The organism is Rhizobium pantanalense (genome assembly GCF_030182525.1).
Classification (GTDB): Bacteria; Pseudomonadota; Alphaproteobacteria; order Rhizobiales; family Rhizobiaceae; genus Rhizobium.
Genome location: NZ_JAQJCH010000021.1, coordinates 1 through 45483, shown reverse-complemented (window position 1 = coordinate 45483; position 45483 = coordinate 1). Strand labels below are relative to the sequence as shown.

Below are 45483 nucleotides of genomic sequence, written 5' to 3'. Positions count from 1 at the left end.
CTCGACAGGCGTTCGGCAAGACTTGCTCGGTCTCGCCGCACATCCACGAGCTCCAGATGGAGGCGAACCGGAGCCTGCCGGAGCCTGGGAAAAATTTATTCTATAGATTAAATAAACAAAGCAAGGCGCGTCCTTTTAATTGATCGCCAGTGGCTTACGAGTACCGCTGACAATCATCGAACCCCACGCCCATGACCTTGCTGGATGCCCAAAATCTTTCGCTTGCTTTCGGCTCGACACAGGCTTTGTCGGCAGCGTCTCTAACCGTTAATCGCGGCGAGGTCGTGGCACTGATGGGAGCGAACGGTGCCGGCAAGTCGACGCTGGTCAAAATCCTGTCGGGCATCCACCGCGCCGATTCAGGGATCATCCTATGGAATGGCGCAGATTATCGCCCCGAAAGCCCAGCCGATGCGACGGCGCGGGGCATCGTCACCGTGCATCAATCGACCGATGTCGTCGGCGTCGCCGGACTCTCCGTCGCGGATGCGCTGCTGCTTAACCAATATGTTGACGGACGCCAGCCCTTCTTTCTGTCGAAGCGTTCAGTGCGGCGGAAGGCAGAAGCGATCCTGTCGGAAGCCGGCTTCGACCTGCCGCTCGACCGGGATTTTGGCGATCTCGGCACTGCCGACCGGCAGATGGTAGCCATCGCCCGCGCCCTTTCCAACAAGGCACAGCTGCTGATCTTCGACGAGCCGACGGCAAGCCTCTCCGCGCGCGAGACGGCCCGGCTCTATGACATCGTCCGCCGCCTGAAAGCGCGCGGCCTTGGCATTCTCTATATCTCGCATCGCACCGCCGATCTCGATGCGCTCGCCGATCGCGTGGTTGTTCTGCGCGGCGGCCGCAACGTCGGTGCCTTCTCGCGCCCGATTGACTTCGACGCCGCCATCGAAACCATGATCGGCCGTTCCATGAAGGCGGCCCGCCCGCATCGCCGTGAACAATTCGACCGAACCATACTGGAGCTTCAAGGCATACAGCTGTTTGCCGATAGCCCCCCGATCGATCTGAGGCTCCATGCCGGCGAGGTCGTCGCCATCACCGGCGTTCTCGGCGCCGGCAAGAGCCGGCTTCTGTCTACGCTTTTCGGCCTTGAGCGCTTTGCCTCCGGCACGGCACTTCTGGATGGCATTGCATTTCAGCCTGGCTCGCCAGCGGATGCAATCGCGCGCGGCGTCGTCATGGCTGCCGCCGACCGGCATCGCTCTTCTCTCATGCCGTCAGACTGGCCAGGAGAGAGTATTGCGGCAACGATCAGCCTGCCGCATCTGAAACGCTGGTATCCGTCGGGCTTCCTGTTTTCGGGGCGGGAGAGCCGCGAAGGAGAAAGGGCCATTCGGCGTCTCGGCATAAAGGCCTCCAGTCCCGAAGCATCCGTCTGGTCGCTTTCCGGCGGCAATCAGCAGAAGGTCGTGCTCGCGCGCTGGGAGGCCGAGCCAAGCCGCCTCCTGCTTCTCGACGAGCCCTTTCAGGGGGTCGATGTCGGCGCCCGCCAGGACATTATCGCGGCCATACGCGCCCATACCGACCGCGCCACCCTGATCGCGACATCCGATCCGGAAGAGGCACTCGAGGTCGCCGACCGCGTGCTGGTGATGGAACATCATGGTCTCAAAGACGTCGCTGACGCGGCCGCAGGCGACCGACAGAACAAGGAATATGCCTGATGAGTGAAGGTACCGCAGAAATCCCCGAACAGATCAGGCCAGCAAGCAATACGATTTCGCCGCAGGAATTCGTGCGGCGGGGAGCGGTATTTCTTCTCCTCATTGCCCTTGTCATCATCTTCAGCTTCGCCCAGCCGGCCTTTATCAACATCAACAATCTGATGAGCATCCTGCAGGCGGTTTCGGTGGTCGCCATCATCGGTGCCGGCGTCACGGTGACGCTTGCCATCGGCGGTTTCGATCTATCCGTTGGCGCAGTTGCCGCCTCCAGCGTCATGGCCGCCAGCTATGCGATGATCGTATGGAACCTCGACGCCTATGAGACCGTACCGCTGGTACTCGCCTTCGGAGCGATCGTCGGGCTCGTCAATGCTCTGCTGATCGTTCGGCTGAAGGTGCCGGATCTGCTCGCGACCCTCTCCACCATGTTCCTGCTCACGGGATTGCAGCTGATCCCGACAGCCGGGCGCTCGATCTCGGTGGGCTTGATTCTTCCCGATGGGACGAAGGCGATCGGCAAGGTCGATCCCGCCTTTTTGACGATAGGACGTTCAAGCCTGTTCGGCACAGTCCCCTTCCCCGTCATTCTCATGCTCGTCGTGGCGCTCGTGCTCTTCGTGCTGACCGAGCGTACGCGTCTCGGTCGCCTTCTTTACGCAACCGGCGGCAATGAAGCCGCGACGCGGCTTGCCGGCGCCAATATCGCCCGTCTGAAGACCTTTGCCTATGTGCTCTCGGGCGTTCTCGCCTCGCTGGGCGGCATCATCGTTGCCGCCCGCGTCGGTCGAGGAGACGTTTCCTCCGGCGCCTCGCTGCTGATGGATTCCGTCGCAGCCTCGCTCATTGGTTTTGCCGTGCTGGGACTGCGCCGTCCCAACGTTCTCGGCACGACGATCGGTGCCGTCTTCGTCGGCGTGCTCCTGAACGGGCTGACGATGCTGAACGCGCCCTATTACACGCAGGATTTCATCAAGGGCGCCGTTCTCGTCGGTGCGCTCGCACTTACCTATGGGATCAGCCGCGGCAGAGCATGATCCCGCCATCCGTCCCCACTCAACACTCAATGGATTTTCAATGATCAGATTATTCAAAATCATCGCTTCGGCCGTTGTCGCCGGCTCGCTTTTCATGACCACGGCTTCCGCGGCGGGACTCAGCGGCGCGCCCGCTCCTTTCGATAAAAGAACCGTCAATATTGCCGTCATCAGCTTCCTTGGCAGCGGCGACTGGCTGCAGGCCTTCGAGGCTGGCGTCAAACGGCAGGCTGATGCGCTTGGCGTCAACCTCACCGTCTCGCAAGCCCGCAATGACAATGACACGCAGCGCAATCTCGTCGAGCAGGCGATCAATCTCGGTGTCGATGGCATCATCATCAACAATGGCCGTCCCGAAGTCCTGAAGGATGTCGCGCAGAAGGCGCTCGACAAGGGCATCAAGGTCGTCGCTTATGACGTCAACCTCGACAATCCGCAAATTCCGCAGATCGAACAGAGCGACAAGGATATGGCCAAGCTCGTGCTCGACCAGGCCGTGAAGGATAAGGGTGATGGCTTCACCGGCGGTGCTGTCTACGTTGCCGGTTTCGCGCCGCTCGATCGCCGCTATGCGGTGTGGAAGGATTTCATTGCCAAGCACAATATCAAGGAAAAGGCCGTATGGGGTGTCGTCAACGACACCGTTCCCGCCTCTGTCGCCGACCAGACGAAGGCGGTGCTGCGCGCCAATCCGGATATTTCAGTGATCTTCACGCCATGGGATGAATTCGCCAAAGGCGTGAAGCTCGCCATCGATGAGCTCGGCCTTTCCGGTCAGGTGAAGATCTATGGCGTCGACACCTCGACCGCCGATATCCAGCTGATGATCGAGCCGGATAGCACCTGGGTCGCGACGGCTGCCACGAACGCTGCGGTCGTCGGGGAGGTTTCCGTCCGCGCCGTTTCGCTCGCCATTGCCGGCCAGTCCCCGGGCCACTCCGTTCTTCTGCAGCCGACGCTCATTACCCGCGACGATCTCATCAACAACAAGATCGGCACGATCGAAGAACTGCAGCAGAAATTCCCGGCCTTCTTGAAAAGCGATGCTGCAACAGCCAGCTGGATTCCGGCAGCTAAAAACTGAGCCCTATCAATTGCTTTCATAGGCGCCGCCCCTACGGGCGGCCCTTTTCGTTCCCCTGACCGTGAGACGTCCCATGGCATCGACCGACCTGCCCAAACCCGACTTTGCCCGCAACATGACGCTGATCGGCCATAGCGATATCGGTGGCCGTGGCGATGGGCTGCAATTGATGGTTCATCGAGGCTACGCCTATGTCGCCCATCCCTGGTCGCAGGGCTTCTCGATCATTGACGTGCGCGATCCGAAAAAGCCGCGGACAGTCAATTACGTGCGGGCGCCAGCCAACACCTGGAACATCCATCTGCAAACGCATGAGGACCTGCTGCTGGTCATCAACGCGCTCGACCTCTTTGCCGATGTGGAAACCTTCACGGACGAGAAGGCGTATTACACGCAGTCCGTTGGCGAGACGGTCGCCGCCAGAAAGCGTGAGCGCGCGTGGACCGCGGGCATGAGCGTGTTCGATGTTTCCGTTCCCGACCGGCCGCGCAAGATCGGCCAACTGGATGTCGAAGGTGTCGGCCTTCATCGGCTGTGGTATGTCGGCGGCCGCTATGCCTATGCCTCGGCGCTGCTCGACGGTTTTACCGACTATATCTTCGTGACCATCGACATGGCCGATCCAACCCGGCCCGAACTTGTCGGCCAATGGTGGCTTCCCGGCATGAATAGGGCGGCGGGCGAGACACCGAATTGGGGCGACGGCAAGCGCTATGCCCTGCACCATGCGCTTGTCCATGGCGACACCGCCTATGCCTGCTGGCGGGATGGCGGATTGACGCTCCTCGATATCAAGGATCATTCCGCCCCCCGGCTCATCAAACACCATAACTGGTGCCCGCCCTATGGCGGTGGCACGCATTCGCCGCTGCCGCTTCCCGGCCGCGATCTTCTTGTCGTGGCGGATGAAGCCGTGTTGGACAATGAGGAAGACGGTCGGAAACATACCTGGGTCTTCGACATCCGCGTGCCCGAAAATCCGATCAGCATCTCGACTTTCCCGATCCCGGCCGAAATCGACTATACGAAGAAGGGCGGTCATTTCGGACCGCACAATCTGCACGAAAACCGGCCCGGCTCTTTTGTCTCCGAGACGCTGATCTTTGCGACTTGGCAGAATGCCGGCATTCGCGCCTTCGATATTTCCGACCCCTATCGTCCGGTCGAAACGGGCGCTCTCGTGCCCACGGGACCAACTGTCATGACGGACCGCCGTCCCGGCCGTCCGAAGGTCATCCAGTCCGCCGACGTCTTTGTCGACGCCAATGGTCTGATCTATGCCACGGATTACAACGCCGGACTTGAGATCATCGAATATGGCGGCTGATGCGCGAGCTTAGCTCCCAATCGATATTCTCTATCGACGAAAGAAGAGAAGTTTTTTCCAGCACGGCATGAGTCGACATGTGAGTGCCGAGGCCGACCTTGCCGTCAGGCGGCCGGGCCAAAACGCGCCCGATAAAAGCCGGGTGTTATGACAAGATGCTTGAGAAAGGCCCTATGCAGAGTGTCGAGGCTTGAAAAACCCGAACGCTCGGCGATACGGGCCAGCGGCCAGTCAGAGCTTTCGAGAAGCGCCTTTGCCCGCTCCAGCCGAGCGGCTTCCACGAATTGCGCCGGCGTTGTTCCGGTTTCCTTTCGGAAACTGCGCGAAAAGGTGCGCTCCGTCATGCCGACCCGGCTGGCAAGAGCAGGTCCCGATAGATCTCCTGTCGGATCATCGACGATCTCGCTCAAGAGCTGCCGCAAGCGCGGCGTGGCGTTCGCCTGAAGGGCGAGGCCCGTGCTGAACTGGGACTGACCGCCCGGCCGGCGCATGAACAATACCATCTGTCGCGCAACGGCAAGAGCGGTCTTCGGACCACAATCGGCCTCGACCAGCGCCAGACATAGATCGATGCCAGCCGTAATGCCGGCCGAGGTGAAGACAGGCGGCTCCGCCACAAAGATGGCATCGGGCTCGACCTCGATCTGAGGCCGCAACTCCTTCAAAAGGGAACAGGAATTCCAATGCGTGGTCGCTCGTCTGCCATCGAGGAAACCGCCGGCCGCGAGAATGAAGGCTCCGGTGCAGACACTGGCCATGCGACGGGTAGGCCCCGCTCGCAAATGCAGCCAGGCAAGCAGATCCGTTTGAAATATGACCTGCCGAAGCCCATCCTCGCTGCCGCCCGCGAGGATGATCGTATCGAGATCGGCAGGCAGTTGCTCCAGGCTCGCGGTCTCGCCGAAGACCAGCCCACCGGCAGAGCTGCTCTTTATGGCCCCGCCCGCTGGGGACGCGGGCAGAACCTTATAAGGCCGCGCGCGCTCAGGCAGATGGAGATTGGCCATCGCGAAGACCTCCATCGGTCCGACGATATCGAGCGCCTGAACGCCGTCATAGCCGATAACGGCGATGCGCCGCGGGGAATGTCCAGAATCCTGCATTGGCGGAAAATGCGATATCTTTGTCATTTTCGCCAGCCTGCGAACCAAATATTTCCGAAGGTATGACATCAAAAATCCGGACACGTGCCATGGATCGCCATTCCCTCAGAACCTTGCTTCTCGCTCTGTTCGCATTTTTCATTGCGATTTTCCCTTTCGAGAAACCTGCAACAGCGGCAGAAAATGCCATCCGGCTCCCGACGTTCAAAGCCGGGCGGACACGGCCCCTCATCGCGATCGCCGCCGACAACCAGGGCACGGAGACGACCGATCTCGTTGTCCCCTATGGCGTCCTGCGCAGTGCCGGCGTCGCCGACGTCGTGATCGTCTCGACCCAGGCCGGCATCGTGAACCTCATGCCGGCGCTGAAAATCAAGCCGGACTCGACAATGCCGGACTTTGACCGTGTACATCCGGAAGGCGCCGACATCGTCATCGTCCCCGCCATGCATGATGACAGCAGCCGCAACGTCATTGCCTGGATTCGCGAGCAATCATCGAAGGGAGCGATGGTCGTTTCGATCTGTGAGGGCGCCTGGCTTGCGGCAAGGGCCGGCGTGTTCGACGGCAAGCGCGCCACCACCCATTGGTACGCCTTCGACAAGATCCGCCGTGGCTTTCCGCGGACAGAGTGGGTTCATAACCGGCGTTACATCGTCGACGGCAATGTCATGAGCACCACGGGCGTCACGGCATCGATCCCCGCTTCCCTCACTCTGGTAGAGGCCATTGCTGGCGCGCAGAAGGCGCGCTCGGCCGCCGCCCGGCTGAGTGTCATCGATTGGAGCAGCGCGCATGATTCCACACCGTTTCACATGACAACGAGCCGCCTCTGGCGCTTTGCCGGCAACACCCTTGCCTTCTGGAACCACGAGATCATCCGCCTGCCGGTTCAGGAGGGTTTTGATGAAATCGCTTTGGCGCTGACAGCGGATGCGTGGTCGAGAACCTATCGTTCGAAGGCTGTCATTGCGGAGCCGGCCCAATCCATCCGTTCGCGCAACGGCCTCGTGCTCGTGCCGGACCTTTCGACCCATACCGATGCCTCGGTCGTGACGGTTCCCGCGCGCCCGTCCGCGCAGGCGCTGGATCAGGCGCTGTTCGAGATTACCGCGCGGTATGGCACGCGAACATCCGATATCGTCGCGCTGCAGCTCGAATATCCCATACAGCATTGATGCATCATTATTCGCCGCCGATCTCGCAAAGTCCGCCGATCGTCGGCGGCTGCATTCTCCCGACGAACACAGCAGCTAAGGCATGACTTGCGCCATCTTAACCGTTGCCTTTTCGGCAATCGATAGTACGCATAATTGTTCTTTATTAGAACGCTGAATTCCCCCATCATCCCTGGCATTGGTGGATAACGAGACGAAAAGTCCGATCGCCCAATCAACAGGGGAACTATCAGCATGTCTCAATTCATGATGAATCGTCGCCGTTTCCTGTCCAATGCCGCCTTGGTCGGAGGTCTCGCTGCGACCCAGACCTTCGTTGGCATCCGTGCGGGCAAGGCCGCCGATGTTGCCGAAGTGCGCATGCAGCTCGGCTGGCTTGCTTCCAACGGACTCATCGGCGAAGTCGCAGCACAGAAGAAGGGCTTCTTCACCGAGCAGGGCATCAATCTCACCATCGTCCCCGGCGGCCCGAATGTCGATGGAGTCGCCGGCGTTGCAGCAGGCCAATCCACCATCGGGCAGATTTCCTCCAGCCCGTCCGTCATGCTCGCCCGCTCGGCCGGCATGCCGGTCAAGGCATTTCTGGCGGGATACCGCAAGCATCCCTTTACATATTTCTCGCCGAAAAAGGCGCCGATTCGCGAGCCGAAGGACATGATCGGCAAGACGATCGCTACCCAGCCGACCGCCTTCATCCTGCTGCGCGCGCTGCTGGCCAAAAACGGTATTCCGGAAGACAAGGTGAAGATGGTCAACATGGGTTCCGACATGAACCAGCTGATGACCGGCCAGGCCGACGCCGTCACCGGCTGGGTCACGAACACCAATGCGCTGAAGGTGCTCGGCGACGAGCGTGTCGACATGATGCTCTGGGATGCCGGCCTGCAGCTCTATGCCAACGTCTATTATACGACCGACGAACAGCTCGACAAACATTCCGACGTGCTGGTGCGCTTCACCAAGGCTGCCGCCAAAGGTTGGGGCTACGTCCGCGACCATCCGGAAGAAGCCGTCGACATGCTGGTCGAGGCATACCCCAATCTCGACAAGGCCAGCGAGCTTGAAGCCGTCCACCCGGTCATCGATTTCTCCTTCGGCGATAGCACCAAGCAGACCGGCTGGGGCGCGATGAACAAGGACAATTGGGCAGCGCAGATCAAGGCTTACGCCGATCTCAAGCAGTTTACGGGAGCAATACCGACCGTCGACGACGTCGCCACCATGGCGATTCTCGACGCGACGACCGATATCCGCAAGCAGATCGGATGAATGCCATGATGAGCGCCGCCACCATCAAGCAGCAGCCGCTGCCGGTCGTCGAAACGGCAAGGCTTGCCGTTTCCATTCGCGATCTCGACATTCGCTTCGGCGACAAGGGCAACGAGTTCACCGCTCTCTCCAATGTCTCCTTCGATATTCCGGAGGGGTCGTTCGTCACCATGCTCGGGCCGTCCGGATGCGGCAAGTCGACCTTGCTGCGCTGTATTGCCGATCTCGTTCACATCAGCGATGGTTCGGTTTCGGTTTTTGGCCGACCGCCACGAGAGGCGCGCCAGGGTCGCGATTTTGCCTTCGTCTTCCAGGAGGCAACGCTTTTGCCGTGGCGGAGCGTCATCGACAATGTCCGCCTGCCGCTGGAAGTCGGCAGGCACGACAAAAGCTCCTACGCCGATCCCATGGAACTGCTCGCTCTCGTCGGCCTCAAGGGTCGCGAAAATGCCCTGCCGCACGAATTGTCCGGCGGCATGCGCCAACGCGTCGCCATCGCCCGTGCCCTGATAACAAAGCCACGCATCCTGCTGATGGACGAACCCTTCGGCGCTCTGGATGAAATCACCCGCGACAAGCTCAATGAAGAACTGCTTCGCATCTGGCGCGAAACCGGCACGACCATCGTCTTCGTCACCCATTCCATTCCTGAGGCGGTCTTCCTCGGTCAGCACGTGCTGATGCTGCAGGCCCATCCCGGCCGCGTGAAAGAGTTCATGGAGGTCGATCTTCCCTATCCCCGCGCCCTTGCGATGCGCGACACGGTCGACTTCATCAAGGTAACGGCGCATCTGCGCGCGCTGCTGGAGGAATGCATATGAGCAACGCCGTGCACTCCGACTTCGGCCGTATTGCCAAGACGCCGCGCAAGGTCGCCATTCTCGACGCCACCGTCGGCGTTCTCTCCTCGCACATGCCGGCGATCCTTGCAGCACTCGGCTGCATCGTGCTCTGGCAGGCGGTCATCTGGATCTTCAAGATCCCGACCTTCATGGCGCCAAGCCCGCTGGATGTGCTCTACGCCTTTCGCGACAATGCCGCGACACTGATGCGAAACTTCCTGCCGACCGTGCTCGAGGCCGTTCTCGGTTTCGTCTTCGGCAATCTCGTCGCCATACTGCTGGCGATCTGGTTCGTCCATAGCGCGACGGCCGAGAAGGCCTTCTATCCGATTGCCGTCTTCGTCAAGGCGATCCCGATCATCGCGCTTGCGCCGATCCTGGTCCTGATCTTCGGCAATGGCGTCGCCCCGAAAATCATCATTGCCGGCCTCATCTGCTTTTTCCCGACGCTGGTCAACATGGTGCAGGGACTTCGCTCCGCCAGCCCCGCAATGCTCGACCTGATGCGGGTGCTTTCGGCCAGCAATTCGGAGATCCTCTGGAAGGTCCGTCTGCCAAGCTCGCTGCCATTCCTGTTCGCCGCGCTGAAGATCGCCGCAACAAGCAGTGTCATGGGCGCGATCGTCGCGGAATGGATCGGCTCCAGCTTCGGGCTCGGCGCGCTCATCATCGAGGCGACCTACAATTTCCGCTCGCCGCTGCTTTACGCAACGGTCGTCATTGCCGCGCTGCTGGCCGTGATCCTCTTCTTCATCGTCTCGATCGCCGAGGCGAAGATGATCCGCTGGAAGCCGGCCGGCCAGCACTAAAGCTTAGAAAACATCGAGGGAACACCAATGGAACAGGTCATTCACCAGCCTGCACGGGATATCCGTGTCGTCGATCGCTCCGATGTGGTTGTCGTCGGCGGTGGCCCGGCAGGCATTGCCGCAGCCGTCTCGGCCGCACGCAACGGCGCCAGCGTCACGCTTCTCGAACGCTATCCCTATGTCGGCGGACTTGCCGCCGGTGGGATGGTGCTCGTGCTCGACGACATGATCAACGAGCTCGAAATCACCGTGCGCGGTATCTGCATGGAGATGATCGAGCGTATGAAGCGCTGGGGACTCTGCGTGACCCCGACCGATCGCGATCGCCTTATCGAATTCCGCGATACGCCGGAGGCCTGGCAGCGCTGGGCGCGCTGGGGCCTCTTCGATTTCCACACCCAGTCGATGCCGCATCCGATCTGTTTTTCGGCCGCCTTCGATCCCGACGCTTTCAAGCGCGCCGCCTATGACATGATCGCCGAAGCGAAGATCAAGCTCAGGACACATAGCTGGTTCTCCTCGGCGATCGTCGAGGGTGGCGCTATCAAGGGCGTCATCTGCCAGACCAAGGAAGGCATGCAGGCGATCCTCGGCGATGTCGTCATCGACACGACGGGCGATCTCGATGTCGCTGCAAGCGCGGGTGCTTCCCATGTCGAATCCAACTTCATCCTGACGACGGTCTCGCGCTGGGGTGGCGTCGATACCGAAGCGGCGGAGCGTTTCGAACAGCAGGAGCCGGAAGTCTTCAAGGCGCTCGATCACGAAGCCAAGCGGCTAATCGGCGGCTGCTGGTCCTTCTGGTGGCTGAAGACGCCGCTGCCAGGCGTCGTCTGGCTGAACTGCCCGCATATGCCGACACTGAGCGGTCTGAAGGTCGACGACCTGACCAAGGCGGAGATGGAAGGCCGCTCGCGGATCGCAAAGCTGCTCGATTTCGCGCGGGAAAAAATGCCCGGCTTCGAGAATGCCTACATCGTCGATTTCGCGCCGCAGACCGGCGTGCGCCAGACGCGGCTGTTGCAGGGAGATTATGTCGTGACGAAGGACGACGTCATGACCCGCCGCCATTTTGCCGACACGGTCTGCCGCGGCCGCGATTACTACACGCCGTACCGCGCCATGCTGCCCAGGGAGGTCGATCAGCTGATCGTTGCCGGCCGGCACTATTCGGCAACGCCGCAGGCACAGAAATCCAGCCGCGAGATCCCGCCCTGCATGGCGATGGGCGAAGCGGCGGGTGTCGCAGCAACGGTTGCCCTCAATGCCGGAACGACCGTTCGCAAGGCCGATATCCGGGCAATTCAGAAGCAGATGCGGGCTCAGGGAGCCGATCCAGGCGACATCCCTTCAGAGAACGCAACATATTTGGAGGCTGCAGAATGACGACTTTGCCACTCGACGGAATCCGCGTGATCGATTTCACGCAGGTCATGCTCGGCCCTTCCTGCACGCAGGTTTTGGCCGACTACGGCGCCGAAGTCATCAAGATCGAGAAGGTGAAGATCGGCGATCTCTCGCGTTGGTCGCTGGGCTCCGATCCGGACGGGCTCAACAACCCGGTCTTCTGCTCTTTGAACCGCAACAAGAAGAGCCTGGCGCTCGATCTGAAGGATGCCGGCGCCCGCAAGACCGTCCAGGCGCTGCTTGAGACTGCCGACGTGGTCGTCAACAACTTCCGGCCCGGCGTCATGGAACGCATGGGTTTTGGCTATGAGGATCTCAAGAAGATCAATCCGCGCCTGATCTATGCCGTCGGCACGGGTTTCGGGCTGACCGGCCCCTATCAGCACAAGGGCGGCCAGGACGTGCTGGCGCAGGCCGTCTCCGGCGTCATGCGCCGCAAGTCGGACAACAGCCACCCGACCTCGATCTATGCCACACCGCTTGCCGATTATTCTGCCGGCATGCACCTCGTCCAAGGTATCCTGCTTGCTCTTCTGCAACGCGACAAGACCGGCGAAGGCCAACAGGTCGCCGTCAGCCTCTACAACTCCATGATCGCCATGCAGATGCAGGAGGGTACGACGCATCTGATGCGCCAGAAGGATCTGAACTGGGGCGCCTTTCCGCTGACGGGTGTTTTCGAGACAACCGACAGTGCGATCGTCATGGTCGGCGCCTTCAAGCCGAACCCCTTGCGCGACATCTGCGAGGCGTTGGAGATCGAGGACCTCTCGCAATATCCGCACTACAAGGATTTCGATGCCCAGATGGCGCGGCGGCCGGAATTGCAGGCGATCTTCCGCGACAACTTCGCCAAGAACAGCACTGCGCACTGGATTGCACGGCTGGAAGGCGTCGACATCCTCTGCGCGCCGGTGCGTTCACTCCCCGAGGCGCTGAAGGACGAGCAGACGATCATCAACAAGATGATCCTCGAGGCAGGCGAGACCGCAGCCGGTCCGATCCGTTTGATCGGCTCGCCGATCGACATGTCGGCCGCACAGGTGACCGTGCGGATTTCTCCGCCGCAGCTCGGCCAGCACAATGACGAAATTCTGGCTTCGCTTTCCGAGGTGCAGGGAGACGCAGCATGAGCGTCTCCTTCACCGTAGGAGACCGCGTCGCCCGCGTCACGCTGGACCGGCCCGACCGGATGAACGCCGTCGATGCCGAGACAGAAGCCGAACTTGAGTCGATCTGGGCGGAGATCGAGAAGCGCGACGATATTAGTTGCGTCGTCCTGACAGGCTCAGGCGAAAAGGCTTTTTGTGCAGGCGCCGACCTCAAGGGTGGCAGCGGCAGTTCCGGCGTGGATTATTGGACTGTCGGCCGGGAAAACGGCTTTGGCGGCCTCGCGTTCCGCCGCTCGCTCGACGTACCCGTCATCGCCCGCGTCAACGGCTACGCGCTGGGCGGCGGTTTCGAGATGGTGCTCGGCTGCGATATCGTCATTGCGGTGGAAACGGCCCGCTTTGGTCTACCTGAAGCCCGCGTCGGCCGCATGCCGCTCGATGGCGGCATGGTGCTCCTACAGCGCAAGATCCCGTTCAACCGCGCCATGGCCGTTATGCTGACGGGGCGGCAGTTCAGTGCGAATGAGATGGCAAGCTATGGCGTCGTCAACGAAGTCGTATCGGCCGCAGGGCTGGATGCGGCTGTCGATCGCTGGGTCTCGGACATCGTCGCCTGTGCGCCGCTATCGCTCCGGGCCATCAAGCAGACGGTCAATCGCACCGCCCATTTGAGCCCGGCCGAGGCTCAGGCATTGCGCACGCCGGCGCTCATCAAGGCGCTGAAAAGCGAGGATGCCCTGGAGGGTGTGGCGGCTTTCCGCGAGAAGCGGGCGCCCGTTTGGCGCGGCAGATAGGCATGCTATAGCTGCGAGATCGCCGAGGACTTTTCATGCATGCCAGCATCCTGAAGTATTTCGCCGAGGTCGCACGCTCCGGATCGATCCGCAAGGCATCCGACGAGCTGCATGTGGCGACCTCCGCCGTCAGCCGCCAGATCAAAAAGCTCGAAGACGAGCTTGGAACACCGCTCTTCGAACGCTTTTCCGACGGGCTGCGGCTGACGTCCGCCGGCGAAATCGTGCTGCGCCACGCCAAGGAAACGCTGCACGAATATGAGATCATGAAATCTAATCTCGGCGATCTCCACGGCAAGAGCACAGGCCGCGTCCATATCGCCGCCCTGGACAGCCTCGCGATCCAGTTTCTGCCGGAGTTCGTCTCCAGTTTCCACAAGAAGCATCCGGCAGTGGATTTTCGCATCCGCACCGATAACTACAACAACATCTTCCGCTTTCTCGCCGAGGGCGACGTCGATATTGGCATCACCTTCGATCTCGCCCGGCCGCATGACATGAAGCTGATCCACGGCGTGCGCATGCCGCTGATGGCGATCGTCGCCAAGACCCACCCGCTTGCGCGGCAGAAGTCCGTGACACTGCAGGAATGCGCCCAGTTCAACATGCTGCTGCAGCTCGACAACGAAGTCATGAGTTCGATGATCGCAGTGGAACTTGGCGCGCTCAATCGCGTCGGGCGAACGCTTGTCGCGACGAACAATCAGATGATGCTCAAGCCGATGATCCTCGCCGGCGAAGGCGTTGCCTTCTTCACACCTCTTGGGCTGCTGCGCGAACTGGAGGCAGGCGACGCCGTCGCCCTGCCGATCGCCGGATCGAAGCTGCAAAATCTTGAGGTCGGCATCGTCGTCTCTCGTCGCCGCCAGCTCACGCATGCGACAGAAGTCGTCGCTCAATCGATGGGTGAGGAACTGGCGAAGTTCGGCGAGAAGATCAACGCGCTGGTTTCACGATAGGAAAGGCGATCATGGCCGTGCGATTGCTGCTCACTCCCGGCCATGCGCCGGCTCAACGGGTCGCTGAACAGGCTGAACTGCCGTCGGCAGCCCAATCCCTGCGCCTGCAGCCCGGCGACCTCATCCTGCCCTCGCCCGTCAACGCCCATGACCATGGCTATGGCATTCGCACGCTCGATTTTGGCGCCGTCGATGAGGCGCTCGAGGTGTGGATACCCGGCTTGAGGCTGCGACCGCGCACCGATCCCTATCTCGAGGCGCTTGTCGCCTTCGGCCGACTGGCCAAAACCGGCGTCGGCGCGACGATGCACTGCCACAACTCGCTCAATGTCGATCGTCTGGTCGACGAGGCATCCGCCGTCATGCGGGCCGCCAGCGATATCGGTATTCGACTTGCGCTCTCCTGTCCGCTGCTCGACCATGATGCCTGGGCCTATGATGGCGGGCCGCAACGCCTGAAGCCGTTTCTGTCCGCAAGTGATTGGCAGGCGTTGGAATCAACGATTCCGGCCTACGCTCCGATTTCGACCCAACTTGCCGCCGTCGAGGCGGTTGCTGCGACCAACATCAGCCCGCTGGTCGATGTGCAGTATGGGCCGATCGGGCCGCAATGGTGCTCGAACGCGCTTCTGGAGGCGATTGCGGAGGCTTCCGCGCATCATAATCGACGCATCCACATGCATCTGCTCGAAAGTCCGCGCCAGCGCCTATGGCTGGACCGTCGTTTTCCCGAGGGCGTCGTCAGCTATCTCGACAAAATGGGCTTCCTGTCGCCGCGACTCGCCATCGCCCATGGCATCCAATTGCGCCCCGACGAACTTGAACTGCTTGCCGAGCGCGGCGTGCAGCTCGTCAGCAATCCCTCAGCCAATCTGCGCCTTCGCTCGGGCATCGCTCCGATCGCATCCATGACCGAACTCGGCGGTCCCGCCTTCGCCATCGGCCTCGACGGCACAGGGCTGGATGACGATCAGGATTTGTGGCGGGAAATGCGTCTCCTTTATCTGCTGCATGGAGGACGCAACCTGACGCGGCGGCTGACGGCCGAGAATATATTCGACGCAGCAATCCGGATTGGGAGGCAGGTTATCAATGCCAAGGGTGCGGAAGACTTTGCGATCATCGACTATAAAGCCCTAATCGCCGATGCGCTGTTCGATGATGTCGACGAGGCGGAGGTCCTATTGACGCGCATGAGCGCGCAATATGCCAGCGGACTTGTCGTGGCTGGCCGCGAGGTGATGCACGGGAGTAAACTGACAGGCGTCGACTTCGACGCCGCCCTTGCCGAACTCCTGGCTCAGGCAAGAGCCGATCTGCCGAGACTTGAGCGGCAACGGCCTCTCGTCAACGCATTGTCGGAAGCGACGCGCGCCTATTATGCGAGCTGGCCCGGCATTTCCTGATATCGCGAGAGGCACAACCACTGCACAAAGGGCAGCGGAGACACCCAATCAAGGCATGCTTTGCATCACAAGCGATTTTCGGGCGCACCATCATAAGCCGCCACGAAGGGATGATCGAGGCTGGTCGTGCGGCTTTTGTCCCAGCCGCCAGGGGCGCCCCAGCCGGTCACGCCGTCGGCGAAGAAATCGCGGTTGATGTCGCGCAGGAATAGCCGCTCCGCCGGCATTTCCTCGTCCCACAGGATGGCATCGACGGGACAGACCGAGAGGCAGAGGCCGCAATTGATGCACTCGTCCGGGTGAATGTAGAACATCCGCCCGCCCTCATAGATGCAATCGACCGGACAGGCGACAGTGCAGGCGCCATCCTTCGTGTCAATGCAGGGCTCGGTGATTACGTAAGCCACGACGCTCGCCTCGCAGCGCTCTCAAGGGCGCTTTCAATGAACTATGGCAAAAGGGAGCGTTCTGAAGAAGCGCCGATTTTCGGCCTTTTGATTGCCGAAACGGCAACGCTCCGGTGAGAGGAAATCTGTTGAAAGACACCCCCGCACCGGAGTTGAGATAGGCTTGAGGCATTTGAGCCGCATGCATTTACACAATGCGGCTCAATCCGAACTGCCGTTAGAGCAACTTTTCCAGCGTGATCGGCAGATCGCGAACACGCTTGCCGGTGGCATGGAACACGGCGTTGGCGATGGCAGGCGCCACGCCGACGATACCGACTTCCCCGACGCCCTTGCCGCCGAGCGCCGAAGCGTTGAAATCCGGCACACCGACGGAGATCACCTGGATATCCGGGATGTCGGAATTCGTCGGCACGAGGTAATCGCCGACATTGTTGTTGACGGTGCGTCCGTTACGCTGATCGACTAGCCCCTCTTCGAGAAGTGCCTGGCCGATGCCCATGATGATGCCGCCCCGCCACTGGCTTTCGACCAGCCTCGGATTATAGAGCCGGCCGCAATCGAAGGCGGAAACCATGCGCGAGACGCGCACCGTGCCGAAGTCCTCATCGACCCGCACTTCGGCGAAGTGGGCGCACCAGCTGTGCATAGAATAATCGCCCATGGTCGGCCCTTGAACTCTAGCCATGGTGGTCCAGGCCTGAAGCTGCTCCTGCGCGTTCGCACCGTCAGGCAGGGTATTGCGCCGGACTTCGATCTCCTCACGTTTCAGCGCGGACATCAGTTCCGCCAGCGTCAGCGATGGCGTCTCGCCGCGTGGCGCCACGATGCGCCCCTCGGCAAAATTCAGCGTATTCGCACCCGTATCACGGAAGGGCGAATTGGCATCGCTGAGGGCAAGGCCGATGAGCTCGTCACGGGCTGCGACCGCCGCCTTATGGACGGCTCCCATGATCGAGCCTGCCAGCATCGAGCCGCCGGCGATCGCCGAACCCGGCAGGCGTGAATCGCCGAGATAGACCTCCACCTGATCAACCGGAATACCAAAGACCTCAGCGGCGCTCTGGGCAAGGATCGTATAGGTGCCTTGCCCCATGTCGATGGAACCGCTGACGACCTCGACGCGGCCATTGGCAAGGATACGGATCATCGCTTCACTCGGTGCGCGGATGACCGGGAAAGTGCCGCAGCCGATGCCCCAGCCGATCAGCGTCTTGCCGTCGCGCATCGAGCGCGGCGCGTGGCTGCGCCGCGACCAGCCGAAGGCTTCCGCACCTTCAGTCAGCGCTTCACGCAGCCGGCGAGTCGACCACGGCTTGCCGGACTGATAGTCGTGATCGGCATAGTTCTTCAGCCTTATCTCGAGCGGATCCATGCCGAGCTTGTAGGCAAGCTCCTCGATCGCGCATTCGATGCCGTAGGCACTTGGATTCTTGCCCGGACCACGCAAGGCGCCCGGCGTCACGCTATTGACCGGGACGACGCGATGCTGCGAGGAGAAATTCTCGACCTTATAGAGGATCGACGTTGCCGCCCCCGTCTGCTCTGGCCAGTCGGCATCGACCGAGGTTTCGCTGGCGCCACGATGGACGATGGCCTGCAGGATACCGTCCTCCGTCGCGCCAAGCGCGATCTTCTGTCTGGTCGCGGCGCGCCCGCCATAGCTGGTGAAATTCTGCGGGCGGGTGACCGCGAGTTTCACCGGCCGGCTTAACTTTCGTGCCGCCGCAACGGCGACCGCGCCATAGGCAAGCGGCACCCCCTTCGATCCGAAACCGCCACCGATGAAGGGCGAGATGATCCGGACATTGTCATAGGGCATGTCGAACCATTCCGAATACATGCGTGCCATGCCATGGGACCATTGGCTCGGCTCCCAGATCGTCAGCTGGTCGCCATCCCATTTCGCCGTCAGACCATGCGGCTCCATCGCGACGTGATATTCGCGCGGCGTCGAATATTCAGCCTCGATTTGCACCGGGGAAGAGGCAAGTGCGGCCTCGGCATCGCCCCAGCTCGAGGAGAGCGGCTCCATGAGTTTGCCCTCGCCGGCATTCGGGTCATTTAGGTCGGCGACGTGCTCGCTCTCTTCATAGGTGACGCGCACCAGCCTGGCGGCCTCCGTCGCCAGTTCGCGGCTTTCCGCAACGACAGCGGCAATCGACTGTCCGTTGAAACCCACTTCACGCGGCAGCGGATAGTACGGTCCGTCGGCGGGCTTGTTGCCGCCCCAATCAGCCGAAAGCTTGAGACCGAGATCATCTTCCGGCGTCAGCACCAGCAGCACGCCCGGCATCGCAAGTGCTGCCGAAGCATCGATCTCGACAACGCGGCCAGCCGGAATCGTACTTTGGATGAGCACGGCATAAGCTAGATTTTCGACCGGATATTCCAGCGCATAGGTCGCCGCACCCGTTACCTTCATACTGCCTTCGAAGCGCGACTGACGACCGCCGACGGTGCCGTCGGACGCATCGCCGTGCTTGCGGGGTTCCATCATGGTCATGCGAGACCTCCCATCTTCTGAATGGCGCGGACGATGACGCGCGGCGCGAGTTCGATCTTGTAATGGTTGCCGCCATGATCGACGGCACCCTCCATGGCGAGCCTGCTAGCCTTTTCCACAGCCTCCGGAACGAGAGCCTTGCCGATCAGTGCTTGCTCCACATTGCGCGCCCGCCAGGGCTTGGTGGCAACCCCGCCAATTGCCACGCGAATATCGCGGACGGTCCTTCCATCGGCCTCAAGCTCCAGGCCGACCGCGGCACTCGCGGCAGCAAATTCATAGGACTGCCGATCACGGACCTTGAGGTAGGTGGAGTTCCGGGAGGCGGCGGACGCAGGAATGGTGATGGCGGTGATGATCTCGCCGCGCTGCAGGACGGTTTCGATGTTTGGCGTGTCGCCGGGAACGAGGAAGAAATCGTCGATGCCAATCTTGCGGCTATCCGTCTCGACTACGGCGTCGAATGCGAGGAGAGCAATCGCCAAATCACCGGGATAGGAGGCGATGCAGGCCTCGCTGGTTCCGAGCACGGCGTGATTGCGCGTGACGCCGCCGATCGCTGAACAGCCGGAGCCGGGATTGCGCTTATTGCAGGCGGGAAAAGCACCGGGATCGCGGAAATAGGAGCAGCGCGTCCGTTGCAGGAGGTTGCCGCCGATCGTCGCCATATTGCGCAGCTGCGCCGAGGCGGCCAGAGACAAGGATTCTGAAACGGCCGGGAAAGCCACGCGGATATCCTTGTGATCGGCGACGTCGCTCATCCTGGCAAGCGCGCCGATCGTTGCACCATCGCCGGTAACGGTGATGCCGCTCATGCCGGAGAGATGAGTAATGTCTATAACGGTATCGGGCTCGCCGACACCGCATTTGGCGAGATCGAGCAGCGTCGTTCCGCCGGCAAGTAGCATGGCGCCGGCCTGTTGCGCCGCCTGGGCTGCCTCCGCGGTCGATGTGGCGCGCAGATAGGAGAAGTTTCGCATCATGCCACCTCCGCTGCCTGGCGCACCGCCGCAACGATGCTGTTATAGGCCCCGCACCGACAGAGATTGCCGGACATGTATTCGCGGATCTCCGCATCCGATCCGGCATGCCCTTCGCGAATGCAGGCAACCGCCGACATGATCTGGCCCGGCGTGCAATAACCGCACTGGAAGGCATCATGCTCGATGAACGCTGCCTGCACCGGATGCAGATCACCGGTCTCGCCGGTCAGCCCCTCGATCGTCGTGATCTCGCGGCCTTCGGCCTGCGCGGCGAGCGTCAGACAGGATAGCACGCGCTTACCGTCGACATGGCAGGTGCAGGCGCCGCACTGTCCCTGATCGCAGCCCTTCTTGGTGCCGGTAAGGGAAAGATGCTCACGCAGCGCATCGAGCAGCGTCACACGCGGCTCGATATCGAGCTCGTGGCGCTGCCCATTGATGTCGAGCGCGATATGGATGGTTCGTGTCATGATAAGCTCCTGCCATCGTCACGAAGATGAGACCTGCGGAATCTAGTGGAATCTATCCGCCGGTCTACCGGTTGCTATGGTTTCTGTTGAAAAGATGGGCCGGTGGAATTCTGACGTCATGATCGGCTCTCATCTGAATTGGGAAGTGAAGGACACCATAAATAAACGGAGGCGCCTCCGTTTAAATTAATGCCTGGCTTATTTTCGTCAAGCCCCGACAGACGGGCGAATCTAGCTTTGAACCGGTCGAGATAGAGGATGGCAAGGGGTGGGACCGAAAGAGCCCGTGCTATTTGTCCTCGATCGCACACCACTGCGGCCGGCGGGATCAGGGGATCGATCAACGCCCGCTCGCGGTCCGTAAAATCACTTGAAACATGAAGCCCGCTTCAATTATGCTCAAATTGAGCAATAGTAGCGCGCGTCATCGAAACCCATCTTTTTTCAACGCCGAAAAGAATCACAACCCGCTGTTATCGCTCAACTACTTTTAAATCGGGCTCTCAGGGGCAGGCTCGGCCTGCTCTGAATTCACTCAAGGAGAATTTTTATGATCCATGAAATGCGCATCTATACTTGCTTGCCCGGCAAGCTGCCAGCGCTCCAGGAGCGCTTCGAAACGGCGACGCTGGCGATCTGGGAGCGGCTCGGGATCCGCCCCATCGGCTTCTGGACGACAATGATCGGGCCGTCCAGCAACGACCTCATCTATTTCCTCGAATGGCAATCGCTAGAGGAGCGCCAGCGGAAATGGGCAGCATTCGTGGCTGATCCGGCTTGGAAGGAGGCTCTGGCAAGGAGCGAGACGGCAGGCCCGATCATTGCCAATATCGCCAGTTCGATCCTGCAGCCGACTGGATTCTTTCGCCCCTTTATCCCCGTTGAGGCCAATGACTGAAAACCGATGGAAGATTGATGGGCCTGACGTAAAAGCCGGGACATGCCCGGCTTTCAAAATCTTTTCGGCAGGCGTGCTTGCCGCTTCCTGTCAGCCGTTCTGGTCGCCGCTATTGTCGGCAGCCGGCTCCTGTTCTTTTTCCTTCAGCACGTCCGTCAGCTTGTTGACGCCTTCAAAGCCGGCGACGGCAGCGGCGGCCTTCGTCAGGAAACCGGCATTCGGGTCGGCAGCCTCAACGGCCTCGTCGGCAGCCACGGCACCTGCAACTTCTTCAATCAGCTTTCCGATACCCATTTCAAGCTCCTGATCGTTGTTTGTCTGCCGCAAAGTTGCGGCGATCGAGCGTTGCGAACGCCTCGCAGCGGATGTTTGGAAGGTCACGGCAAGCGACCTTTTCCTCCCTGGGCGAGGCATGGTTTTCCCCGGCTCCTGCCATTTAGGGAACCAAACTGAAAGCGGTCTTAGCCCAAGATGAAGCGAAGCTGATGTTGCGCAATCTCTACGGCACGCGCCTGCCCACGTTTGACACTTGCCGCCGTCAAGCCGTCACATCAGCCTAATAGGCCTGTGTTAAGCCCTCTAGAATTTCGGACAATGCCAAACCGTTTGAACTGGGAAGATTTCCTGCCATGACATTCTCGCGCCGCGTTACTGCTCTTGCCGCATCCTTCCTCCCCTTCCTTTTCTCGTCGGCCTTCGCCGACTCCGACGTTCTCTGGAAGATCGTTCATGACAAATGCGTGGTGCAGACTGCACCCTGCCTTTCGGTGAATACGACCGAGCACTACGCAATGCTGAAGGATCTGCGGGGCGTTGCGCAAGTTCTGCTGATTCCAACCGACAAGATCACCGGCATGGAGAGTCCGGCACTCCTCGATCCTGCAACGCATAACTTCTTCGCCGATGCCTGGGCCGAGCAGGGCGACGTCGATGCCCGGTTGCCACATGCGCTGCCGCGCGACGGCCTCAGCCTGGCCGTCAACGCGCAGCAGGCACGTTCGCAGAACCAGCTGCATATCCACGTCGATTGCCTGAGCGCCGACGCACGGGCTACCCTCAAGGCCGATGCCGACAAGATCGGTGCCGACTGGGCACCCCTCCCCGATACCATTGCGGGGCATAAGTTCACGGCGCTCCGGGTCAAGGGCGAGACATTGGGCGACTTCAATCCGTTCCTGGCGCTTGCCAAGACATTGAAGGATCCGGCAAAGGAGATGGGCGATCACAATCTCGTGGTTGTCGGCGCCGATTTCGCCGATGGACCCGGCTTTATCGTCCTGACGGATGTCGCAGCGCCCGGCATGGGCGGCGAGGACGTGCAGGACCATAGCTGCGCGATTACGCATTAGAATCAGCATATTAGGAGTTAGTGCGAGGGACGCATCGATCGCCTCTTCGATCCGGCCGCCTCCCTTCGTGCAAGCGAAATGAGCCTGGAAACCAGATTTATGAATCTGGTTCCTAACGTCTATCGCGTTTCACACACTAATCTTTTTGATGCGGTCGGTTCAGTGTTATAGTCCGAGTTGTGGGCCTGAGCTACGTGTCATCCGTTCGTTGAGCATCCAGATCATCGAACAGCACTTGCAATGAAGGTTCGCGATCGAAAGCCTCAGGAGGCGCCTCATGAATCTTCAAATCAATAGCCAGTCCTACCAAGTCGATTCGGAGGGAGATACGCCGCTCCTCTGGATCATCCGCGATGAGCTGGGCATGACCGGCACCAAATATGGTTGCGGGCTGGCACAATGCGGCGCCTGTTCGGTCCTCGTCGACGGCGAAGTGGTGCGCTCGTGCGTCACGCCGCTCGACAGCGTCGCCGGCCGCCAGATCACGACGATCGAGGCGATCGAAACGGATCCGGTTGGAAAGCGTGTGGTCGCCGCCTGGGTCAAGCATCAGGTTCCGCAATGCGGCTACTGTCAATCGGGGCAGGTCGTGGCGGCGACTGCGCTCCTCAAACAAACGCCAAACCCCTCCGATGACGAGATCGCCGCGGCGATGATCAATCTCTGTCGATGCGGCACCTACAACGCGATCAAGGCGGCAGTCAAAGATCTCTCGTCGAAAGAAGGAGAAACGCTGTGACCGAGACCAGCCGCAACCTCGTTCCTGAAGATGAGTTTCCCACAGGATCGCCGGTCAACATCTCACGCCGGCATTTTCTCCTGACATCTGCGGGTGCAGCAGCAGGCGCTTTCGTCCTCGGCTTTGGCGTTCCGGTTGGCCGCGCGCGAGCCCAGCAGGCGGCAAGCCCAATGCCTCCAGGCACACGCGTCCCGGCCTTCCTCGAAATCCGCCCGGACAGCACCATCCGCTTCATGAGCCCCTTCGTCGAAGGCGGGCAAGGCGTCTTCACTGCGATGGCCCAGATCGTCGGCGAGGAACTCGATGCGGATCCGAAAACCTTCGTCGTCGAAAATGCGCCGACGGGCAGCGACTATCTGGTCGTGCACGGCAAGATGCGCATTACCGGCGGCAGCATGTCGGTGCGCACCAGCTATGAGACCATGCGCCGGCTCGGCGCGCTCGCCCGCAACATGATCCTGCAAGCCGCCGCAAAGCGCCTGAATGCGCCGATCACTGAACTGACGACGGAACCCGGCCGGGTCATCCATGCCGCGTCAGGGCGCAGCCTTGCCTATGGCGATGTTGCGAGTGAAGCACTGGATCTGCCGGTTCCTGCCCCTGAGAGCGTGGCGCTTCGGGACCCAAGCAAATTCCGCTGGATCGGCAAGCCGGTCGAACGGCTCGATATGCATGACAAGTCAACGGGCAAGGCAATCTACGCGATCGATTGCAAGATTGACGGCATGTTGCATGCCGCCGTCCAGCACGCACCGCGCCTCGGCCTGACCATAGGCAAGATTCGCAACGAAGATCAGCTCAAGGCAATGCCGGGCGTTCATTCCGTCCATAGCCTGCCCGGCGCTGTTGCCGTCGTCGCCGAACGCTGGTGGAATGCCAAGCGGGCAGCCGAGGCCGCCCAGGTCGATTGGCGTGAGCCCGGCTCGGACGCCAATCCTGCGCTCCGCTATATGCCCGCCGATTTTTCGACCACAGCTTTCAATGACAAGCTCGCCAACGAACCCGGCAATGGCAAGGAAGCGGAGAATGTCGGCGATATCGCCAAAGCGTTCGACGGCGCCAAGACCGTCGTTTCCGCCACCTACAGGAGCCAGTATCTGCATCATGCGCAGCTGGAGCCGCCATCGACCCTGGCCCGCTTCAATCCGGACGGCAGTCTCGAACTCTGGATGCCTAACCAGGCACCCGAGCAATTCCAGGCTGACATCGCCAAGCTGACGGGGCTCGATCCATCGAAGGTGATAATTCACAGCCCCATTCTTGGCGGCTTCTTCGGCCGGCATTTCCTGTACCCGTCGGCTAATCCCTATCCGCAGGCCATCCAGCTTGCAAAGGAAGTAGGGCGGCCGGTCAAGCTCATCTGGAGCCGCGAGGAAGAGTTTCTGCGCGATCCGATGCGCCCAATGGCGGCAGTGCGCTTCCGCGGTGCACTCGATGCTAACGGCATGCCAGTGGCGCTCGAAGCCATCAGCGCTTGCGAGGGGCCGACGGAAGGCGTTTACGGTCACAAGGAGGATTCGCTGGATCCGACGGCCCTGGAAGGCCTCGCCGGCAAATCCTATGCAATCCCGAACTACCGCATCGCGCAGATCTACGTCAAAAACCCGACGACGCTCGCCTATTGGCGCTCCGTCGGCAATTCCATGAATGACTTCTTCTACGAGACCTTCCTCGACGAGTTGGCGGACAAGGGTGGGCAGGACCCCTATGAGCTGCGCCTCAAGCTGCTGCAGAAGAACGAGCGGCTGAGCAATCTCCTGAAAGCGGCCGGCGACCTCTCAGGTGGCTGGAAACGGGGGCCTTTCACGGCAGACGACGGTTCGCGGCGCGCGCGCGGCGTGGCGATGGCTTCGCCTTTCGGCAGCCACACGGCTGCCATCGCCGAAGTATCGATCCGCAACGGCCAAGTCGTTGTTCATGACGTCTGGGAAGCGATCGACCCCGGTAGCATCGTCAATCCGGCGATCATCGAAGCACAGATCAATTCGGCGACCGCGCTCGGAATGTCACAGGTTCTGATGGAGGAGGCCGTTTACAAGAATGGCGAGCCGGTGGCGCGCAACTACGACCTCTATCCGATCCTGCCGCCGGATCGCATGGCGCGCGTTCATGTCCGCATCGTCGAAAGCGGGGCGGAAATGGGCGGCATCGGCGAGCCGGGCCTGCCAGCCGTCCCTCCGGCGGTCGCCAATGCGGTTTCCACGCTGACTGGCAAGCGGATACGCAGCATGCCTCTCTCCAACTACACCTTTGAAAGCTGAGGCGCAGCACTCGCTGCGCCAGGCACATATCCGGCTCTCGGCTCATTTCTGGTCCGAGAGCCGGCTTGGTTGGCTTCCGCCTGATAGAATACGAAATCCCGAAGCAAAGACATGAGGGCACCTCCTTGAAGAAACTTCTTCTGGTTCTTCTCCTGATCATCGTGCTTGTAACCGGCGGCGTCGCATGGTTCGTGACCCGCACGCCGGCATCTCCCTTCGACAATGTCGCCGCGATACAGGCGCCCTCGGAGGACCTGCTGCAGCACGGCGAATATGTCGCGCGCCTCGGCGACTGCGTCGCCTGCCATAGCACGCCGAAGAGCGCCCCCTTTGCCGGCGGGCTGGAGATGGGGACGCCGCTCGGCTCCATTTTCACGACCAACATCACCCCGGACAAGGAAACCGGGATCGGCAACTATACGCTCGCCGATTTCGACCGCGCCGTGCGCCAGGGTGTTGCCCGCGACGGGCATCGCCTCTATCCGGCCATGCCCTATCCCTCCTATCTGAAGATGAGCGACGACGACATTCGTGCGCTCTATGCCTATTTCATGAATAGGGTCGAGCCTGTGAAGCAGGCGGACAAACCCTCCGACATCAAATGGCCGATGAACATGCGCTGGCCTCTGGCGCTCTGGAATGCCGTCTTCACCGAAGGCGGCACCTATCAGCCGAAAACGGCCGGCGACGACCAGTGGAACCGGGGCGCCTATCTTGTGCAGGGGCCGGGACACTGCGGCAGCTGCCATACGCCGCGCGCCATCACCATGGCGGAAAAGGCGCTGGATGAGAGCAGTCCGCTCTATCTTTCCGGCGCCCTTCTCGACGGCTGGTATGCACCGAGCCTGCGTGGCGATCCCAATACCGGACTTGGGCGCTGGAGCGAGGACGATATCTATGCCTTCCTCAAGAACGGCAGGAACGGTCACGCGGTCGTCTTCGGCTCAATGGCGGATGCCTTCAACAATTCGACGCAGTTCATGAGCGATGACGACCTGAAGGCAATAAGCCATTACCTAAAATCCCTGCCCGGCGATCCCGCCCGCGACGGCACCCCCTGGCAATATGACGAAGGTACCGCCCAGAACGTGTCGCTTTCCAACCGCGAGAAGATCCCGGGTTCCCAGACATTCGTTGCGAAATGCAGCTTCTGTCACGGCGTCGACGGCCGCGGAAAGCAGCAATGGATTCCGCCGCTCGCCGGCTCTGCCGCTTCGCTTGCGAAGGAAAATGCGTCGCAGATCAATGTAACGCTGAACGGCTCCAGCCGCGTCGTCGCAAATGGAATCCCGGATGCCTATCGCATGCCGCCGTTCCGTCAGCAGCTTTCGGACCAGCAGATTGCCGATGTCCTGACATTCGTGCGCTCGTCCTGGGGGAATCATGGCGGAGCTGTTGCAGCAAACGATGTGAAGGCCTTGCGCGAGCATACGGATCCGGCAAGCAGCAGCCCGATCATATTGCAGATGCGGTAGCTTCCGCCGCGCCCGATCTTTGTTGCAACGATAAAGGGCAAAGGCGCGGCATACGGGATTTCGGACAGCGAGCGGTTCAGTGTTTGCGCCGAACCGCTCTGAATGACTCTGCCCGGCATGGTCTTTCCGTAAGGGGCAGAGACCTTAGTGTTCCTGCCCGGCAAGCTTGAGAGCTTGCGCCCGCTTTCTTCTCCTGCTCACCCGCGACGACGGCGTCTTGACCTGCCCTTCCTGGGGCAAGGAAATAATTGCTCTCAGACCGGGATTGTTGGGCTGAAGCAGGATATCGCCACCATGCTGTCGCGCGACAGCGCGGGCAATCGACAGGCCTAATCCAACGCCGCCCGTGCCCCTGTTTCTCGAAGCTTCCAGACGGAAAAAGGGCGCGAAGACTTTTTCCTTCATATCCTCCGGTATGCCCGGGCCATTGTCTTCGACGACGATATCGATGGTACTGGCCGAGTGGTGAATGTGGACCTTGGCATAGCCGCCGTAGCGTGCCGCATTTTCCGCAAGATTGCGGACGGCGCGGCGCAAGCCATCGGGCCGGCAGCGATAGGTCGTCTTCGGCCCTTCGAGATATTCCACCGGCAGGCCGAGATCGGCAAGGTCGTCGCAGATGCTGCCGACCAGTGCCTCCAGTTCGATGGCTCGCGTTTCCTCGGCCGTGGATTCGCCGCGTGCGAAGGAAATGGCGGCCTCCGTCATGTTCTGAAGCTCGTCGATGGTCGATAGCATCTTCTGCTGGATATCGGCGTCCTTGACGAATTCCGCCCGCAACCGAAGCGAAGTCAGCGGCGTCCTGAGATCATGGCCGATTGCGGCCAGCATCCGGGTGCGATCGTCGACGAAGCGATGCAGGCGTTCCTGCATCCTGTTGAACGCCTCGGCCGTGCGCCTGATGTCATCAGGTCCTTCTTCCGGCAGCGGCGGAAGATTTTCGCCGCGCCCCAAGGCTTCCGCCGAAACGGCAAGCCGTCTCATCGGGCGTGCGATGCGGCTGGCGATGAATACTCCGATGAGCGACAGGATAAGCGCGGTGGTCGCGAGAGAGGTGAGCGATTTCATATCCCACCAGCGATCGCCGACATTCTTATAGAACGCGGTGTTCAGCCACATGCCGTCATTGAGCTTGACGACAAGGCCGTATCCGTTGCGATCCCCGAAATAAACGAATTTTGCCGGCTGCGGCAGGCTCCAGAGAACAGGCGGCGGGGTGGCCCAGCCCTCGGCAGCATTTGCCGTCATTGCTCCCTTCGACATCAGATGATCGACATCGGAATTCGAGCGCATGCCGTACTTCGCGCCGAGATCGATAAAATTCTCGATCGGCCGCGCAAGTTCGTTTGCCGCACGCAAGCGCCATGCGCTTTCATCCGTCGGTTCCGTCTGCGAAAGCCAGAAGCGGGAATAGCTGGTCTCGCTTGCGAGCAGCGCCTGTTCACGCAACGGCTTGGGCATGGATTCCATCAAGCGCGTGACGGAGGCGCAGCGGCTGAAGAATTCGCTCTTCATCGCGGCGTGCAGCGCCTTGGTGCGCTCGTCCCAGGAAATCGAAAATGTCAGGCACTGCGAGACGACAAGGGCAAGCAGGGTAAAGCCGATGAACTGCGCAGCAAGGCTCCTCCTCCACCAGTAGATCATTCGAACCCCACATCAGCCGAGAGGCTGTAGCCGCCGCCCCAATGCGTCTTGATGACCGAAGGGTTCTTCGGATCCGGCTCGATCTTCTTGCGCAGGCGGCTCACCTGGTTGTCGATGCTTCTGTCGAAGATGTCGGCGGTCCTGCCAACCGTCAGATCGAGAAGCTGCTCGCGGCTGAGCACCATGCCCGGACGTTCGAGGAAGACCTTCAGAAGTCGGAATTCGGCGGTGCTGAGCGGGATGCCGACACCATCGTCGCCCGAAAGCTCCTGCCGCCCCATATTGACGCGCCACTGACCGACGCGGACCACCCTGGCCTTTTTCAGCGTTTCCCGCTGCTGCTGCGGCACGCCATTGGCCCGACGCAGGACAGCCCGGATGCGTGCCAGCAATTCGCGCGGATTGAATGGCTTCACCAGATAATCGTCAGCCCCCAGTTCGAGGCCGATGATGCGGTCGGTATCCTCGCTCATGGCGGTCAGGAAGATGATGGGGGTATCCGTCGTCGCCCTGAGATGACGGCAGACGGAGAGACCATCTTCGCCCGGCATCATGACATCCAGAACGATCAGATCCACCGCACCGCGTTCGATAATCCGTCTCAGGGCAAGCCCGCTATCGGCAACGCTGACCTTGTAGCCCTGCTGCTCGAGATACTGGCCGACAAGGTCCCTTATGTCCGAATGATCATCGACGACGGCGATGTGCGCAGCTTTTTGCATGACGGTTTCCACGATCTCAAGTCATTCTACAGAAGGCCGCTCCGAGCCGCATCGAAAAAAGTGTATCAAAGTTTCACATAGACCGGAGGGTTGCGCCGCAAGCGGCGCTCCCACTTGAAAACCTAGCGGCAGCCGGTGCAAGCCGCATCGAGAGGATACGGATTTCATCGAAACTGTCCTCGAAATCCAATTGATATTTTGCGCGAAGAGGTCCCCTGCAGCTGACAAACTATAAGGTTGTTGTCACATGGATGTGCCGCGGACAGGCAAATTTGTAACAAGCTGTCGCAGCTTTCGCACCGCCGATGTGCCCTGTATCGGCGAAATGCGACGGCGGCATCGACCGGCTTCGATCAAGGTCAATCCTGCCGCGCTCTCTGAAAAATAGGCCGCTTGCGGTAGCCGCCCAACAATCATTGCCGCGCCGGCCCGCTCCAGAGCCGATGGCCGGCGCTGCCATTGCCGGCGACAGGCTTTTACATCTCCGGCACAAAGCTGCGACATGACCGTCTTAACCTCCTGCTCGAAGATCACTTGCCCGGTCGAGACTATCGACGCTGACAGGAGGATATGGAATTGGCCATGGAATTATCACAGATCGCAACGCTTCGCCGCGTTCTCGAAATCTTCTGCGCCCGGCACGAACTGGAGTTTGCCGATCGAACGGCGATCATCGCCGCCCGCGAGCTCATGAAATTCGCCGACGAGGGCGAAACCGATCCCCTGGTTCTCGAGCAGCGCCTCGACGAGGCAATGCAGACTTCCGGCGGACCTATGCTGCCGGCCCGGAGGGCCGTGGCATCGATGGGCGCTTCATCGGCGCGGCAGCAATGATTTTCCGCCGTCGAAATTGTCCGGTCATCTTCCGCACCCAAAAGCCTCATTGAAATCGGAAGGCAAACCCATGCACATTTCCCGCCGCACCGTGTTGACATCGATGGTGGCCGCGGCCGCCGCACCCAACTGGAGCTTCGCCGCAGACGGGCGACGGTTTCTGGTCGTCTATTATTCCTATACCGGCCATACCGGCGCGGTTGCCGAAAAGCTTCGCGCGCTCCTGGGGGCCGAGCTCTTCGAAATCCAGATGCGCAACCCCTATCCTCTCGACATGCAGCGTGCTGCCGAGCAGTCCAAATACGAGCTGGAAACGGGCGAGCTTCCTCCCTTGCTCGACGGCCTTCCCAATCTTTCGAAATACGATCTGATCCTCGTCGGCGGCCCGGTGTGGTGGAATACCATCACGCCGCCTGTCATGAGTTTCCTCGAACGGACGGATTTCGGAGGGCGGAAGGTTGCCGCCTTCGCCACATATGTGCTGGAGCCGGCGCACTACGAAAGGAATTTTGCCGCACAGGCACGCAGCGCTTCGCTTCTACCCAGCCTGATGATCAGCGAATTCGAGGTCACGGAGCGGTTGGCCGACAAGGCCATCGCGTCCTGGGCTCTCAAAAACCTGCGGAAGGATGCGCCGCAAGCTCTCTAAGCTCGCCAACACGCAGGGATTGACCCCGCTGTGCCGTCGCGCGGGCCGTAACCTCTTGGCGTGGTTTTCGCTGCCCTATAGCTGTCCAAGGATGTCGCTGGGCATATTGCCAAGCGCTTCTGGCGGTCCCGGCCGAACGCAGGGACCGCCATATCAATCAGCTGAACGCAACAGTGCGTATCCTGCGGAGCGAGAGTGCGATCAACAGGCCGGCGATCGCGGCGACGGTGCCTGCCAGAAAGACGCTGCCATAGCCGGCCCGGTCGGCCAAAAGGCCGGCAAATGGCCCGGTCAGCCCGTAGGCGAGGTCCTGAAAGGCCGAGAAGCCTCCAAGCGCGGTACCGCGCAGATGCGGTTCCACCCGCCGGACGACCTCGCGGCCCATGGAAGGATAGATCAGTGAGCATCCGAGACCGGTCAGAAAGGCACCCGCCAGGGCGAGCGTGGGATCGGCGGCACTCCAGATCAGCAATTGGCCTACCGCTTCTACGGCCAGTGACCCGAGCGCGACCGGCAAGCCACCGATACGATCAGGCAGATGGCCGAAGAGCACGCGTACCAGAACGAAGCCGACGCCGAAGGCGGTCAGACCCAGCCCGGCATAGCTCCAGCCCCGATCAAGAAAATACAGCGTGAAGAAGGCACCGATCGCGGCGAAGCCTATGCCCTGAAAACACACGACCGCCCCATGCAGCCAGACCCTGCCGACGACGGTCCAGAATGGCGGGCGCGGCGCACCGGGATGAGGCGCAATGGCGGGAACCCGCCAGATTGCCACCAGGCCCAGGAGTGGCAGGACAGCGCTGATCGCCATTGTCCCGGCAAAGCCGAGCCGGCTGAACAATGTCAGACCGATCGGCCCGCCCGCAGCGAACGCTCCATAGATGGCGGCGCCGACCAGCGCCAGAACCCTGCCCGAACGCGCCGGGCCGACGACGCCGATGCCCCAGGCGATGATGCCCACGGCAACCAGACTTTCGCCCAGCCCCAAAGCCAAGCGTCCCAGAAGGAGGAGCAGAAAGGACGCTAACGGCATCTGGGTGAGAACGCCGGCACCCAAAGCCGTCAAAGCGCCGACGACATAGAATGCAAGCCCCCGCGTCACAGCGACCTTGGCGCCGCAATGATCCGAGAGTCCCCCGGCATAGCCGCGCGTGAGTATGGTTGCCAGAAAGGCGATGCCGACGCCGAGCCCGGCCCAGACATTGCCGAGCCGGAGCTGCTCGCTCACATAAAGCGGCACGATCGGAAACGAGATGCCGATGCAAAGATAGGAAATGAAGAGAATGGCGCTCAGCAGCAGCAGCCGGCCGCGCGCCGGATCGGGTGTCGATTGAAAAGCCATGTTGATCTCCAGGCTTTTCCTCGATGGGCGAAGGCATAAAAAAACGCACTCCGACCGACGAGGATCGTTGAGTGCGTTGCTTGACGTCAAACGCTTACGGCCGGCACCGCCGGCTGCCATTCCAATAGGCGCTTGCCGAACGACTGTCAACGTGATGCTCGCAAAGCTGGGCGATCACTCGGGCACAGGACCGCGCCAACCAGGCAGGTAATCGGCCTCCTTGCCCTTGGCAAGCTCGTGCGCCCTTTCCAGCGCGGCATTGAAATCCTTCTCGAGATCCTTGCGCTTGATGCGGCGGCGCAGGAAATCCGTCAGGCAGGCTGCGGGAGAAGCGCAACCATACCCGGTACGAATTACCCTTCATGCGGCTTTCTTGACTACCGTAAACTGCGAACGCCTGTAGAAGGCCAGCATTTCCCGCTCAAAACTCTCAACGGCAAGCACGACCCATGGCTCGTAATGGTCTCTGCGGGAGCGCATCCAGCGTCGGCCATCCGTGTCGAGCATTCCCCGCAATGCCCAATCTACCAACCCCATCCCATCACTCTCACCCTGACCAGGTCCATTTATCATCCGCCTTACCGGCCTCAATCGCGTCCGATGGCATGGCCAACGCTAAATAGGTAAACGCTGATCGAAGGAAAGGTGAAGAAACGTTGTGTTAAGGTTTGTAACATGGGTTTGCCTGGGACTGTCGCATTGCGGCGACACCCTGGCGATAGGGTCATCTGAACATCAGGCGCGTGACATGGCGATCGATCATCCGCGAATTCGCTTCGATCCAGCGCCAGACCATGGCCATGGCAAACATGGTCAAAAGCCATCCGAGCATGACATCCGACAGGAAATGAGCACCAAAGATCACGCGGTTGAACGCCACGAACAGCGAGCATGGTACCAGGATCACCGCAGCAATCCATCTGCGCCCCACAGGCACGAATATCAATAGCGACAGCGCCGCGGCAGCCGCGGCTGCTTCGCCGGAAGGGAAGGAACAATTGCGGCTGCACGCCGCCGAAAACTGCCACACCGGGGTAAAATCAGCTGTGCCCCCAAACTCGATCAGCTGACGAGGGCGCACGCGTCCAATCGCTGCTTTCAGCGTCTGCACCACCAATAGCGGCCCGGCGGCAAAGCTCAGGAGCACGAAAAGCGGCTTGTGAGGGGAGCAGAACCGCAGTCGCCGCGGCAGAAAAACATGCAGGACGATGATGACAGCCATGGTGCCGAGGATATAAGGCTGACTTAGACGGGCAATATCCCTCACCGCCTTCAGCCAGAGGTTTTCCGCGAGCCAGAAGATATGTCCGTGGGCAAATAAGCGCGCAACGGCCAGATCGAGTTTCGGAAAGACCACGAAGACGAAACTGCTCCAGACGATCAGCATACCGATGGCTGCCAACTCGCCATCTGCCTTTGCGTGCTCCTGCCGCCGGCGCAGCCGCGCTTGGCCGGAATCGGAGCTCCAGGAATTCGATGCAAATTTCCACATGCCATATCTCCAGAGACGGAACGGCGCCAAGCTGAATCCCGATTGTCAAGAAATGGCGAAGATCGCATCAAGGCCCTGTTCAGAATCGGCCATCAGGCGATCGGAAAGCTGTTTGGAAATTGCGGAAGCCGGCTTTGTTCGCAATAGTAGAACTCGGGCGGCAAAGCCGAACGGAAAAACAGAAGAAACACAGGGCGCTAGGGGTGGATAACAGTCTCGTTCTCATCGTGGAGGATGAACCGGCAATCGCACAGATACTCGAGGGCTATCTGACCCGGGACGGCTTTCGCACGGTTCGCGCCGGCGACGGTGAAACCGCGCTGCAGCATCATGCGCTTTTGAAGCCCGACCTCGTGCTTCTGGATGTTCGTTTGCCGAAACTGGATGGCTTCGGCGTGCTCGGCCGCCTGCGCCAGGCCGGCTCGACGCCGGTCATCATGGTCACAGCCGTCGCTGATGACATCGACCGACTGAGCGGGTTGCGCCTCGGTGCCGACGACTATGTCGTCAAACCGTTCAACCCGCAGGAAGTCGTCGCTCGCGTCAGAGCGGTCCTGCGCCGGACGCAGGGCGAGCGCGCGGAAGCCATCAAGCGCTTCGGCGCGCTGGAGGTCGATTTCGGCAGCTATACCGTCTTCATCAACAGGGACGAAGGCCGTGTTGCAGTGCCGTTGACGCTGAGCGAATTCCGAATCCTCGCCTACATGATCCGCCATCCGACCCAGGCTTTCGCGCGCGCCGATATCCTCGATGCCTGCCTGCCGGAAAGCGATGCCCTGGTGCGCACGGTCGATACGCACATCTCCAACCTCAGGCGCAAACTGGAGGAAATGGGACTGATCGGTTTCTTTCCTGCCGTACGCGGCATCGGCTATCGCTTTTCGGACCCGAGATGAAGAAACCGAGATTTCCGAGCGCACCGCTTGCAACGCTCACGGCCGTCGTCACCACGATCATGCTGCTGCTCAGTGTCGGCCTGACCTATCTGGGAGTCGACTGGTATGCGACCTATCTGGAGCAGGGTATCAGCGATGCTCTGCCGCCGCGAGCCGCGACAGCCTACAAGATGCTGAGCGAAAACAAGATTCCCGACGGGGATTCGCTTAAGCTGCTCGTCGAACATCTTAATTCGCTGACGGAGCCGACGGATCTCAAGGTGCAGCTTTCCGTACTCGTTTTCGGACTCTTGTCGGCTCTGCTCTGCGCCGTAATCGGCGTCTTCCTGGCACGGCGGCTTGCGCGCCCGCTCGAAGATCTCACTTCCGCCGCCGAGGGCCTGAAGTCCGGCGACTTCTCCGTCCGCGTCGCAGCCTCCTATCGCAGCACGCGCGAAGTCGCGAGCCTCGTTGAAACCTTCAACGCCCTTGCGACCAGCCTGGAGACGATGGAAGAAAGATTGCGCTTCAACAACATGGCGGTTGCACATGAGCTGCGCACGCCGTTGACCATCCTGCAGGGATCCCTGCAGAGCATGCTCGACGGCGTGTTTCCGATGGATCGGAAAATCATTTCCGACCTCCTCCTGCAGGTCGAAGGCCTGGGACGGGTTGTCGAGGATCTGCGCACCCTGTCGCTCGCCATCGGTCAGAAACTCGTGATGGACCGTCAGCGCATCGACGCATCCCTGCTGGTCGCGACTGTCATCGCCTCGGCAAAACCCATGCTGGAAGCCAGCAAGCTGCAGGTCGAAACCGGGCTGAAACCCGCCTGGATCTCGGCCGACTCCCCCCGCATTCGCCAAGCCGTGCTAGCGCTGCTCGAAAATGCGTGCCGCTACGCTGCCGAAGGCGGATGGCTGCGATGCGAAACCGAGCAGCTGGCGGACGATAGCATCGTCATTCGCGTTCTCGATCGCGGTCCCGGATTTCCGCAGGATATGGATGCCGTCGCCGTCAACCCTTTCTGGCGCGGCGATCCCTCGCGTTCGCGGGCGACCGGCGGCACCGGACTGGGACTATCCGTGGTGCAGGCAATCGCGGTTGCCCACGGCGGACATCTTGAATTCGCAAATCGGCCCGAGGGCGGCGCCATGGTCGCAATCCATTTGACGGGCAGCATGCCGGAAGAAGCGCACGGTTCCGGACAGCAGGGGCAATGCCGGCTTTGTTGACCAAAGTCATCGCCGCCGGAAAAGGCCGGCTGACGATCAATGGAAGAGTTCGCCGATATTGTAGAACCACGACTTGCTCTGGCTGCGCCTGTCAGTTTCGAGGATCGTCGAATAGGGAACCCTGAAGCCGTAGACCCCTTCCGGTTCGGCAGAGCGCTCGAGCCAGAAAGCATCGATGTTCGATAGCAACATCGATTGCCGGGCGCGCCGGCGATACTGGATCGGATGCCTTGCCTGCGAGACGGCCAGGAAGTGCTGCATCCCGCCTTCCGCCGCAAGGCCCTGCAGCACGATGAGGATTGCCTCTTTCGGGCGCAGGCCCGCAAGATCGCGGGTCACCTCGACGATACGCTGCTTGGCATTGCGCGGCCCCTGCATGCTGCCGACGACGAATGTATAGCGCCCCTCCATCCCTTGATTGACGAAGGTGAATCTTGCCGTGCAGAGAAGTGCCTGATCGCTCACGCGCAGGAGTTTGATCGCGAAAGCGCCCTCATGCCGGCCACCGCTGCGGTCGGCGAGTGCGATGCAGCATGCGTATGCTTCGCTCCTGCCTTGAACAAGGCCCATTTCCAGCCATTCGCCGCGCCAGAGCCGCGTCATGCTGTCCCTGGAGAAAATAACTTCCGCAATGGAAAAATGCTCGATGAGAAGGGAGAGCCGCCGGGCGTTGGGCATTCCGTGGACCAGAAATTTCGACAGCGGTTTCTGCAGCAGCTCGTCATGGGGCAGCGGCAATTCGCGCGCAGCCGCAAATGCAGCAGTAAAGCGCCACCACCGGATGGTCAGAAGCGGGTTGGCGGCAAAGCGGCACCAGAAAAGAACAGCGCGCTTCCAGCGCACCCGCAGGCTGAAGGTCAATATTCTCCAGAGCAGGGCGTACTGAGATCTCTGCGATCTGGCAGCTGCCCGCACGACCATCGTGGAAGGAGAAATACTGGATATGACGCCCTCTGGCGTCACGACGATCGATGTCTTTCGGTTCATGCAAAGGCCCGGCGAATATGGTTTCGCCGAACCATCTGCATTGGAATTGTCAAGGCAGCGTCAAGGCAGGGTCAGCCTTTCGTGGGCCGTGTCATGAAAGGCTGAAGCCAGCTTGCAAGGCGATGGGATATTTGCCCGCCGCCCTAAGCTGCCAGGAGATTAGAAGAGAGCATCCGCAAAAAGATCCTCGTCACTGGCCGGCGCCGGTGTGCTTTCGGCGGAGTTCACCGCACCGAAAATGGCAGCATGAATCTCGCGTTCGGCTGCCATGGTATAGATCTTGAAGATGCGTTCGGAAATCGTCGCCGCCGGAGCCTCGAGCCCGGTCGTATCGACAAATGCGCTCCGCATATGACCGGCCTCCTTCGTGCAGGACGCCAAGGTCTCGCCGATCCCGGCGCGGAAGTCCAAACCCTTGATCACATCGGTCACTTGCGAGGTCATGGCCTCGCCGCAACGGCGCAGCTCCTGCACATTGAGATCCATCGCCGCGCCGGCTTCGCCGATATGGGCGAGCGCCGCGTCTATATGCGTGCCGAGCCCGGAAGAACTTTCCTCTTCGCCGGCCTGTCGCCAATCCTTGAGGCCGGTTGCCTGTATTTCGAGCTTGCCGAGGCCGACGAGGATCTTCTCGGCATCTTCATCGAGCAGCGATGCGAACGAGCGCAGCTCGCCGGCAACCACATTGATCGCCCGTCCTTCCTCACCGAGCTTGCCGCAACGCAGATTGGTATTGAGGGCCATGTATTGAATGTCGCGCCGCACGAGCTGGATGGTCAGGATGCTCGTAGTCAGCTCCTTGACCATTTCGGAGGTCTTTTCGCTAAGCCGATTGGCGCCGGCTGCGGCAACGTCGATGCGATCAACAACGATCCGCGCCGCGGCAAGATCGCCGCGCAGCGAATTGATCGGACTTTTGCCATCCTGCCCGCTCTGCGACATCATTGTCCGATAGAGATCGAGCAAAGTGCCGATATCGTCACTGAAACTGCGGATGTTGTCTACAATCTTGGCGGTCTCGCGGTCGAAACCCTTGGTCGTTTCGCCAAGCAGCTCGAAGATCAGTGTCATGGCCAGTTGCGACAGGCGCTGGCGATCGATGGCGGAAAGGCCGGCCGGAACCTCCGAGGCGAGATAGGCCTCCGCGATCGCATGTGCCGTCTGGCAGTGCTCGACCCTTTGCCTTGTGATGTCGCCGATCTGCATAGCCGACAGCGTATGGGCAACCTTGTTCTGGATCTTGCGCGCCAAGCCGGCGACGCTATCCGCCAATTCGGAAAGATTTCGGCGCTGAAGCTGGATTTCCTCGGCGTTCGATATGAGGCGCTGGACGATGGACGGGATGCCGTTCAGATGCTGCCCCAGCGAACCGTCCTCATTTGCCGTGGCGGATTCGATCTGCCCTTCCAGCGAGCGGATCTGCAAGGACAGCGCCTTAACTTCCTTCGCGGCGAATTCGATGCGCTCGACGATCTCGCTGGCGAAGCTCGAAAAGTCGGGAATGCGCGCGCCTGCGATCTTCGCCGTTGCGGCAAAGGTCCTGAGATAGCGCAGAGTTTCCTCCATCGAGAGGACGTGTTCGGCAAGCCGCTGTCCAGTCTGCCCGATGGCGGCGACGCTCTCCTGGCGCTGCGCTTCGGCAGGCGGCAGCTTGTTCAAAAGATCCACCGTCTGAAGCAGCCGCGCCGTGGCTTCGGTCGCATTCTCCTCCTTCAGCGAATTGCCGATATGCTCCAGCAGGCTGACGAGCTTGGCAAGCGCTTCCGTGACCGTGATGAGCACTGCGCCACCATCCAGGAAGCGCTGTTCGATCTGCAATCGGGCGCTCTCCAAGCGATCGACGAAGCTATCCGTCGATGGGATAAATTGCCGGCTTGTCGCTGCATACGCCATACTGTTAGGACCCCGCCCAAGATTATCCTCGGCAAACTAAAGCGAACAAAAAAACATGGAGTTAACGCGGTGACGAAACGGGCCGCCTGCTTGCGACCGTCACCCTTGCGCCGCCGGGAAAGCCCTGGGCAAGACCCACGTCTTATAACTGGCAATCAGCACGCCTCGCCATTGTGCAGGCCACCGGCGGCCTCTGCTTGCAATTCCGCGCGCAAGCGGGCCTGCTCACGCTGATTGAAGACAAGATGAAGATAGCTACCGAGAAATACGCCTGGTCATCCTGCGAACCTGCCGAGTTACAGGAGAGATTGAAAAGCGCGGATATATCGGTCGTCATCGAACGAAGGCTGGGCAATCCAAACTTCCATATCGATGTCACACTGGCCACAATCCGAAAGATGGCGGCTTGGAAGATTTTTTCGAAAACGGGTTACGAAATCCTCTATCTGTTTGATCCTACCGACCGGATAGAGCTGCACTTCGTCGAAAACGGCGAATTTCAGGTTGAAACGGAGGACCAGGAATTCACGGCCGCCACGGGAGCCGCATTCATGCTGCTGTCTCCCGGCTCGACGAAAATCAGGGCGTCCGCGAATGCCCGCAAGGTTGCGCTTGCCATACCCCGCATTCATTGCCTGCCACTGATCGATATCGGAAAAGACGATCCTGAGTTGTTTTTTCGACGCTTCACTATGCTGGCCGACATTGACGAAACCGGAATAAGAACGGTTCACCGCATGGCGGCCTTGCTGCTCGAGGCGGATGAGCATCCCTTCGCCGGCTCGCCATTGGGTGCCTCCCTTTTCAAGGAGGCGTTGATTACCGCCTTTATGCAATCATGGCCGCAATCCATACAGAAGACCGTGATCCAGAGCGCGCGACCACGCAATCTGAAGCGGGCGCTGGACTGGATTCAGACCCATCTAGGCGACGAGTTCACGGTACTCGATATTGCCAGAAATGCTGGCCAGAGCGTGCGCAGCCTGCAGATTTCCTTCCAGCAGAACATGGGTATGAATCCCCTGAATTACGTGCAGCGCCTCCGGCTGCAGCAAATCCATTACGATCTGCTTCACGGCGATGCGGACGAAAACATATCCGAGATCGCCACGCGCTGGGGATTTACTCACATGGGATATTTCGCAGCACGTTATCGTGCCATGTATGGCGTATCCCCGTCATCGACACGCACCAGCCGTTACGACTTCGATGCGGCTGACAAGATTTGATATCAGAAAAACGCAATCCTATCACTTAATCGCAGTTAATTATGAAATCAGCTACAGGTTGAGCATAAGTTTAACACACCGTTAGCCATTTAACGATTTCGTTACCTCAGCCAAGATTCACAATCATTGTGACGCGGCCCTTTCATGAGAAAGGCCTCCAACAATCTTCCAGCCAAAATCCTGAGTAGATCCGCGGGCGTACCGCGGGCGCTCCGCGGGGTAGCTATGCGCGTCTTCGTAATCGATGACAGTCCTTCCGTTGTGGCCACGCTTTGCCGCGTGGTCGAAGCCATCAAGGGCAGCGAGGTATTGTCGTTCCTTCATCCGAGCGATGCCCTCAAGCGGCTCGACGACCGGACGCCAGACCTCATTCTCGTCGACTATATGATGCCCGACATGAACGGCATCGAAGTGATCAGCCATGTGCGCAAGAACGCACTTACCGCCCATGTGCCGACCATCATGATCACCTCTCGCAGGGAGACCGATATCCGTTTGGCTGCCATGAAAGCGGGTGCCACCGAATTCCTGAACAAGCCGATCGACGAGATGGAACTGACGCTGCGCGTCCGCAACATTTTGAATATCGGAGAGGAGCGGCTGGCGCTGGCCGCCAAGGCCGCGACGCTGCAGCGCGATTTCGACGCCGCGATGCGAAGGATCGAGCGGCACGAGGAAGAGATCATCTGGCGTCTTTCCAAGGCGATCGCTTGCCGCCACGGCGAAACGGCCGATCATCTGGACCGCGTCGCGATTGTCGCGCGCATGATTGCCGAAGAGGTCGGCCTGGATGCCGGCCACTGCCGCATGATCTTTCTGGCGAGCGCGCTGCACGATGTCGGCAAGATCGGCCTGCCGGACGCTATTCTTTCCAAACCGGGTCCCTTGAGCCCGAACGAGCGCCGGCAAATGCAGCAGCATGCGGATTTCGGTGCGGAGATTCTGAGCGACAGCTCGAGCGAGCTCATCCAGATCGCGCGCAAGATCGCCGAGAGCCATCACGAAAGATGGGACGGTGCGGGCTATCCCAAAGGTCTTTCGGCTGCCGCCATCCCGATCGAAGCTCGCATCGTCGCCATAGCCGATGTTTTCGATGCCCTCTGCTCGAAGCGGGCATACAAGGCCGCTTGGCCGATCGCCGACGCATTTCGCGAGATCGTCAACAGCAGCGGCACCCATTTCGATCCGGCCTGCGTTGCCGCCTTCTGTCGCCGCTGGACGGATATCAAGGCTCTCTTCGAGTCCCAGAACAGCGACGACGCCGCAACGCAGATTTCCACACTTCAGTTATCCCGAGGTTCGGCATGAGCCAACAGTCTGAAATTCTCCACCTGCATGGGCCGCTGACGATCAAGACGATCACCAATGTCAGAGACATCGTTCAGGTCTATCTGCAGGAAGCAGCTTTGCGCAATCATGCCTTGATCATCGATATTGACAGCGGCGAAGAGATCGACCTCACCCTACCGCAACTGCTTCTGTCCGCGCGGCAAACAGCCGCTCGTGCTGGCGTTGCAGTTACTTTGAGCAAACCAGCGGACGGCAATTTTCTGACCGTCCTGCAACGTGCTGGCCTCCTTGGTGGAGACCGGCAAGAAGACAGTTTCTGGCTAAAAGGAAAAGCAGCATGAGCGCCAATATTCTCACCGTCGATGACTCCGCCAGCATTCGGCTGACCACGCGCATTGCTCTGACCAATGCCGGCTATTCCGTCACCGAAGCGGTCGATGGCGCCGATGGCCTCACCAAGCTGAAATCGGGCAATTTCGATCTCATCGTCACCGATCTCAACATGCCGAACATGGACGGCCTGACTATGATCCGCAGCCTGCGGCAGCTGCCGGCCTATATGGGAACTCCGGTCATCTTCCTGACCACGGAGTCGGACGGCGATCTCAAGCAGCAGGCGAAGGCCGCGGGCGCTACGGGATGGCTGACGAAACCCTTCGATCCCGAAACCCTCATCAAGATCGCGCGCAAGGTTCTCGGCAAATGAACGAGCTCGATCCGATCGCCGTTTTCAGGACGGAGGCCGCCGAACAGCTGGAGCTGATCGAGGCAGGCCTCCTCGATCTGATGCGCGATCTGAGCGACCGCGCTCAGATCGATGCGGTCTTCCGGGGCCTCCATACGCTTAAGGGATCGGGCTCAATGTTCGGCTTCGATCAGCTGGCCGCCTTCACCCATCATTGCGAGACCGCCTTCGATCGGGTTCGCAAGGGCGAAGCGCCAGCCACGAAGGAACTGGTAGGCGCCGTTCTCGATGCGCAAGGTCACATGCAGGCGCTGCTGGAAAACCCGAACGGCGATTACGAGACCATGAGTTCCGTTCTCCTGGAAAAATTGCGCCAGGCCGTCGGTGCAGCCGGATCGCACGCTTCGTCGGTAGCCCCTGCCACCCTGCAGCCGGTCGCGACTCCTGCTATAAATGCCGGTGGCGCAAAGACCTGGCATTTGAAATTCAGCCTGTCGGCCAATTCGATGATCAACGGCACCAATCCGCTCGGGCTGCTGGACGAGTTGCGCGAGCTCGGCGAATGCCGCGTCGAAGCCGACATCGATACCATCCCGCTGCTGGCGGACCTTGAGCCCCGCGATCTCCACATCGGCTGGACGGTTCACCTGACGACGGAAAAGCCGCGCTCGCACATCGAAGACGTCTTCATCTTCGTCATGGACGACATGACGATGGAGCTGAAAGAACTTCAGACAGCAGCGGAGCAGGCTCCTACGCTCGTCGCCGCCGGGATCGAGCAGCTTGCAGAAGATGAGGCGTCTAGGACCGTCACCTCGCCGATCGATGCGGGCAAGGCTCAGCCTGTCGATGCCAAATCGCAGAAGCAAGCCGACAATGTTCGCGTGCCTGCCCTCCGTCTCGATGAGATGATGGACAGGGTCGGGGAATTGGTCATCGCCCAATCGCGGCTGAGCCAGATGGCGAATTCCGCCGCCGATCTCGGCCTGCGATCGGTCTCGGAAGAAATCGAGCGGCTCGCCGGCGAATTGCGGGACACGATGATGGTCCTGCGAATGATGCCGGTGGCGAGCCTCTTCAGCCGCTTCCGCCGGCTGGTCCATGATCTCGCCCGCGAAACCGGCAAGGATATAGAACTCGTCACCGAGGGCGAGAGCACCGAGGTCGACAAGACGGTCATCGATCGGCTCGCCGATCCGCTCGTTCACCTCGTCCGAAACTCGATCGATCATGGCCTGGAAAGCCCGGAGGATCGTATTGCGGCCGGCAAGCCGGTGACGGGACGCGTCTTCCTCTCCGCGCACCAGACCGGCAGCGAGGTCGTCATCTCCATCAAGGACGACGGGCGCGGTATCGATCGCCAGAGGGTGCGCGCCAAGGCGGAAGCCAACGGTCTGATCCAGCCCGGCGCTCAACTTAGCGACAAGGAACTGCTGCAGCTGATCTTCCAGCCGGGCTTCTCGACGGCGGAAAAGGTCACCAATCTTTCCGGCCGCGGCGTCGGCATGGACGTGGTCAAGAAGACGATCGAGACGCTGCGCGGGGCGATCGATATTACCAGCGAATTCGGCAAGGGCTCAGAGATCGCTCTGCGCATCCCCCTGACGCTCGCGATCATCGACGGCCTTCTGGTTCGTGTCGGCAACGGTCGCTACGTGATCCCGCTCGCCGCCGTTGAAGAATGCCTGGAGCTCTCTGTCGAGCAGGATCTGCGCTCGCGCGGCCGTAGCTTCATCTCGCTGCGCGACGATCTCGTGCCGTTCCTGCGCCTGCGCGAGCTCTTCCGCACCGGCACGGAGCCCGATCCCTACCAGAAGGTGGTGGTGATCTCGACCGGCAGCGAGCGCGTCGGCCTTGTCGTCGACCAGATCATCGGCGACCACCAGACCGTCATCAAATCGATGTCGAAGCTTCACGACCACGTCTCCACCTTCTCCGGCGCGACCATTCTCGGCGACGGCAATGTCGCCCTGATCCTCGACGTCGTCCATCTCATCGCCGCCGGACAGCATCAGGAGGCGCAATTGCGAGCAGCAGGATGATCGAAGCAGACGTAAAATCGGACCATCGCGCCATATGGAAGGGTGATGACGAGCTTTCCGTGCTGACCTTCAGCCTCAATGGCGAGACCTTCGCCATCGAGGCGGTCGTCGTACAGGAAATCCTCGATCTTCTGCCCGAAACCAGCGTTCCCGGCAGCCTGCCCTTCGTCGGCAGCGTCATCAACTTCCGCGGCAAGGTCATTCCCCTTGCCGACATCCGCATCGCCTTCGGCATGGAGGCCGCCAATGTCACCATCGACAGCCGCATCGTCGCCACCGAACTCGAGCTCGATGGCGAAACGACCCTGATCGGCATTCGCACTGACAAGGTGCATGAAGTCACCCAGCTTCCGCAGGCGGCAAGCGAACCGCCGCCCGTCATCGGCATGCGCTGGCGCGCCGACTATATCCACGCCCTCGTCAAACGCGGCGGCGAATTTATCATCCTGCCGAACCTCCAAGCGATCTTTTCCTCGCAGCGGGCGGTTGCGATCAGGGCAACAGCATGAATTTCCAGGACAAGGAGGCCATCAGATGCGCTTTACGATCAAGCTTAAGCTGCTACTAACGTTTGCAGTCGTGATCGCCATGCTTCTTGGCACGGCCGTCTACAGCATCGCAACCCTCGGCCAGGTCAACGACAACTGGTCCGATACGTTGACGGGGCCTGCCGAACGCTTGCGGCTCGCCCAGAATCTCGACATTGCCGTCCTGCAGCAGTTGCGGCAGCAAAAGAACATGCTGTCATCCGCATCGGTCAATGAAACCAAGGACTATATTGTCAAGAGCGACGCTGCGCGTGCGGAGTTCGACACCGACCTTGCGAAGATCCTGGCCAATACCACTGCTCAGGACATGGCATTCTGGGCACAGATCAAGGATCTATCCGCCAATTGGCGCAATGCGGACGACCGCATCCGTGCGATGATGCTTGCCGGAGATACTGCCGGTGCGCTGAACATTTCAACGACGGACGCGCGCGACACAAGCACCAAAATCGACAATGTACTTGCACAAGTCTTCGATTCCGAACGGGCGAGACTGAAACAGGCGGACCAGGATGCCGCCAACGACTATGCGAATGCACGCTTGATCCTCATCGTCATCGCCTCGACGGCATCGATCCTCGCATTTCTTTCGGCGGTCTGGATCATCATTTCGATCAACAAGGGCATCAGCCGCGCAGTCAGGACCGTCCAGACCGTCGCCGACGGCGATCTGACTGAATTCGCCGTGATCACCACCAAGGACGAGATCGGCGAGCTTCTGGGCCACGTCAATTCGATGATCGAACGACTGCGTGGTGTCGTTGCCGATGCACTGTCGGCCTCCGACAATGTCTCGTCGGGCAGCCAGCAGCTCTCGGCCGGGTCCGAGCAGCTGTCTCAAGGTGCCACCGAACAGGCCTCTTCTGCCGAAGAAGCTTCCGCCTCGATGGAAGAGATGGCCGCCAACATCAAGCAGAATGCCGATAAC

42 protein-coding genes are annotated in these 45483 nt (G+C 60.5%); 29 read left to right on the top strand and 13 right to left on the bottom strand.

The window, feature by feature from the left end:
* Positions 1-191: 191 nt before the first annotated feature.
* From PH558_RS32910 to PH558_RS32895, 4 genes are all read left to right on the top strand, one after another.
* On the top strand, positions 192-1673 hold the full coding sequence (locus tag PH558_RS32910; RefSeq protein WP_285208406.1) for a sugar ABC transporter ATP-binding protein: 1482 nt from the start codon (positions 192-194) through the stop codon (positions 1671-1673).
* Positions 1673-2707 carry an ABC transporter permease gene (locus PH558_RS32905; RefSeq protein WP_285208405.1) on the top strand — a complete coding sequence of 345 codons (1035 nt, stop codon included), beginning with the start codon at positions 1673-1675 and terminating at the stop codon, positions 2705-2707. Before PH558_RS32910 ends, PH558_RS32905 begins: the two co-directional genes overlap by 1 nt.
* Positions 2708-2747: 40 nt before the next feature.
* Positions 2748-3791 (top strand): substrate-binding domain-containing protein, encoded by a 1044-nt coding sequence (locus PH558_RS32900; RefSeq protein ID WP_285208404.1) that lies wholly within the window; start codon positions 2748-2750, stop codon positions 3789-3791.
* A 73-nt stretch (positions 3792-3864) separates the two neighbouring features.
* The gene (locus tag PH558_RS32895) at positions 3865-5118 is read left to right on the top strand and encodes an LVIVD repeat-containing protein (RefSeq protein WP_285208403.1); all 1254 of its coding nucleotides are present in this window, start codon (positions 3865-3867) and stop codon (positions 5116-5118) included.
* A 104-nt stretch (positions 5119-5222) separates the two neighbouring features.
* Here PH558_RS32895 and PH558_RS32890 read toward each other — a convergent pair whose 3' ends face one another.
* Positions 5223-6248, bottom strand: coding sequence for a GlxA family transcriptional regulator (locus PH558_RS32890; protein WP_285208402.1), 1026 nt, complete (start codon positions 6246-6248; stop codon positions 5223-5225).
* Positions 6249-6310: 62 nt separating this feature from the next.
* Here PH558_RS32890 and PH558_RS32885 point away from each other — a divergent pair, with 62 nt between their 5' ends.
* The 9 genes from PH558_RS32885 (at position 6311) to PH558_RS32845 (ending at position 15997) form a co-directional block, all read left to right on the top strand.
* Positions 6311-7399, top strand: coding sequence for a DJ-1/PfpI family protein (locus tag PH558_RS32885; RefSeq protein ID WP_285208401.1), 1089 nt, complete (start codon positions 6311-6313; stop codon positions 7397-7399).
* Positions 7400-7633: 234 nt separating this feature from the next.
* Positions 7634-8668: an ABC transporter substrate-binding protein gene (locus PH558_RS32880; protein WP_285208400.1), complete on the top strand. Its 1035-nt coding sequence runs from the start codon at positions 7634-7636 to the stop codon at positions 8666-8668.
* A gap of 5 nt (positions 8669-8673) precedes the next feature.
* A complete protein-coding gene (locus PH558_RS32875; protein WP_285208399.1) occupies positions 8674-9489 on the top strand; it encodes an ABC transporter ATP-binding protein in 816 nt (271 codons plus the stop codon).
* The gene (locus PH558_RS32870) at positions 9486-10319 is read left to right on the top strand and encodes an ABC transporter permease (RefSeq protein ID WP_095437149.1); all 834 of its coding nucleotides are present in this window, start codon (positions 9486-9488) and stop codon (positions 10317-10319) included. The genes PH558_RS32875 and PH558_RS32870 overlap by 4 nt, the downstream gene beginning before the upstream one ends.
* A 27-nt stretch (positions 10320-10346) precedes the next feature.
* Positions 10347-11705 (top strand): FAD-dependent oxidoreductase, encoded by a 1359-nt coding sequence (locus PH558_RS32865; RefSeq protein ID WP_095437150.1) that lies wholly within the window; start codon positions 10347-10349, stop codon positions 11703-11705.
* Positions 11702-12859: a CaiB/BaiF CoA transferase family protein gene (locus PH558_RS32860; RefSeq protein ID WP_285208398.1), complete on the top strand. Its 1158-nt coding sequence runs from the start codon at positions 11702-11704 to the stop codon at positions 12857-12859. Before PH558_RS32865 ends, PH558_RS32860 begins: the two co-directional genes overlap by 4 nt.
* On the top strand, positions 12856-13632 hold the full coding sequence (locus PH558_RS32855; RefSeq protein ID WP_113407396.1) for an enoyl-CoA hydratase-related protein: 777 nt from the start codon (positions 12856-12858) through the stop codon (positions 13630-13632). Before PH558_RS32860 ends, PH558_RS32855 begins: the two co-directional genes overlap by 4 nt.
* 35 nt (positions 13633-13667) lie before the next feature.
* Entirely contained in the window at positions 13668-14591 is a 924-nt protein-coding gene (locus tag PH558_RS32850; RefSeq protein WP_113407395.1) for a LysR family transcriptional regulator, read from the top strand.
* An 11-nt stretch (positions 14592-14602) separates the two neighbouring features.
* Positions 14603-15997 carry an amidohydrolase family protein gene (locus PH558_RS32845; protein WP_285208397.1) on the top strand — a complete coding sequence of 465 codons (1395 nt, stop codon included), beginning with the start codon at positions 14603-14605 and terminating at the stop codon, positions 15995-15997.
* Between the two features lie 65 nt (positions 15998-16062).
* Here the strand turns inward: PH558_RS32845 and fdxA are convergent, their stop codons facing one another.
* The 4 genes from fdxA to PH558_RS32825 all read right to left on the bottom strand — a co-directional run bounded on the left by fdxA (position 16063) and on the right by PH558_RS32825 (position 20363).
* Entirely contained in the window at positions 16063-16404 is a 342-nt protein-coding gene (gene fdxA / locus PH558_RS32840) for a ferredoxin (protein WP_285208396.1), read from the bottom strand.
* Positions 16405-16621: 217 nt separating this feature from the next.
* Complete coding sequence (locus tag PH558_RS32835) at positions 16622-18910, bottom strand: xanthine dehydrogenase family protein molybdopterin-binding subunit (protein ID WP_285208395.1); 2289 nt, start codon at positions 18908-18910, stop codon at positions 16622-16624.
* A complete protein-coding gene (locus tag PH558_RS32830) occupies positions 18907-19890 on the bottom strand; it encodes an FAD binding domain-containing protein (RefSeq protein WP_285208407.1) in 984 nt (327 codons plus the stop codon). The genes PH558_RS32835 and PH558_RS32830 overlap by 4 nt, the downstream gene beginning before the upstream one ends.
* Positions 19890-20363 (bottom strand): (2Fe-2S)-binding protein, encoded by a 474-nt coding sequence (locus PH558_RS32825; protein ID WP_095437157.1) that lies wholly within the window; start codon positions 20361-20363, stop codon positions 19890-19892. The genes PH558_RS32830 and PH558_RS32825 overlap by 1 nt, the downstream gene beginning before the upstream one ends.
* Positions 20364-20913: 550 nt before the next feature.
* Here PH558_RS32825 and PH558_RS32820 point away from each other — a divergent pair.
* Positions 20914-21261 carry an NIPSNAP family protein gene (locus PH558_RS32820; RefSeq protein WP_285208394.1) on the top strand — a complete coding sequence of 116 codons (348 nt, stop codon included), beginning with the start codon at positions 20914-20916 and terminating at the stop codon, positions 21259-21261.
* Between the two features lie 90 nt (positions 21262-21351).
* Here PH558_RS32820 and PH558_RS32815 read toward each other — a convergent pair whose 3' ends face one another.
* Positions 21352-21555, bottom strand: a complete 204-nt coding sequence (locus PH558_RS32815; protein WP_285208393.1) for a hypothetical protein — start codon at positions 21553-21555, stop codon at positions 21352-21354.
* Positions 21556-21890: 335 nt separating this feature from the next.
* Here PH558_RS32815 and PH558_RS32810 point away from each other — a divergent pair, with 335 nt between their 5' ends.
* The 4 genes from PH558_RS32810 (at position 21891) to PH558_RS32795 (ending at position 27085) form a co-directional block, all read left to right on the top strand.
* Complete coding sequence (locus tag PH558_RS32810; protein ID WP_285208392.1) at positions 21891-22610, top strand: CDP-diacylglycerol diphosphatase; 720 nt, start codon at positions 21891-21893, stop codon at positions 22608-22610.
* A 277-nt stretch (positions 22611-22887) separates the two neighbouring features.
* Positions 22888-23349, top strand: coding sequence for a (2Fe-2S)-binding protein (locus PH558_RS32805; RefSeq protein ID WP_113407393.1), 462 nt, complete (start codon positions 22888-22890; stop codon positions 23347-23349).
* A complete protein-coding gene (locus tag PH558_RS32800; RefSeq protein WP_095437161.1) occupies positions 23346-25610 on the top strand; it encodes a xanthine dehydrogenase family protein molybdopterin-binding subunit in 2265 nt (754 codons plus the stop codon). Before PH558_RS32805 ends, PH558_RS32800 begins: the two co-directional genes overlap by 4 nt.
* Positions 25611-25735: 125 nt before the next feature.
* Positions 25736-27085: a c-type cytochrome gene (locus tag PH558_RS32795; RefSeq protein ID WP_285208391.1), complete on the top strand. Its 1350-nt coding sequence runs from the start codon at positions 25736-25738 to the stop codon at positions 27083-27085.
* 144 nt (positions 27086-27229) lie between these two features.
* On the opposite strand, the gene PH558_RS32790 is transcribed toward PH558_RS32795, so the two are convergent.
* Entirely contained in the window at positions 27230-28729 is a 1500-nt protein-coding gene (locus PH558_RS32790; protein ID WP_285208390.1) for a sensor histidine kinase, read from the bottom strand.
* Positions 28726-29451, bottom strand: coding sequence for a response regulator (locus PH558_RS32785; protein ID WP_095437163.1), 726 nt, complete (start codon positions 29449-29451; stop codon positions 28726-28728). The genes PH558_RS32790 and PH558_RS32785 overlap by 4 nt, the downstream gene beginning before the upstream one ends.
* A 582-nt stretch (positions 29452-30033) precedes the next feature.
* Here PH558_RS32785 and PH558_RS32780 point away from each other — a divergent pair.
* Positions 30034-30285 (top strand): hypothetical protein, encoded by a 252-nt coding sequence (locus PH558_RS32780; protein WP_285208389.1) that lies wholly within the window; start codon positions 30034-30036, stop codon positions 30283-30285.
* 70 nt (positions 30286-30355) lie between these two features.
* The gene (locus tag PH558_RS32775; RefSeq protein ID WP_285208388.1) at positions 30356-30934 is read left to right on the top strand and encodes a flavodoxin; all 579 of its coding nucleotides are present in this window, start codon (positions 30356-30358) and stop codon (positions 30932-30934) included.
* Positions 30935-31091: 157 nt separating this feature from the next.
* Here the strand turns inward: PH558_RS32775 and PH558_RS32770 are convergent, their stop codons facing one another.
* The 3 genes from PH558_RS32770 to PH558_RS32755 form a co-directional block, all read right to left on the bottom strand.
* Positions 31092-32279, bottom strand: coding sequence for an arabinose transporter (locus tag PH558_RS32770; RefSeq protein ID WP_285208387.1), 1188 nt, complete (start codon positions 32277-32279; stop codon positions 31092-31094).
* A gap of 360 nt (positions 32280-32639) precedes the next feature.
* The gene (locus PH558_RS32760) at positions 32640-32816 is read right to left on the bottom strand and encodes a hypothetical protein (protein WP_158225447.1); all 177 of its coding nucleotides are present in this window, start codon (positions 32814-32816) and stop codon (positions 32640-32642) included.
* 187 nt (positions 32817-33003) lie between these two features.
* Complete coding sequence (locus PH558_RS32755; RefSeq protein ID WP_285208386.1) at positions 33004-33771, bottom strand: phosphatase PAP2 family protein; 768 nt, start codon at positions 33769-33771, stop codon at positions 33004-33006.
* 203 nt (positions 33772-33974) lie between these two features.
* On the opposite strand from PH558_RS32755, the gene PH558_RS32750 reads away from it, so the two are divergent.
* The gene (locus PH558_RS32750; RefSeq protein WP_113407391.1) at positions 33975-34667 is read left to right on the top strand and encodes a response regulator; all 693 of its coding nucleotides are present in this window, start codon (positions 33975-33977) and stop codon (positions 34665-34667) included.
* The gene (locus tag PH558_RS32745) at positions 34664-35881 is read left to right on the top strand and encodes an ATP-binding protein (RefSeq protein ID WP_095437169.1); all 1218 of its coding nucleotides are present in this window, start codon (positions 34664-34666) and stop codon (positions 35879-35881) included. The genes PH558_RS32750 and PH558_RS32745 overlap by 4 nt, the downstream gene beginning before the upstream one ends.
* Positions 35882-35917: 36 nt before the next feature.
* On the opposite strand, the gene PH558_RS32740 is transcribed toward PH558_RS32745, so the two are convergent.
* A complete protein-coding gene (locus PH558_RS32740) occupies positions 35918-36868 on the bottom strand; it encodes a DUF535 family protein (RefSeq protein ID WP_285208385.1) in 951 nt (316 codons plus the stop codon).
* Positions 36869-37027: 159 nt separating this feature from the next.
* Complete coding sequence (locus PH558_RS32735; protein WP_285208384.1) at positions 37028-38686, bottom strand: hypothetical protein; 1659 nt, start codon at positions 38684-38686, stop codon at positions 37028-37030.
* A 320-nt stretch (positions 38687-39006) separates the two neighbouring features.
* Here PH558_RS32735 and PH558_RS32730 point away from each other — a divergent pair, with 320 nt between their 5' ends.
* From PH558_RS32730 to PH558_RS32700, 7 genes are all read left to right on the top strand, one after another.
* Positions 39007-39990 carry a helix-turn-helix transcriptional regulator gene (locus tag PH558_RS32730; RefSeq protein ID WP_285208383.1) on the top strand — a complete coding sequence of 328 codons (984 nt, stop codon included), beginning with the start codon at positions 39007-39009 and terminating at the stop codon, positions 39988-39990.
* Between the two features lie 225 nt (positions 39991-40215).
* Positions 40216-41298 (top strand): HD domain-containing phosphohydrolase, encoded by a 1083-nt coding sequence (locus tag PH558_RS32725; RefSeq protein WP_095437174.1) that lies wholly within the window; start codon positions 40216-40218, stop codon positions 41296-41298.
* The gene (locus PH558_RS32720) at positions 41295-41621 is read left to right on the top strand and encodes a hypothetical protein (RefSeq protein WP_285208382.1); all 327 of its coding nucleotides are present in this window, start codon (positions 41295-41297) and stop codon (positions 41619-41621) included. The genes PH558_RS32725 and PH558_RS32720 overlap by 4 nt, the downstream gene beginning before the upstream one ends.
* Positions 41618-41986 (top strand): response regulator, encoded by a 369-nt coding sequence (locus PH558_RS32715; protein WP_047631891.1) that lies wholly within the window; start codon positions 41618-41620, stop codon positions 41984-41986. Before PH558_RS32720 ends, PH558_RS32715 begins: the two co-directional genes overlap by 4 nt.
* The gene (locus tag PH558_RS32710) at positions 41983-44007 is read left to right on the top strand and encodes a chemotaxis protein CheA (RefSeq protein ID WP_285208381.1); all 2025 of its coding nucleotides are present in this window, start codon (positions 41983-41985) and stop codon (positions 44005-44007) included. Before PH558_RS32715 ends, PH558_RS32710 begins: the two co-directional genes overlap by 4 nt.
* Positions 44004-44516, top strand: coding sequence for a chemotaxis protein CheW (locus PH558_RS32705; RefSeq protein WP_285208380.1), 513 nt, complete (start codon positions 44004-44006; stop codon positions 44514-44516). Before PH558_RS32710 ends, PH558_RS32705 begins: the two co-directional genes overlap by 4 nt.
* Positions 44517-44541: 25 nt before the next feature.
* Positions 44542-45483: HAMP domain-containing protein (locus PH558_RS32700; RefSeq protein WP_285208379.1), on the top strand; the 942-nt coding region annotated here is incomplete at its 3' end.

Bases quoted from the DNA above. Each gene is read 5' to 3' on its own strand.
- PH558_RS32790 (WP_285208390.1), bottom strand. From the start codon at position 28,729: ATGATCTACTGGTGGAGGAGGAGCCTTGCTGCGCAGTTCATCGGCTTT.
- PH558_RS32710 (WP_285208381.1), top strand. From the start codon at position 41,983: ATGAACGAGCTCGATCCGATCGCCGTTTTCAGGACGGAGGCCGCCGAA.
- PH558_RS32745 (WP_095437169.1), top strand. From the start codon at position 34,664: ATGAAGAAACCGAGATTTCCGAGCGCACCGCTTGCAACGCTCACGGCC.
- PH558_RS32770 (WP_285208387.1), bottom strand. From the start codon at position 32,279: ATGGCTTTTCAATCGACACCCGATCCGGCGCGCGGCCGGCTGCTGCTG.
- PH558_RS32850 (WP_113407395.1), top strand. From the start codon at position 13,668: ATGCATGCCAGCATCCTGAAGTATTTCGCCGAGGTCGCACGCTCCGGA.
- PH558_RS32705 (WP_285208380.1), top strand. From the start codon at position 44,004: ATGATCGAAGCAGACGTAAAATCGGACCATCGCGCCATATGGAAGGGT.
- PH558_RS32720 (WP_285208382.1), top strand. From the start codon at position 41,295: ATGAGCCAACAGTCTGAAATTCTCCACCTGCATGGGCCGCTGACGATC.
- PH558_RS32860 (WP_285208398.1), top strand. From the start codon at position 11,702: ATGACGACTTTGCCACTCGACGGAATCCGCGTGATCGATTTCACGCAG.
- PH558_RS32910 (WP_285208406.1), top strand. From the start codon at position 192: ATGACCTTGCTGGATGCCCAAAATCTTTCGCTTGCTTTCGGCTCGACA.
- PH558_RS32820 (WP_285208394.1), top strand. From the start codon at position 20,914: ATGATCCATGAAATGCGCATCTATACTTGCTTGCCCGGCAAGCTGCCA.
- PH558_RS32890 (WP_285208402.1), bottom strand. From the start codon at position 6,248: ATGACAAAGATATCGCATTTTCCGCCAATGCAGGATTCTGGACATTCC.
- PH558_RS32715 (WP_047631891.1), top strand. From the start codon at position 41,618: ATGAGCGCCAATATTCTCACCGTCGATGACTCCGCCAGCATTCGGCTG.
- PH558_RS32785 (WP_095437163.1), bottom strand. From the start codon at position 29,451: ATGCAAAAAGCTGCGCACATCGCCGTCGTCGATGATCATTCGGACATA.
- PH558_RS32775 (WP_285208388.1), top strand. From the start codon at position 30,356: ATGCACATTTCCCGCCGCACCGTGTTGACATCGATGGTGGCCGCGGCC.
- PH558_RS32815 (WP_285208393.1), bottom strand. From the start codon at position 21,555: ATGGGTATCGGAAAGCTGATTGAAGAAGTTGCAGGTGCCGTGGCTGCC.
- PH558_RS32885 (WP_285208401.1), top strand. From the start codon at position 6,311: ATGGATCGCCATTCCCTCAGAACCTTGCTTCTCGCTCTGTTCGCATTT.
- PH558_RS32835 (WP_285208395.1), bottom strand. From the start codon at position 18,910: ATGACCATGATGGAACCCCGCAAGCACGGCGATGCGTCCGACGGCACC.
- PH558_RS32810 (WP_285208392.1), top strand. From the start codon at position 21,891: ATGACATTCTCGCGCCGCGTTACTGCTCTTGCCGCATCCTTCCTCCCC.
- PH558_RS32830 (WP_285208407.1), bottom strand. From the start codon at position 19,890: ATGCGAAACTTCTCCTATCTGCGCGCCACATCGACCGCGGAGGCAGCC.
- PH558_RS32865 (WP_095437150.1), top strand. From the start codon at position 10,347: ATGGAACAGGTCATTCACCAGCCTGCACGGGATATCCGTGTCGTCGAT.
- PH558_RS32760 (WP_158225447.1), bottom strand. From the start codon at position 32,816: ATGGGGTTGGTAGATTGGGCATTGCGGGGAATGCTCGACACGGATGGC.
- PH558_RS32825 (WP_095437157.1), bottom strand. From the start codon at position 20,363: ATGACACGAACCATCCATATCGCGCTCGACATCAATGGGCAGCGCCAC.
- PH558_RS32905 (WP_285208405.1), top strand. From the start codon at position 1,673: ATGAGTGAAGGTACCGCAGAAATCCCCGAACAGATCAGGCCAGCAAGC.
- PH558_RS32780 (WP_285208389.1), top strand. From the start codon at position 30,034: ATGGAATTATCACAGATCGCAACGCTTCGCCGCGTTCTCGAAATCTTC.
- PH558_RS32880 (WP_285208400.1), top strand. From the start codon at position 7,634: ATGTCTCAATTCATGATGAATCGTCGCCGTTTCCTGTCCAATGCCGCC.
- PH558_RS32895 (WP_285208403.1), top strand. From the start codon at position 3,865: ATGGCATCGACCGACCTGCCCAAACCCGACTTTGCCCGCAACATGACG.
- PH558_RS32730 (WP_285208383.1), top strand. From the start codon at position 39,007: ATGAAGATAGCTACCGAGAAATACGCCTGGTCATCCTGCGAACCTGCC.
- PH558_RS32870 (WP_095437149.1), top strand. From the start codon at position 9,486: ATGAGCAACGCCGTGCACTCCGACTTCGGCCGTATTGCCAAGACGCCG.
- PH558_RS32845 (WP_285208397.1), top strand. From the start codon at position 14,603: ATGGCCGTGCGATTGCTGCTCACTCCCGGCCATGCGCCGGCTCAACGG.
- PH558_RS32725 (WP_095437174.1), top strand. From the start codon at position 40,216: ATGCGCGTCTTCGTAATCGATGACAGTCCTTCCGTTGTGGCCACGCTT.
- PH558_RS32855 (WP_113407396.1), top strand. From the start codon at position 12,856: ATGAGCGTCTCCTTCACCGTAGGAGACCGCGTCGCCCGCGTCACGCTG.
- PH558_RS32805 (WP_113407393.1), top strand. From the start codon at position 22,888: ATGAATCTTCAAATCAATAGCCAGTCCTACCAAGTCGATTCGGAGGGA.
- PH558_RS32755 (WP_285208386.1), bottom strand. From the start codon at position 33,771: ATGTGGAAATTTGCATCGAATTCCTGGAGCTCCGATTCCGGCCAAGCG.
- PH558_RS32740 (WP_285208385.1), bottom strand. From the start codon at position 36,868: ATGAACCGAAAGACATCGATCGTCGTGACGCCAGAGGGCGTCATATCC.
- PH558_RS32900 (WP_285208404.1), top strand. From the start codon at position 2,748: ATGATCAGATTATTCAAAATCATCGCTTCGGCCGTTGTCGCCGGCTCG.
- PH558_RS32875 (WP_285208399.1), top strand. From the start codon at position 8,674: ATGATGAGCGCCGCCACCATCAAGCAGCAGCCGCTGCCGGTCGTCGAA.